The sequence below is a fragment of the Verminephrobacter aporrectodeae subsp. tuberculatae genome (assembly GCF_026127385.1).
In the GTDB taxonomy this organism is placed as follows: Bacteria; Pseudomonadota; Gammaproteobacteria; order Burkholderiales; family Burkholderiaceae_C; genus Acidovorax; species Acidovorax aporrectodeae.
Genome location: NZ_QZCX01000004.1, coordinates 1 through 52183 on the forward strand (window position 1 = coordinate 1; position 52183 = coordinate 52183).

The following is a 52183-nucleotide window of genomic DNA, read 5'->3' on the forward strand; positions in this document are numbered from 1 at the left end:
CCCCCGGTGCTCATCACCGAGGGAGTCAAAGCGCCCAAGGTCAACGCAAGCACACTGGTGCTCAGCTTTAGCGACACGGGCAACCTGGATGCGGACCTGGCCCACAAGCCGGCGAACGGCGCCTTTACGGTGCTTGTCAATGACGTCGCGAACGCCGTCACCAACGTCACCGTCGATGGTCAGGCCAAAACCGTCACGCTCACGCTGACCACGGCAGTCACCCCCGGCCAGACGGTCACCGTCGCCTACGCCGACCCCACGACCGGCAACGACGCCAACGCCATACAGGACGCCGCCGGCAACGACGCGGCCAGCTTTGCTGCCACCGCGGTGGTCAATAACACGTCGGCAGCAGACACCGCTGCCCCGCAGCTGATCACCACCGGCGACTCGCGTCCCCAGGTCACTGGCAACCAACTGGTGCTTAGCTTTAGCGACACGGGCAACCTCGACGCGGACGCGACCCACAAGCCGGCGAACGGAGCCTTTACGGTGCTTGTGAATGGCGTCGCGAACGCCGTCACCAACGTCAGCGTCGAGCCCCAAGCCAAGACCGTCACGCTCACGCTGAGCACGGCGGTCACCCCCGGCCAGACGGTCACCGTCGCCTACGCCGACCCCACGACCGGCAACGACGCCAACGCCATACAGGACGCCGCAGGCAACGACGCGACCAGCTTTGCTGCTACCGCGGTGGTGAACAACACGCCGGCAGCAACAGACACCACGCCCCCGGTGATCGCCACCGCCGTGGTCACCGGCAACCAACTGGTGCTGACCTACACCGACGAGAGCAACCTGGACGCCGCGCGCACCGCAGCCGCCTCGGCCTTTGCGGTCAGCAGCGCAGGCAACGCGGCGGCCATCAGCGTGGGCAGTGTGGCCGTATCGGCCAAGACCGTGACGCTGACGCTGAGCCGCGACGTGACCAACGCGGAGACCGTGACCCTGAGCTACACCAAGCCCACGGGCGACAACGTGATACAGGACGCAGCGGGCAACGACGCAGCGAACCTCATCGGCCAAGTTGTGACCAACCGCACCCCTGCGCCCCCGTCTCCAGGGCCTGCACCCGTCGCCCCACCACCTCCATCCTCTGGTGGCGGCGGCGGCGGTGGTGGCGGCGGCGGCGGCGGATCCTCCGCACCTGCACCAAGCCCCCTCAGGGAACCGGATACGGACAGCGACGGTGTGACCGACGCCCAGGAAAACAAGGCCATCGGTCCCACGGGTGCCGCAGTTGGCGACGGCAACCGGGACAACGTCCAGGACAGCAGACAGGCCGCAGTCGCCTCGTACAGCGCCACGACAGCCAGAGGTTCCAGCACCTCGGTCACCTTGGTGGTCGATAGCAAGGAAGGCCAGGTGAACGCCGACAGCACCGCCCGCATCACCAGTCTGGCGCAAAAGGAGGTCCCGATCCAGATGTCCCGGGCGCTGGAGGCACCGATCGCGCTGACGAGTTTCAAGGCCACGCTGGGCACCGCCGCCGCCGGCAGCAGCGAGTCCTTCAGCCTGTATGCGGACCCGAAGATCGGCGCCAACGGTTACTGGATGCAGGACGGCGCCGGCACCTGGGTCAACTTGGCGAGCAGCCCTTACGGCGGCAAGATGGTGAGCGATGGCGGGCGGTTGCGGCTGGACTTTGCGATCCAGGATGGTGGCCGCTTCGACGCCGATAGCAAGGCCGACGGCGTCGTCACCGCCTCCGGCGCCGTAGCGCAGATGCCGTTGTCCATCGTCGGGCAGGCGTCCGATGTGTCGGGTGGAGGGTTCTGGTTCTGAGAGGCACCCCTTTCAAGGTGCTGGTGAGCAAGTTCCCATGAGCACCCGAGCGGTAGATCAAAGCCACGCTGGAGACCGCCGGCAACACCGAGACCTTTAGCCTGTACGGTAGGACCCGAAGATCGGCGCCAACGGCTACTGGCTGCAAGACCACAGCGGCACCTGGGTGAACTTGGCGAGCAGCCCTTACGGCGGCAAGATGGTGGACGACGGCGGGCGGCTGCGGCTGGACTTCACGATCACCGCCGGCGGACAGTTCGACGCCGACGGCGTGATCACCGCGTCCGGCGCCGCAGCGCAGATGCCGCTGTCCATCGTGGGTCAGTCGCCGGACGTGGCGCATGGCGGGCTCTGGTTCTGAGGTCCTTGGATCAGCGTCCTGCCCCGCAGTCCCGGGTCAAGACCCAGCCCATGATTCCGCTGCGGTCCCCATGGCGCAAGCCATGGGGATCACACCCCGCTTGCCGGGCTCGCGCCAGCGGGTGCTGAATGATTCCGTAGCTGTCCGTTTATTGGGGATTTTTGCCATAAAAATGGACTTGGTTACCTGACAGACATAAATTTCACTGTTTGTCACTTTATGATACGCGGCATGCGAAACCTGCCTGCCCCTGCACGCGCCTGCCAATCCAGCGGAAGGCGGGGTCGGCTGCACATGCCGAAGGCCGACCTCCTGAAGGGGCCGCTGTGCGACGAGACCACCCCCCTGCCTGATACCGGGAGGCCCCACCGCGGCGGCCTGCCCGCACCAATCCCCATAAAGCCAGGCCAAGCACCGGCTTTTCTCCGGGGCTGCGCATGAGGCAAGGCGAGCCACCCCATCTGACCCCAGGGGACAGATACCCCCGTTCCATCCAGCACCCACTCACCAAGAAAGAAATGCGATGACACACACCACAAACCTCACTGCCGCGATCACGATCAGCGACAACAAACTGAGCATTGGCGAAAGGACCACCGCCACCATCCGCTTCTCCGAAGCCATCGATGCCAGCAGTTTCACCACCGCCGACCTGACCGTGGGCGGTGGCGCGCAACTGTCCAACCTGCGCAGCACCGACGGCGGCACCACCTGGGAGGTCACGCTGACAGCCCCGGGGAATCCGGATCCCGCCATCATCAATCCCTCCACAGTGCGCAGTTCCATGGGCAATCAGATCCGTGTCAACCTCGCCGGCCTGACCAACAGAGCCGGCAACGCGGGCGTGGGCGAGGCGGTCTCCACGGTCACCTACGACATCGACGCCCGGCGCCCCATGGCCACCATCACGCTGGCCGACAGCGCACTCACCGCGGGGGAAACCACCACCGTCACCTTCACTTTCAGCGAGCCCGTCACCGGCCTTGATTCCAGCGACGTCAACCTCTCGCATGCCAACGGCACGCTGGGTCCGCTCACGCCCAACGCCAACCGCACGGCCTGGACGGCCACCTTCACGCCCACGGCCAACGTCAACGACACGACGAATACCATCAGCGTGAACCTGCGCGGCGTCTCGGACCTGGCGGGCAACGCCGGAGCGCGCACCACCACCAGCGCCAACTACACCGTGGACACGCGCAACACCACCGGCCCCACGGCCACCATCACGCTGGCCGACAGCACGCTCACCGTGGGCGAGGCCAGCACCACCGTCACCTTCCGTTTCAGCAAGCCCGTCAACGGTTTTGACACCAGCGACATCGTGTACACCAGCGGCACGCTGACAACGCCCACGGCCAACGCCGAGCGCACGGTCTGGACGGCCACCTTCACGCCCTTGGCCGACATCACCGTCCTGACGAATACCATCCACGTGAACCTCGCCGGCGTGACCGACGACGCAGGCAACGCCGGTACCGGCAGGGCCACCAGCGCCAACTACTCCGTGGACAAAATACGCCCCACCGCAACGAGCGTCACGCTGGCCGACCGCGTGCTCACCGCGGGCGAGAGCACCACCGTCACCTTCAGCTTCAGCGAGCCCGTGAACGGCTTTGACGCCCGCGACATCGTGTGCAGCAACGGCACGCTGAGCACGCCCACGCCCATGGCCCACACCGAGCGCACGGTCTGGACGGCCACCTTCACGCCCACGGCCAACGTCAACGCCGGGGCGAATACCATCCGCGTGAACGCCACCGGTCTGACCGACGACGCGGGCAACGCCGGTACCGGCAGTGTCACCAGCGCCAACTACACCGTCGATACCCGCGACACCACCGGCCCCACGGTCACCATCACGCTGGCCGACAGCGCGCTCACCGCGGGGGAAACCACCACCATCACCTTCCGCTTCAACGAGCCCGTGAACGACTTTTATGCCAGCGACGTCGCGTACACCAATGGCATGCTGACAACGCCCAGGGCCAACACCGAGCGCACGGTCTGGACATCCACCTTCACGCCCAGAGCCAACGCCAACGCCCCGATAAATACCATCCGCGTACTCCTCACCGGGGTGATCGACGACGCAGGCAACGCCGGTACCGGCATCGCCTCCAGCGCCAACTACTCCGTGAACACCATCGGCCCCACGGCCGCCATCACGCTGGCCGACAGCGCGTTCACCGCGGGTGAAACCACCACCGTCACCTTCCGCTTCAGCGAGCCCGTCAGCGGCTTTGATGCCAGCGACATCAACCTCTCGAATGCCAACGGCAGCTTGGGCCCGCTCACGCCCAACGCCAACCGCATGATCTGGACGGCCACCTATACGCCCACGGCCAACGTCAGCGCCGGGGCGAATACCATCCGCGTCAACCTCGCCGGCGTGCGCGACGACGCGGGCAATGCCGGGACCGGCAATGCCTCCAGCGCCTACTACTCCGTGGACACCGTGCGGCCCACGGTCACCATCACGCTGGCCGACAGCGTGCTCACCGTAGGCGAAACCACCACCGTCACCTTCCGTTTCAACGGGCCCGTCAACGACTTTGACACCGACGACATCGTGTACACCAACGGCACGCTGACAATGCCCGTGGCCAACGCCGAGCGCACGGTCTGGACGGCCACCTATACGCCTGCGGAGGACATCAGCGCCCGGGTGAACACCATCCGCGTGAACCTCGCCGGCGTGACCAACGACGCGGGCAACGCCGGGACCGGCAGCGCCAGCAGCGCCAACTACTCCGTGGACAACACGCGCCCCACGGTCTTCATCACGCTGGCCGACAGCGCGCTCACTGCGGGCGAAACCACCACCGTCACCTTCCGCTTCAACGAGCCCGTCAACGGCCTGGACACCAGCGACATCGTGTGCCCCAACGGCAGGCTGAGCACGCCCGTGGCGAACGCCGAGCGCACGCTCTGGACAGCGACCCTCACGCCCAACGCCCACGCCAACGCCCGGACGAACGCCATCCGCGTGGACCTCACCGGCGTGCGCGACGACGCGGGCAACGCCGGGACCGGCAGGGCCAGCAGCACCAACTACAGCGTGCACACCACGCGCCCCACGGCCACCATTACGCTGGCCGACAGCACGCTCACCGCGGGCGAGAGCACGACCGTCCGCTTCATCTTCAACGAGCCCGTCAACGGCTTGGACGCCAGCGACATCGTGTGCCCCAACGGCAGGCTGAGCCCGCCCACGGCGAACGCCGAGCGCACGCTCTGGACGGCGACCCTCACGCCCAACGCGGGCGCCAATGCTGCGACGAATACCATCCGCGTGGACCTTGCCGGCGTGACCAACGACACGGGCAACGCCGGGACCGGCCGCGCCAGCAGCGACAACTACTCCGTCGATACCGTGCGGCCCACGGCGACCATTACGCTGGCCGACAACGCGCTCACCGTGGACGAAACCACCACCGTCAGCTTCCGCTTCAACGAGCCCGTCACCGGCTTGGACGCCAGCGACGTCGTGCTCACTGAAGCCAACGGCACGCTGGGCACGCTCACGCACAACGGCGAGCGCACGGTCTGGACAGCCACCTTCACGCCCACGGCCAACGTCAGCGTCCTGGCGAATACCATCCGCGTGAACCTCAGCGGCGTGTCCGACGACGCGGGCAACGCCGGGACCGGCAGGGCCAGCAGCACCAACTACAGCGTGCACACCACGCGCCCCACAGTCACCATTGCGCTGGCCGACAGCACGCTCACCGCGGGCGAGAGCACGACCGTCCGCTTCATCTTCAACGAGCCCGTCAACGGCTTGGACGCCAGCGACATCGTGTGCCCCAACGGCAGGCTGAGCCCGCCCACGGCGAACGCCGAGCGCACGCTCTGGACGGCGACCCTCACGCCCAACGCGGGCGCCAATGCTGCGACAAATACCATCCGCGTGGACCTTGCCGGCGTGACCAACGACACGGGCAACGCCGGCACCGGCAGCGCCAGCAGCGCCAACTACTCCGTGGACACCGTGCGCCCCACGGCGACCATCACGCTGGCCGACAGCGCGCTCACCGTGGACGAAACCACGACCGTCAGCTTCCGCTTCAACAAGCCCGTCAACGGCTTTGACACCGACGACATCGTGTACACCAACGGCACGCTGACAACGCCCACGGCCAACGCCGCGCGCACGGTCTGGACGGCCACCTATACGCCTGCGGAGGACATCAGCGCCCGGGTGAACACCATCCGCGTGAACCTCGCCGGCGTGACCGACGACGCGGGCAACACCGGGACCGGCAGCGCCATCAGCGCCAACTACTCCGTGGACAACACGCGCCCCACCGCGACGAGCATCACGCTGGCCGACAGCGCGCTCACCGCGGGCGAAACCACCACCGTCAGCTTCCGCTTCAACGAGCCCGTCAACGGCTTGGACACCAGCGACATCGTGTGCCCCAACGGCAGGCTGAGCACGCCCGTGGCGAACGCCGAGCGCACGCTCTGGACAGCGACCCTCACGCCCAACGCCCACGCCAACGCCCGGACGAACGCCATCCGCGTGGACCTCACCGGCGTGCGCGACGACGCGGGCAACGCCGGGACCGGCAGGGCCAGCAGCACCAACTACAGCGTGCACACCACGCGCCCCACAGTCACCATTGCGCTGGCCGACAGCACGCTCACCGCGGGCGAGAGCACGACCGTCCGCTTCATCTTCAACGAGCCCGTCAACGGCTTGGACGCCAGCGACATCGTGTGCCCCAACGGCAGGCTGAGCCCGCCCACGGCGAACGCCGAGCGCACGCTCTGGACGGCGACCCTCACGCCCAACGCGGGCGCCAATGCTGCGACGAATACCATCCGCGTGGACCTTGCCGGCGTGACCAACGACACGGGCAACGCCGGGACCGGCCGCGCCAGCAGCGACAACTACTCCGTCGATACCGTGCGGCCCACGGCGACCATTACGCTGGCCGACAACGCGCTCACCGTGGACGAAACCACCACCGTCAGCTTCCGCTTCAACGAGCCCGTCACCGGCTTGGACGCCAGCGACGTCGTGCTCACTGAAGCCAACGGCACGCTGGGCACGCTCACGCACAACGGCGAGCGCACGGTCTGGACAGCCACCTTCACGCCCACGGCCAACGTCAGCACCCCGACGAATACCATCCGTGTGAACCTCAGCGGCGTGTCCGACGACGCGGGCAACGCCGGGACCGGCAGCGCCAGCAGCACCAACTACTCCGTCGATACCGTGCGGCCCACTGCCACCATCACGCTGGCCGACAGCGCGCTCACCGCGGACGAAACCACCACCGTCAGCTTCCGCTTCAACGAGCCCGTCACCGACTTTGATGCCAGCGACATCGACCTCTCGAATGCCAACGGCACCTTGGGTCCGCTCACGCCCAACGCCAACCGCATGGCCTGGACGGCCACCTATACGCCCACGGCCAACGTCAGCGCCGGGGCGAATACCATCCGCGTCAACCTCGCCGGTGTGCGCGACGATGCGGGCAACGCCGGTAGCAGCAGCGTCACCAGCGCCAACTACTCCGTAGACACCGTGCGCCCCTGGAACGGCTTTGATGCCAGCGACATCGACCTCTGGGATGCCAGCCTCTGGGATGCCAACGACATCGACCTCTCGGATGCCAACGGCACGTTGGGCCCGCTCACGCCCAACGCCGACCGCACGGTCTGGACAGCCACCTTGACGCCCACAGCCAATGTCTACGCTCCGACGAATGCGATCCGCGTAAACCTCGCCGGGGTGACCGACGACGCGGGCACCGCCGGTACCGGCAGCGCCACCAGCGAAAACTACTACGTGAACACCGTGCGGCCCACCATGGCAAGCATCACGCTGGCCGACAGCACGCTCACCGCGGGCGAAACCACCACCGTCACCTTCCGCTTCAGCGAGCCCGTCAGCGACTTTTACGCCACCAGCATCGTGTGCAGCAACGGCACGCTGAGCCCGCCCATGGCCAGAGACAGCGGCAGCGGCAGCACGGTCTGGACAGCCACCTTCACGCCTACGGCCAATGTCTACGCCCCGACAAATGCCATCCGCGTGAACCTTGCCGGCGTGGCCAGCGACGTCGACAACACTGGTACCGAAACCGCCACCAGCGCCAACTACTCCGTGGACACCCGGCCTGCCAACACCACAGGCCCGACCGCCACGATCACACTGGCCGACACCAGCCTGACCGTGGGGGAAAGCACCACCATCACCTTTGCCTTTAGCGAGCCCGTCACCGGCTTCACACGCGATGACATCGTGCTCACCGATGCCAATGGCGCACTCGACGAACCCACGACCCATGACAACGGCAGAACCTGGACCGCCGCCTTCACGCCCACGGCCAACGTCGAGAACAGCAGCAACACCATTGGCGTAAACCTTGCCGGCGTAACCAACGCCGCAGGCCGCGCCGGCACCGGCCACGCAAATAGCACCAACTACCAGATCGATACCCGGGCCCCGGTGGTGGTCAGTGCCTCAGTAGACAACGAATGGCTGGATCTCTACCACACCGAAGGGACCTACCTGGACGAGACCCATATCCCGCCCGCCACGGCCTTTGCGGTGCGCGTCGATAACGTGCTCACCGCCGTCACCGCCGTCCGGGTGGACTCGTGGATCGAGAACTATGTCGTCCGCTTGATGCTGGCCACCCCTGTCGCCAACGACCAGCAAGTCACCATCGCCTACACCGACCCCACGACCGGCAACGATGCCAACGCCATACAGGACGCGGCCGGCAACGACGCGGCCAGTTTCTCGGCCATGGCGGTGGAGAACAACACACGCGCGCCACAGAGCCAGGCCCGCTCAGCTCCGTTGACCCCCTCAACCCCGGCAGACCCAACGAACAAAAACACCCAGGACGACACGGACAGCGACGACATTCCCAACAACGCCAAAGACCAGCTCCCCCACACCCCCAGCCCCGCTGATGCAGCCCCCGCGACCGGCAACAGCAACGACATCCCGGACAGCACACAGGCGGCAGTGCGTTCAACCAGCATCGTGCTCAGCAGCAGCCCCACCGGAGCAAGCCAGCCAGCAGACACAGCCAGCAACACCCCCGTGACCCTGGTAGCCGGCAGCCAGACCCCGAACAGCAGCAGCGCCCACATTACCCGCCTGGAGCAAGAGGACGCCCCCGCCCCATTGCCCCAGGGAATGGAGACACCCCTCGGACTGCTCAGCTTCGAGGCAACACTGGCCACGGGCCGCAGCAGCGAGAAGTTCAGCCTGTATCTGGACCCGACGCTGGGCGTGAACGGCTACTGGGTCAGGGACAGCGCCGGCAACTGGGTCAATCTGAGCAGCGCGCCTTACGACGGCAAGATGGCAAACGAAGGCGGGCGGCTGCGGCTGGACTTCGAGATCAGCGATGGCGGGCAGTTCGACGCCGACGGCCGGGTCAACGGCATCATCACCGCGCCCGGCGCCGCAGCGCAGATGTCCTTGTCCCTCGTGGGGCAGGCGCCGGACACGGCGGGCGGCCTCTGGTTCTGACGGGGCAGCGCGGAGCCTGGACAGCGGCGGCCCAAGCCTGTCCGCCCCGGCGAACGGCTTGAACCCGAAGGGCTCCCGGGTTGGCGCCGCATTCGCCTGCATGCTGTGGGGACATGCTCGCCTGCGCGAGTCGGCCGCGTTCCGGCATGCAGGCCAGCCCCCCCCCCCCCCCTGCCCCAAGCCCCCGGACCCCGGACGCCAAACGATCCCGATCGAGCAAGCGGCAAGCCAGCCATCCTCCGCGCCCCGCCCCCGACTGGCTGCAAGACCACAGCGGCACCTGGCCCAAGTTTGTCACTTGCCTCCTTCAACCCCAATAAAATCAACAACTTAGAGTGATTCCCCGGCGTGTATGGCACTACATTTTGTAGTTGCCTACCCGGTAATGAGCCAACGCAAGCGGCCGGTTCAGACGAGCACGCGATGGGTGCGGCCGGGATTGGGGTCCAGCTTGAGGATGGTGCTCAGCGTTTGATGCCCCGGTTGTGGGCGCGTGGCTTTGCGCACATGCACGGTGCGGCCATCGCGCCGCTGCATGGTGACGGTGACCCGGCGCTGCGTGGACAGTGTCTGGCGCAGCGTATTCCAGCTATCGCTGACCCCCTGGGCCTTCAGTTGCGAGCGCAGCATGTGCACGAAGTGATACGCCAGCACGCTGATGAACAAATGCCCTTCGACGCGGCGATCGATCCGGTGGAATACCGGGCGCAGGCCCAGGTCGGTCTTGAGTGATCGAAACACCGATTCCAGTTCGGTGAGCATGGTATAGGTGCGCCACAGCGCAGCGTTGTCCTGCTCGACCAAGGTGGTACGCAGGCAGTACACGCCAGGGTGCGCAGCCGCGCTACCGGACTTGGTGCGTTTGTCCCAAGTGATGGCGGTGATGCGCTGGTCCTCGGGATCGGTGGTGACGCTGATCGCGTAGTGTTGCGCAGCACGCGCGAAGCGTTGTTTGAGGCGGCCCAAGCGCTGCATGATGGTGGCTGCATCCTGACGTCCTTTGGGCTTGCTCAGGCTGGCGTGCAGTCTGGCCAGCGCGGCCTCCAGGCCGCTGGCCTTGGCCTCGTCGATGGCGCGATCCTTTTGTTCGCGTGCGGGCGAATGGCAGTACAGCAGCACATGGCCTTGGGCGTCCAGCACGCGCTGTAGCTTGATCGTCACGCCGCCGGCCGATTGCACCTCGGTGGCCAGCGCCGGATCGAACTGACGCCGGCGCAGTTTGGAGACGACCACGTAGTGGTAGCCCTGATCGCGTAGCCATCGCAGGTTGGCCTCGGTGGAGATGCCCGCGTCCATCACCGCCGTGGCACGTGGGGCCGCGTCCAGGCCGGTGAGCATGTCCTTGAGGGTGCTCGGCTCGCTGGCATTGCCGGCGAAGAACTGCACGCGCCGCACGAACCCGCTGGCGTCCCAGTGTCACCAGCGGGCAGTCGCTGCGGCGCTCCTTGCTGCGGCCGCGTTTGGCTTTGTTTACCGCAGCAGCCCCGCCCTCGAAGTAGGTGTTGGTCAGGTCGTACAGCGTGATCGTCTGGCCCAGGCCGAACATCGCGCGGGCACGACCGAACAGGTGCTCCTGCAAGGCCTCGCGGTGCTTGTACAGCGCGTCCGAGGCGCGGTACAAACGGTTCAAGTCCATCGCCTGGAAGTCAAATTCGAGCAACTCACCCAGCGCCGATTGGTCCTTCAACCAAGCGTGCGTTGCCAGTTCGCTGCACGGCAGGGCCATGCGCGCGACGACGTTGCCAACAGCCGCAGCGATCTGCGGACGGTTCAGGCCCAACTGTGCGAGCTTGTCCTCAAAACCGCATTGGCGCATCGCCGACAGCGCAGCGTGCTCGACGCCCACGCTGCGCGGGTTGACCAATTCGAGCGAGTCCAGATCCACCTCTTGGTAGCGATCGACGGCGTCAGTCTCAAAGGGCGACTTGCTGGTCGGCAGGGCAGCAGTAGCCGGGGCATCGGACAGCGCGGAGCAAGCCAAGTCCAGGTTGGGCGTGCGCGCAATGATCTGGGCAGCAAAGCGTTGCGCCAAGGTCTGCACCTGCTCGGGCAGGGACGCATCGGGCATGGAACATTGCCCGTGCAACAGCTCGTCGATGCGCTTGGCTAACGCGGGCCAATGCGCTTGGGGCAGGTCCAGGTGGCTGCCCAAGTTGAGCAAGGTGCTTTGCTTGATGACATGACCGACGCGGGCGCTGTGCACCAGGCGGTGGGTGACGTAGGGTTCGCCCGAGACACGATTACGAGTCTGGGTGCGGCGAATAAACATGCCCGTGATGATGCACGAAAAATCGGGAGATTTGTTTATTGTTACAAAATTATGGCACTACATTTTGCTTTCGAGAAAAAGTCTAATGATATCAATGGCTTACGTGCGTCGGAGAGGGGAAATCAGCGAAAAGTTGACAAACTTGGGCTGGGTGAACCTGGCGAGCAGCCCTTACGGCGGCAAGATGGTGGACAAAGGCGGGCGGCTGCGGCTGGACTTCCCGATCACCGACGGCGGCCAGTTCGACGCCGACGGCGTGATCACCGCGCCCGGCGCCGCAGCGCAGATGCCGCTGTCCATCGTGGATCAGGCACCGGACGTGGCGCACGACGGGTTCTGGTTCTGAGGCCCACCCCTTTCAAGGTGTTGGTGAGCAAGTTCCCATGAGCACCCGAGCGGTAGAGACATGAGATCGAGCAATGGCGGCATCAACGTAGCCTTTGGGCTTGTTGATCTTGGGACCGCGCTTGGCGGTGCTGACGGTGCGTGGATTGAGATGGCTGGCCAGTTCCAGCAAACGTTGAGCGATGCGCAGGGGTTCAGCGCATGACCATGCTGTCCAATGCGCAGTTGGTAACGCGATCAACATGCCTTCGTAGCTGCTGCGCAGATTGACCGCCAAGTGGTACATCGACACATCCAAGGCGGGCTTGCTGTCATCGCGATGCGCCTGTTCCACACTGCGTTTGAGTACCGACAGAACGTTGTAGGCCAGCACCGCCACCGCCACCGCAACGGCGCCAGGCGCTTCTCGCTGGCCGGCAGGTGATTACCATTGAGCACACGCAAACGCCAGCCTGGCAAGCTGGGCTCGATTCCCATCGCTTGCACCACCGGCTGCAAGCGTTCGCCACTGCCGTGCACCAGGGCACGCACAATGGCCGGCTCGGTGCGCTTGACCTTGTCGTACAGCGCGGCCAGCGACACCGGCAGATTGCCCGCTTGTTTGGCCGCCGCATGCAGCGATGGGCGCAAACCCAGCGTCACCATTTCCACCACCGTGGAAAACAGCAACTCTCTGGGGTACTGGCGTTGCCGGCTTGCCTCGAACACTTCATCGACCCAGCCCGGATCGATCGCCCGCTCCAGCGCCACACGGGCCATCACACTGATCGGTGCTTGCCTCTCGAATCGCTTCAGTACCTCTTGCAGCATCGCTTGCCCCATGTGGTGTTCAGGGGATATGAGCTTAGCGGAATCGGTTTCCAAGACCTTGAAAGGGGTGGTTCTGAGAGGCCAGTTCCCCGGGCCAATCTCCCCCTCAGGAAGGGTCATGGGACCTTCCTGGCATGGGGGAGATGCCCGCCAGCGCTTGCCGCTGGCGCGCTACCGAAGCGCAACCGATTTGCCGCGCCCATTGCGCCAAGGCTGAAATCTGGGTCACAATTGCGACTTGAGTCACAATTGCAAACGTGTGAGTCGGTGCAGGTGCCGTCGATCAACGATCTGCCGGGCAAGCCCGGCGGCTCTTTCCAACCCGTCTACCCGCGCTGGCCCGCACACCGCTCAGTAATCTTTCGTTACCCGGGGTGCTTTCCAAGCTGAGCATGAAAAGTTGGATGGGGCCGTAGAGCACCAGCGAATCGGGACGGGCCACTTGTGCCGTCCGTCAAGCCCCCGCCATTCACCATCAAAGGAAGACTATGCCTGACAACACGACACCCATGCCGCCCATGGTCAATTGGTTCGAGAGCACGATCCGTACCGACATTACCGAGCCGCATAGCCACGTCGAACTCGGAATCGACCATTCAGCAACAGCCGCTGTCACCCTCAAATTCTTCCAGCCCGTGAAGGGCTTTGGCGCCCGCAACGTCGTGCTGAAAGATGGCATTGGCGCGGTGTCCACCCCGACCGCCGTGAATCCCGACGCCAACGGCTACAGCGACACCTGGACATTCACCATATCGACGACGGAGGGCCCCTACGACCTCATCGGAGCCCCCCTCAAGGTGAAACTCTCCGGCGTAACCAACCAAGGGGGCATCGAGGGGAGCAACAACCCGGAGAATACCGGCCTGACCTATTCCATGGATCTCACCCGGCCCACGGTGACCGATGCCACGGTGACCGGCAACCAACTGGTGCTTGTCTGGAACGAAGTGCTGGCGGGCAGAAGTACCCCCCAGGCCAACACGGCCTTCAGGGTGCTCGTCGATGGCACGGCCCAGGACGTCAGCGCAGTCGCCGTGAATGCCATGGCCATGACCGTCACGCTGACGCTGAGCACCCCGGTATCCCCCGGGCAGGTGGTGAAAGTCAGCTACACCGACCCCTTGGCCCATGGCGCAAGCACCGGCGTCATACGGGACCATATGGGCAACGGCGCCAACAGCTTTACGGAAATGGCGGTGACCCACAGCGCGCCAGCGGCAGCAGCACACACCACGCCCCCGGTGGACAGCAGCGAGCTCGACGCCGTGGTCACGCTGGCCGACAGCGCGCTCACCGTGGGCGAGACCACCACCGTTACCTTCACCTTCAACAAGCCCGTCAACGGCTTTGACGCCAGAGACATCTCGTGCCGCAACGGCACGCTGAGCGCGCCCGTGGCCAATGCCGAGCGCACGGTCTGGACGGCGACCCTCACGCCCACGGCCAACGTCAATGCCCCGTCGAATGTGATCCACGCAGACCTCGCCGGGGTGACCGACGACGCGGGCAAGGCCGGCGAGGGGGAAGCCAACAGCGCCAACTACTCCGTGGACACCCGGCCCGCAGCAGATACCACGCCCCCGGTGGACAGCAGCGAGCTCGACGCCGAGATCACGCTGGCCGACAGCGCGCTCACCGTGGGCGAGGTCACCACCGTCACCTTCACCTTCAACAAGCCCGTCAACGGCTTTGACGCCAGAGACATCTCGTGCCGTAACAGCACACTGAGCGCGCCCGTGGCCAATGCCGAGCGCACGGTCTGGACGGCGACCCTCACGCCCACGGCCAACGTCAACGCCCCGTGGAATGCCGTCCACGCAGACCTCACCGGGGTGACCGACGACGCGGGCAACGCCGGCGAGGGGGAAGCCACCAGCGCCAACTACTCCGTGGACACCCGGCCCGCAGCAGGTGCCGCGCCCCAGGTGGACAGCAGCGAGCTCGACGTCAATATCACGATCGCCGACAGCGCGCTCACCGCGGGCGAGACCACCATCGTCACCTTCACCTTCAACAAGCCCGTCAACGGCTTTGACGCCAGAGACATCGGCTGCACCAACGGCACACTGAGCCTGCCAACGGCGAACGCCGAGCGCACGGTCTGGACGGCGACCCTCACGCCCACGGCCAACGTCAGCGCCCCGTCGAATACCATCCACGCAGACCTCACCGGGGTGACCGACGACGCGGGCAAGGCCGGCGAGGGGGAAGTCAGCAGCGCCAACTACTCCGTGGACACCCGGCCCGCAGCAGGTGCCGCGCCCCAGGTGGATAGCAGCGAGCTCGACGTCCATATCACGCTGGCCGACAGCGCGCTCACCGTGGGCGAGACCACCATCGTCACCTTCACCTTCAACAAGCCCGTCAACGGCTTTGACGCCAGAGACATCGGGTGCCGCAACGGCACACTGAGCGCGCCCGTGGCCAATGCCGAGCGCACGGTCTGGACGGCGACCCTCACGCCTACGGCCAACGTCAATGCCCCGTCGAATGTCATCCACGCAGACCTCACCGGAGTGACCGACGACGCGGGCAACGCCGGCGAGTGGGAAGTCAGCAGCGCCAACTACTCCGTGGACACCCGGCCCGCAGCAGGTGCCGCGCCCCAGGTGGACAGCAGCGAGCTCGACGTCCATATCACGCTGGCCGACAGCGCGCTCACCGCGGGCGAGACCACCATCGTTACCTTCACCTTCAACAAGCCCGTCAACGGCTTTGACGCCAGAGACATCGGCTGCACCAACGGCACACTGAGCGCGCCCACCGCGAACGCCGAGCGCACGGTCTGGACGGCGACCCTCACGCCCACGGCCAACGTCAACGCCCCGACGAATACCATCCACGCAGACCTCACCGGGGTGACCGACGACGCGGGCAAGGCCGGTGAGTGGGAAGTCAGCAGCGCCAACTACACCGTGGACACCCGGCCCGCAGCAGGTGCCGCGCCCCAGGTGGACAGCAGCGAGCTCGACGCCGAGATCACGCTGGCCGACAGCGTGCTCACTGTGGGCGAGACCACAACAGTCACTGTCACCTTCAACAAGCCCGTCAACGGCTTTGACGCCAGAGACATCGCGTGTACCAACGGTACGCTGAGCGCACCCACGGCGAACGCCGAGCGCACGGTCTGGACGGCCACCCTCACGCCCACGGCCAACGTCAACGCCCCGACGAATGTCATCCACGCAGACCTCACCGGAGTGACCGACGACGCGGGCAACGCCGGCGAGTGGGAAGTCAGCAGCGCCAACTACTCCGTGGACACCCGGCCCGCAGCAGGTGCCGCGCCCCCGGTGGACAGCAGCGAGCTCGACGCCGAGATCACGCTGGCCGACAGCGCGCTCACCGTGGGCGAGACCACAACAGTCACCTTCACCTTCAACAAGCCCGTCAACGGCTTTGACGCCAGAGACATCGCGTGCACCAACGGCACACTGAGCCTGCCAACGGCGAACGCCGAGCGCACGGTCTGGACGGCGACCCTCACGCCCACGGCCAACGTCAACGCCCCGACGAATGTCATCCACGCAGACCTCACCGGGGTGACCGACGACGCGGGCAAGGCCGGCGAGTGGGAAGTCAACAGCGCCAACTACTCCGTGGACACCCGGCCCGCAGCAGGTGCCGCGCCCCAGGTGGACAGCAGCGAGCTCGACGTCCATATCACGCTGGCCGACAGCGCGCTCACCGTGGGCGAGACCACCATCGTCACCTTCACCTTCAACAAGCCCGTCAACGGCTTTGACGCCAGAGACATCGGCTGCACCAACGGCACACTGAGCCTGCCAACGGCGAACGCCGAGCGCACGGTCTGGACGGCGACCCTCACGCCCCCGGCCAACGTCAGCGCCCCGACGAATACCATCCACGCAGACCTCACCGGAGTGACCGACGACGCGGGCAACGCCGGCGAGTGGGAAGTCAGCAGCGCCAACTACTCCGTGGACACCCGGCCCGCAGCAGGTGCCGCGCCCCAGGTGGACAGCCGCGAGCTCGACGCCGAGATCACGCTGGCCGACAGCGCGCTCACCGTGGGCGAGACCACAACAGTCACTGTCACCTTCAACAAGCCCGTCAACGGCTTTGACGCCAGAGACATCGGCTGCACCAACGGCACGCTGAGCGCGCCCGTGGCCAATGCCGAGCGCACGGTCTGGACGGCCACCCTCACGCCCACGGCCAACGTCAACGCCCCGACGAATACCATCCACGCAGACCTCACCGGGGTGACCGACGACGCGGGCAAGGCCGGTGAGTGGGAAGTCAGCAGCGCCAACTACACCGTGGACACCCGGCCCGCAGCAGACGCATCTGCACCAAGAAGCTTCAGAGCATCGGATGCGGACAACGGCGCTGCGTCCCACGCCCAGGAAAACCAGGAAACCCAGGAAAATCAGGCCCCCGACTCTGCGGCCGCTGCAACCGGCGACGGCACCCAGGAGGACCGGGTACAGGCCGCAGGCAGCAACACCCGCATCACCAGCCTGGAACACAAGGAGGCCCCGGCCCAGCTGTCCCGGGCGCTGGAGACGCCGATTGCGCTCACGGGTTTCAAGGCCACGCTGGACACCGCCGGCAGCAGCGAGACCTTCAGCCTGTACGCGGACCCGAAGAGCGGCGCCAACGGCTACTGGGTGCAGGACGGCACCGGCGCCTTGGTGAACTTGGCCAGCGCGCTTTACGGCGGCAAGGTGGTGCACGAGGACGGGCGGTCGCGGCTGGACTTTGCGATCAAGGATGGCGGGCAGTTCGACGCCGATGGCCAGGCCGACGGCGTCATCACCGCCTTCGGCGCCGCAGCGCAGATGCCGCTGTCCATCACCGGGCAGGCGTCCGATGGGTTGCGTGAAGGGTTCTGGTTCTGAAAGGCCAGTCCCCCCTCAGGAAGGGTCATGGGACCTTCCTGGCATGGGGGGTGGCGGCTGCCCGGACGGGCGTTGACCGGGGCCCGGGCCGCAGCACCAGCCACAGCGCGATGGCGATCAGTCCGCCCCCCATTGCGTGCGCTGGTGTCGCGCGCTCGCCGAGCACGAGCCAGCCCCACAGCACGCCGAACAGGGGGATCAGGAACGTGACGCTCAGCGCCTTCAGCGGTCCGACGTCGGCGATCAGCCGGAAATACAGCACGTAGGCCAGCGAGGTGCAAAGCAGGCCGAGCGCGAGCATCGAGACCCAGACGCGGGTGGGGGTGTCCTGCCATGCGAACGGGTGGACCAGCGCCTCCCGGGCCAAGAATGGCAGGAGCAGGAGCATGGCACCGATCTGGCTGCCCAGCGCGACGATGCAGCTGTCGAGGCCGCCGCGCCGGGTGATCCAGCGCTGGGTCAGAAAACCCGCGAGCCCGTAGCAGGCGGTGGCCAGCAGGCACGCCGCAAGACCCCATAGCACCGGTGCACTCGCCTCCAGAGGGCCCGCGCGCGTGAGCACGGCAACACCCGCCAAACCGATCAGGACGCCAGCGGCCTTGGCGGGCGTGATGCGCTCGCCGAACGCGGCCGCGCCGATCAGAACGCCCATCAGCGGGGTCATCGCGTTCAGGATCGCGCTATAGCCGACCGGAAGCACCTGGGCCGCGAGCGCGTACATCAGAAACGGGATGCCGGAATTGATGCATCCCAGGACGAGCGTGGCGGCAAACTTCCCCTGGAACGACAAGGGCGTGCGCAGCAGCGCGATCAGTGCGAACAGGCCGAGGGCCCCCAGGGTCTCACGACCAAACGCCGTGGGAAGCGCCCCCAGCACCGGAGCGGCGATGCGCATGAACAGAAAGCTCGCGCCCCAGAGCGCGGCGAGCAGAAGGAGGCGGGCCAAGCTGGCGAAGTCCATGGTGATCGGTCTCCTGGCATGGTTTGTTTCGGGAAGTAGCTGGCAGGGGATTCTCCCGGAGGCATACCTGGGCAGCAAACGATTTGTTTTGCACGACGATCTACCATGGCTAAATCCCACCCCTTTCAAGGTCTTGGAAACCGATTCCCTAAGCTCATGTCGAATGCATTGGCGATGCGCGATGCATCGCACCAACGGGGTTTCGGGGCGCCGTGCCGAATGGGTATTTGGCGCAGGGTGCCGTGGCAGAATCGACGATTCGAGATGGGGCGCTCGACCCTGACCACGCACCAGGCTTTCAATTGCAAGCATCAGACCGCCCCACGGGCTACATCAATGAGCTGACGTTCACAGACCGCTTCCATCGCGAGCTGTCTCCGGCATGGCTGAATTACGTCGCGATGTTGAACGGCATTCCATCGCGGGACTTCCGCCAGCCTTTCACCTATCTCGATCTCGGCTGCGGATTCGCACAATCCACCATCGTGAATGCCGCGGCTTTTCCGAATGCCGAATTCCACGCCTGCGATTTCAATCCGGCCCATATCGAGGCCGCACGGGAGCATGCCGCGCGGATGGGCGTCGGCAATGTCGTCTTTCACGCCACCCGCTTTGACGAACTGCTGGAACAGGACCTGCCCGCCTTCGACTTCATCCTGATGCATGGCATCTACAGCTGGGTCGATGCGGCGGTGCGCGATACGCTGCAACGGATCGTGGCGCGCCATCTCCGGGACGGCGGACTGGTCTACCTGAGCTACAACTGCTTGCCGGGCTGGTCGGTCGAGGCGCCGCTGCGCAAGCTCATGCTGGAGATCTCGCAGGCCACGCCCGGCGACATGGTGGCGCGGGTGCAAGGCGCCCTGCGGACCACGCGGCACATCGGGAATCCGAGCTTCCGGTATTTCCGCGACAACCCGGTGGCCGTCGATGCCGTCGAGGCCTTCTCGAAGGATCCCGTCAACTATCTCGCGCACGAGTTCTTCAACGGGACGTGGAAGGTGCATTACTCGGTGGACGTCGCGGACGACATGGCCAACGCCGGCCTGCGCTACGTCGGCAGCGCGACGCTGGCCGACAACCACCCGATGCTGGTCATGGATCGCCAAGCCGTGGAGTCCATCGCGGCCTTGCCCAATCAGCGTCTGCGGCACTTGGCGGAGGATTTCGCGGTGAATCGACGTTTCCGCCGCGACGTGTTCATGCGCGGCACGCGATCGGAGAGCGGCCGTGCACCGGGCGACGCGGTCAGGATCCTCGACGACGCGGTCATCGGCCAAGTGCCCGGCCACGATCGGCTGGGCAGCCGCGTGGCGATCCCGCGCGGCGCACTGAGCTTCCATCCGGATTTCATCGACGATCTGCGCGCGCTGCTGGCGCAAGGCCCGCTGCGCATCGGCGACCTCATCGCGCGCCTCGGACCAGCGTCGCACAACCCGATGGAGATCCGGCAGAACCTGCTTTTCCTGGTGGCTTCCGGCGCGCTGATGCCGTTCGCGCTGACGGGCGGCGAAGGGCGAGCGGCCTAGCCGGAGCGGCGCCAGCTGGGTATTTCGGCGAACGCGGCCGCGCCGATCAGAACGTCCATCAGCGGGGTCATCGCGTTCAGGACCGCGCTATCTCCCGGGGGCGATCGCCCTGAGGAAATAAAAATGCCAAAAAAACATCCCATTGGGTGGGCAGATCATGCGCAAATTGGTCACGTTTGCAATGTTTGAAGCTGTATAAAAACAAGACAAAACTCAGACCGCATGGGCCCCGTCGAAGCGCCGGGGGAGCCCCATGCAAGCGACGCATCGCCTGACTGCCCACAACGCAGCCCCCGCCTCGGCCCCTGCGCAGCACAGCAGACCGCCCGGCGCAATCCATCCGCAGCGGGCACGGCCCAATCTCTCCCGATGCAGCCCCGGTCGCGGCGCCTGGCAGGCGCGCGCGCGCTCGGACCCATCGGGCATGTCCTGGCCAGCCCGTCGATTTCGTCCATCGCTTGGAAGCGCTCGTCCACGCCACAGGTCTGCGAAGCAAGAAGCTACAACGGCTAAACGCATAAAAATCAAACAAATATTGGAGCATTCAAGAAGAACGCCGGTTACACTGCTGGCGTTTTAAAGCGTCATTAATTGTTATGCCGACAGACCCCTACCTTCTTGCACAGGCATTGCTCCCAACGCAGCGAAGCAGGCGCTGCCCGGACCACCGGACCGCCGAGGGGTTCAACGCAAGCGCCGTCAGCGCCCCGGCGCGCAACGGCGCAGTTCAGGATCAGCGGCCGGCGCGTCGCCGCCACGGGAGGGTCCGCCCCCCTGGCGCCCAAGCACGCCGGGGCCAGAAGATTTACCGAGTCGGTGAGGGCCTGAGCGCCAGCAGCAGCATCCTGCGCCGCTGGCGGCACCCGGGCAGCCCCCTCGTGGGCGGGCGCCGGCAGCCCCCGGGTGCTGCGCAAGCGCGCACGCCAAGAAGACCAAGCACCAAGGCATCGCGCCCCCGGGCAGGGCCGCGGCCCTGGTGCCGAGTCGCACCGTGGTCCGCGGCGCGACGCCCGGGCACGCGGCGCGCGCGCCGCCGCATCACCCCCGCCTGAACCAGCGCAAACCAAGGCCCCTGTCCACAAGGCACAGGGACCAGAACCCCTCGTCCATACACATACGCAAAGGCACGCCATGTCTACTACGCTTCCACCGACCCAGCTGACCAGCATCACCATTGCAGACAGCGCCCTCACAGCCGACGAAACCACCACCGTCACCCTCACCTTCGATCGCTTGGTGCGGAACGTCACCGCAGCGAACCTGGAGGTGCCCGCCGGGACGTTGCTCTCCAATATGCGGCCAGTGGAGAACCGTCCCAATAACCTGAGCCGTACTTGGAAGGTCACACTGACCCCGCCTGCCGACACTGCGCAGACCCCCCAGACCATCAGACTGAAGAACCTCGACGGCGTGAAGGACACGACGAACGATCAGCCCGTAGCCGCCGCCAACCTTGGCCCCTGCGAATACACCGTCAACACCCAGCGGCCCACACTGGCCGGCGCCACCATGGTCAACGGGGCCCTGGTACTCAGCTATACCGATGCCACCAACCTGGACGCGACCAACAAGCCGGACGCCGAGGCTTTTACGGTGCGTGGCGGCAGTGGCCCGGCCATCATCGTCAGCTACGTGCGCGTGGATGCCACGGCCAAAACCGTTACGCTGGTCCTGGCGCGTGCCGTGAGACACGGTGAGCTCGTGACCGTCAGCTACACCGATCCCACAAGCGGCAACGACAGCAACGCGATACAGAACGCTGCCGGCAATGACGCACTGAGCTTCAGCAATCAGGCGGTAACCCACAACACGCCGGTAGACACAAGACCGCCCTCCATCAGTTCTTTGTACAGCACGATCAGGACCGACCCGCTCAGTACCGCGGATATCGGCCCGTTCAACCAGGCCTGCCTCCGAATCGACAAACCATCCGCCACGGTCACCCTCAAATTCACCCAGCCGGTCAAGGGCTTCAGCGCCAGCAACGTCGTGCTGAGAAATGGCGTGGGTACGATGTCCACCCCGACCGCCGTCAACCCCGACGCCGGCGGTCACAGCGACACCTGGACATTCACCCTGTCGGCCCCGGCGGGGGCGACGGACTCCAACGGATCCCTCCCCATCGCGGTGAATCTCTCCGGCGTGACGAACCACGATGGCGTCCAGGGCAGCGCCACCGAGGCGTACGCCGGCGTGCAGTACACGGTGGATGTCACCCGGCCCACGGTGACCCATGCCACGGTGACCGGCAACCAACTGGTGCTTACCTGGAGCGAAACGCTGGATATAAGGACCTCCCTGGCGAGCACGGCCTTCGCGGTGACCGTCGATGGCACGGCCCGGGACGTCAGCGCAGTCGCGATGAATTACGCAGCCAAGACCGTCACGCTGACGCTGAGCAGCCCGGTATCCCGCCTGCATGAGGTGAAAGTCAGCTACACCGACCCCTCGACCGGTGACGATGGCATCGGCGTCGTACAGGACCGCGCCGGCAACGACGCCGCCAGCTTCACGCAAATGGCGGTGACCAACAACACAACGGCGTCAGCAGACAGCACGCCCCCGGCGCTGGCCAGTGCCACGGTCAACGGCAACCAACTGGTGCTCAGCTACACCGAAGCCAACAACCTGGACGCAGCCGCGCTCGCAGGCAACGCAGGCTTTACGGTGAGCAGCACGGGCACGGCCATCACCGTCACCGGCGCCGTGGTGAACGGGGCGGCCAAGACCGTCACGCTCACGCTGAGCCGCGCCGTGACCTATGGCGAGACGGTGAGCGTCAGCTACACCAAACCCGCGACCGGCGCCGTGGTGCAGGACGCTGACGGCAACGACGCGGTGGACTTCAGCAGCCAGGTCGTGCGCAACACCACGCCAGAAGACACCACGCCCCCGGCGCTGCGCAGCGCCACGGTCAACGGCGACCAATTGGTGCTCACCTGGAGCGAAGCGCTGGACAACGTGATTCCGGCCACCACGGCCTTCAGGGTGTCCGTCAATGGCGACGCCCGGGGCGTGCGCGAAGTCGTCGTGAATGCCGCAGCCAAGACCGTCACGCTGACACTGGACTCCCCGGTAACCCGGGGGGACCCGAGGGTGAGCGTCAGCTACACCGACCCCTCGGCGAACAACGAAACCACCGGCGTCATACAGGACCGTGCTGGCAACGACGCGAACAGCTTCACGAATCTGGCGGTGACCAACAACACGCGAGTCACCACCGTCGCCAGCATCGCATGCTCTGACCGCAACCTGGCTGCCGGCGAGTCATGCACCTACACCATCGTCTTCTCCGCACCGATAAAGCCGGAAACCTTTACCCTGCCGAATGACCTGATAACGGCTCATCGCTGGCAGTATGACGAGGTAACCGGCAAGGGCGAGCTGTCGAACCTGTACACCACGGACGGCGGCACCACGTGGAAGTTCACCCTGACGGCGCCGATGAGCGGCGGCGAATCGATCGAATACACCCTGATTCTGCGGCTCGATGGCCTGACCGATAGCGTGGGCAACCCGTGCGGCGACGGCAATACGACCTACAGGACCGGCGGTGGCTCGTATTCATTCGCCCAGCAAAGCTACACCATCGACACCACGCGGCCCACCGCCACCATCACGCTCGACAAAAGCAGCGTCAACAGGGACCAGACCGCTACCGTCACCTTCAGCTTCAGCGAATCCGTCCATGAATTTAACGAACGCGACGTCGTTCTCGGCGACGCCAACGGCACGTTGGGTCCGCTCACCGCGGTGGGCAGCGACAGAAAAATCTGGACCGCGACCTTCACGCCCAGGACCAACGTCAACGACGCCAGCAACACCATCCGCGTGAACCTGGCGGGCGTGAGCGACCTGGCAGGCAACACCGGAGCGGGTAGCGCGAGCAGCGCCAACTACACCGTGGACACCCGGGGCACGGATACCGATGCCCCGGTGCTGCGCAGCGCCACGGTCAACGGCAACCAACTCGTGCTGACCTACACCGACGAGGTAAACAACCTGAGCGCGGCCGAACTGTCAGGCAGCGCAGGCTTTACCGTGAACAGCACCACGGGAGCGGCCATCACCGTGAGCAGCGCCGCGGTCAACGGGGTGGCCAAGACCGTCACGCTCACGCTCAGCCGCGCCGTGACCGGCAGCGAGACGCTGAGCCTCAGCTACACCAGACCCGAAACCGGCCGCGCAGTGCAGGACGAGGTGGGCAACCTCGCGGCGAATTTCAGCAGCCAGACGGTGACCAACCTCACGGGCCGCCCCACGGCCACCATCACGCTGGCCGACACCGCGCTCAAGGCGGGCGAGAGCACCGCCGTCACCTTTACCTTCAGCGAGCCCGTCACCGACTTCACGGCGGCGGACCTCGTGCTCACGGATGCCCATGGCACGCTGGGCGAACTGGTCCGCATCAGCGGTACCAACGACGGCGCCACCAGCTGGCGCGCCACGTACACGCCCGCAGTCAACACCACCAGCCTGAGCAACGCCATCCACGTGGACCTCACGGGCGTGCGCGATCTCGATGGCAACGCCGGCCTGGGCCGCGCGAGCAGCGCCAACTACACCGTGGACACCGTGCGCCCCATCGCCGTGATCACACTGGCCAACCGCGTCCTCACGGCGGGCCAGAGCACGACCGTCACCCTCCGCTTCACCGAGGCCGTCAACGGCTTCACCGCGGACGACGTCATCCTCTCCGACGCCAACGGCACGCTGAGCCCGCTCACCCCCGTGGACTGGGCACCGAGCGGTACCGCCTGGACCGCGACCTTCACGCCAACGGCCAACGTCCGGGACACGAGCAACACCATCCGCGTGAACGCGGCCGGCGTGACCGACGACGCCGGCAACACCGGCGTGGGCATCGCGAGCAGCGACAACTACACCGTGGACACCCGGCCCGCAGACACCGTTGCCCCGGTGTTCCACAGCGCCACGGTCAACGGCGACCAACTGCTGCTGCGCTACACCGAAGAGAACAACCTGAACGCGGCCGCGCTCACGGGCAGCGCAGGCTTTGCGCTCAGCAGCGCCACGGGAGCGGCCATCAGCGTGAGCAGCGCCGTGGTGAACGGGGTGGACAAGACCGTCACGCTCACGCTCAGCCGCGCCGTGACCGGCAGCGAGACGCTGAGCGTCAGCTACACCCGGCCCGAATCCGGCAACGCCGTGCAGGACGTGGCAGGCAACGCCGCGGCGAATCTCGGCAACCAGACCGTGACCAACGTGACGGGCCGCCCCACGGCCACCATCACGCTGGAAGACAGCACGCTCACCCTGGGCGAAACCACCACCGTCACCTTCACCTTCAGCGAGCCCGTCACCGACTTCACAGCGGCGGACGTCGTCCTCACGGACGCCCATGGCACGTTGAACGAACTCGAGCGTGTCAGCGGCGCCAACGGGGGCGGCACCAGCTGGCGCGCCACGTTCACGCCCACGGCGAACACCAGCAGCCTGAGCAGCGCCATCCACGTGGACCTCGCGGGCGTGCGCGATCTCGAAGGCAACGCCGGCGTGGGCCGTGCGAGCAGCGCCAACTACAGCGTGGCCACCACGCGCCCCACGGCCACGATCACACTGGACAACAGCGCCATCAAGCATGGCCAAAGCACGACCGTCACCTTCCGCTTCAGCGAGCCCGTCACCGGCTTCACAAGGGACGACGTCGTGCTCAGCAACGCCAACGGCACGCTGAGCGAGGAACTCATCGCCGGCAGCGACGGCAAAACCTGGGTCACCACGTTCACGCCAAATGCCGACGTGCTGGACACGAGCAACACCATCGGCGTGAACCTCAGCGGGGTCAGCAACGCCGCCGGCAACGCCGGGACCGGCCAGGCCAGCAGCACCAACTACACCGTGGACACCGTCAACACGCAGAGCGTGCATCCCTCAGCCACCATCACATTCGACAAAACCCGGTTCATCGCCGGTGAAAGCACCAAGGTCGAATTTCTTTTCCCCTGGACGCCCGTAATGGACTTCAGGGTGTCCGATATCGACCTCACCCAGGCCAATGGCACGCTCAGCAACCTGCGTGCACCCCATGTCCACGACGGCCGCGCCGGCGGCTACTGGACGGCCACGTTCACGCCCAATGCCGACACAAGCAGCCAGACCAACGCCATCCACCTGAAACTTGTCAATCTGAGCATCATCGATGGGAGCGTCGGTCGCGGCCTGGTCAGCAGCGCCAACTACAGCATCGACACCCTGCGCCCCACGGTCACCATCACGCTGGCCGACAGCAGCCTCACCGCCGGCGAAACCACCACCGCCACCTTCAGCTTCAGCGAGCCCGTCATCGGCTTCGCAAAGGACGACATCATGCTCATCGACGCCAACGGCTCCCTGGGCGCACTCACGACCGAGGACGCCGGCAAAACCTGGACCGCCCCCTTCACGCCCAAGCCCCACGTGAACGACGCGACCAACACCATCAGCGTCAACCTCGCGGGCGTGGTGGACGCCGCAGGCAACGCCGGAGTCGGCACCGCGAGCAGCGCCAACTACAGCGTCCACACCCGGGTGGGAGACACCACGGCCCCGGTATTCAGCAGCGCCACGGTCATCAACCGCGGCGAGCAACTCGTGCTCAGCTTCACCGACGCGAACAGCCTGAGCGACGCCGCGCTGACCAGCGCCGGCTTTACCGTGAACAGCAGCGCCGCGGGAGCAACGGCCATCACGGTCCGCAGCGTCAGCGTGAACGCACCGGCCAAGACCGTGACGCTCACGCTGAGCCGCACCGTTGCCCTCGGGGAGCCACTGACCGTCAGCTACGCCCGGCAGACGGACAACGTGGTCCGGGACGCGGAAGACAACGCCGCAGCGAACTTCCGCAACCAGCCCGTGACCAACAACGACAACACGCCTGACACCACGCCCCCGGTGCTGCGCAGCGCCGCGGTCAACGGCGACCAGTTGCTGCTCACGTTCAGCGAGCCGCTGGACGGCAGCAGCGCACCACCGCCCCGGGGGATGTTTGTGGTGAGCGTCGAAGGCGACATCCTCAACAGCTACTGGGCTCAAGCAGCGGTCGTGAATGGACCCGCAGGGACCATCACGCTGACACTGGCAAAAGCCGTGACGCCCGGCCAAGTGGTGCGAGTCGGCTACGAGGCCCCCCTCGGCGGCGGCAACCAATCATCGAACGTCATACAGGACGTCGCCGGCAATGACGCTGCCACCTTCGAGCGCCAGCCCGTGACCAACACCAGCCCGCCAGCAGCGGGAGGCACCCGGCTCCCCACGCTCGCAGCGACCAACCCGATCACGATCGCCGACAACAAGCTGAGTCTCGACGAGAGCACCACCGTCACCATCCGCTTCGCCGAAGCCATCGCGACCGACAGCTTCACCATCGCCGACCTGACCGTGAGCGGAGGCGCGAAGCTGTCCAACCTGCGCAGCACCGACGGCGGCACCACCTGGACGGTCACGCTGACGGCTCCGGAGCGGGCTGATTTCAGCGGCCTCAGCGGCTTCGGCTTCTTCGCCGTCCTCGGCTACAACTCAACGGGCAACCAGATCCGCGTCAACCTCGCCGGCGTGACCAACCCCGCAGGCAACGCCGGTGTGGGCCAGGCCGTCTCCACGGTCACCTACGACATCGACGTCATGGCGCCCAGCGTCGTGATCAGTTTGGGCGACACCTTCCTCACCCCGGGCGAAACCACCACCGTCACCTTCAGCTTCAACGAGCCCGTCACCGGCTTTGACGCCGACGACATCGACCTGACACGGGCCAACGGCACGCTGGGTCCGCTGACCGCCCTCGGAGATGACAGCAGGACTTGGACCGCCACCTTCACGCCCGCAGCGAATATCAACGATGCCGAGAACAAAATCCGCGTCAGATTGAACGGCGTGGCGGACTTGGCGGGCAATAGGTGGGGTACCGACGTCACCTCCGCCAGCAGCAACTACACCATTGACACCCGGCCCGGCACCACGGGCCAGACATCCGGCCTGAGCGCAAGCGTCACGCTGACCGATGAGCGCCTCACGACGGGAGAAAAGGCGACCGTCATCATCGCCTTCAACAAACCCGTCAACGGCTTCACGCTCGATGACGTGAACGGGGGGACCAACGGCACGCTCAGCGACCTCGTACGCAGCGCCGACGGCCGAACCTGGACGGCCACCTTCACGCCCACGGCGGGCGTCATCGCCGAGAACAACACCATCCGCGTGAACCTCGCGGGCGTGACCGACGCCGCAGGCACCGCCGGCACCGGCAGCGCCACCAGCGCCAACTTCATCGTGAACACCGCGCTCCCTGCCGCCACGATCACGCTGGCCGATACCGCGCTCACCGCGGGCGAAACAACGACCGTTACCTTCACCTTTAACCAATCGGTCCTCGGCTTCACGATCGATGACGTCGATCTGACGCAGGCCAACGGCACATTGAGCGGACTCACATACACCGCCAACAACACCTGGACCGCCACCTTCACACCCGATGCCAACGTCAGCGCCGCGACGAACACCATCCGCGTCAACCTGACCGGCGTAGCCAACCATGCAGGCCGCTCCAGTACCGGCACCGCCAGCAGCGCCAACTACACCGTGGACACCCGGCTGCCGGACACCACGCCCCCGGCGTTCAGCAGCGCCGCGGTCAACGGCAGCCAACTGGTGATCACGTACACCGAAGCCAACAGCCTGGACCCGGCAGCCCTCGCGGGCAGCGCCGGCTTTACCGTGAGCAGCACCACGGGCGCGGCCATCACCGTGAGCAGCGCCGTGGTGCACGCGACGAACAAGACCGTCACGCTCACGCTGAGCCGCGCCGTGACCCCGGCGGAGACGGTGAAAGTCAGCTACACCAAACCGGCATCCGGCGCCGTGGTGCAGGACGCTGCGGGCAACGACGCAGTGAGCTTCAGCGAGCAGGCGGTGACGAACAACACACCCAGCGGCACGGCGGACACCACGGCCCCGCAGCTGATCACCACCGGCCACGAGTACCAGTTCCCCACCGTCAACAGAAGTGGCGAACAACTGTTGCTCACATTCAGCGACACGAGCAATCTGGACGAGAACCACATGCCGGCCGCCAGGGACTTCACGGTGCGCGTGGATGGTGACCTCAGGACGGTCAGCAGTGTGACCATGAATGCAACGGCCAAGATCATCTTCCTGGTGCTGGCTACCCCCGTGGCCGCTGGTCAGCGGGTGACCGTCGCCTACCAGGACAGCACACCCACCGACACCGAGGGCAACGGCATACAGGACACGGCAGGCAATCGCCTGGACAGCTTCCCGGCCACGGAGGCAGTCAATAGCGTATTGGACACGGGTGCCCCGCAGCTGATCACCACCGGCGCCATGCGCCCCACGGCCAGCGGCAACCAACTGGTGCTCAGCTTTAGCGACGCGAACGGCCTGAGCGTGGACCCGGCCCGCAAGCCGGTCACCGGGGACTTTACGGTGCGCGTCGCTGGCGTCGCGAATGCCGTCACCGCAGTCGCCGTGGACGGGGCCGCCAAGACCATCACACTCACGCTGACCACCGCCGTGACCCCTGGCCAGACAGCGACCGTCGTCTACGCCGACAGCACACCCAACGACATCAGCGCCATACAGGACGACAGAGGCAACCGCCTGACCGGCTTTGCGGCCACGGAGGTGAATACGACACCCGACACCACGCCCCCGGTGTTCAGCAGCGCCGCGGTCCGCGGCAACCAGCTGGTGATCACGTACACCGAAGCCGACAGCCTGGACGCGGCAGCCCTCGCGGGCAGCGCCGGCTTTACCGTGAGCAGCACCACGGGCACGGCCATTACCGTGAGCAGCGCCGTGGTGCACGCGACGAACAAGACCGTCACGCTCACGCTGAGCCGCGCCGTGGCCAGCACGGAAACAGTGAGCCTCAGCTACACCAAACCCGCGACCGGCGCCGTGGTGCAGGACGCTGCGGGCAACGACGCGGTGAATTTCAGCAGCCAGGTGGTGACCAACAACCCATCCGGCGGCACGGCGGACACCACGGCCCCGGAATTCTTCGCCACGGGTCCCCGGATCCCCTCGCTCGCCGGCGACGGCAAGACATTGACCGTCAGATTCAGCGACACGAGCAATCTGGACACGGACCCGGCCCACGCACCGGCCAGCGGGGACTTCACGGTGCTCATCGATGGCACCTCCATCGCCGTCACTGGAGTGACTGTGTTTGGAACGGAAAAGTCCATTGAGCTGACACTGCGCGACCCCGTAGCACCACGTGGCAGGAGCATGACCGTTGCCTACCAGGACAGCACGCCCACCGACAACAAAGGCATACAGGACATACACGGCAACCGCTTGACCAGCTTTCCGGCCACCGCGGTGACCGACAGCACAGCAGACACGCAGAGCCCGGAACTGATCACCACCGGCACCGCGCGCCCCAAGGTCAACGGCGATCAGCTGGTGCTCAGCTTCTTCGACGCACAGTCGTTGGACGCGGGCCACAAGCCAGCCAACGGGGCTTTTACGGTGCGCGTGAATGACGTCGCGAACGCCGTCACCAACGTCACCATCGATGCACAGGCCAAGACCGTGACGCTGACGCTGACCACGGCGGTCACCCACGGCCAGTCGGTCACCGTCGCCTACACCGACCCCACGGCCGGCAACGACATCGACGCGATACAGGATAGATTTGGCCAGGACGCGGCCAGCTTTGCCGCCACCGAGGTGGTCAACAACACGCCCGCACCAGACACCACGCCCCCGGAGTTCAGCAGCGCCGCGGTCAACGGCACCCAACTGGTGATCACGTACACCGAAGCGGGCACCCTGGACGCGGCAGCCCTCGCGGGCAACGCCGGCTTTACCGTGAGCAGCACCACGGGCACGGCCATCACCGTGAGCAGCGCCGTGGTGCATGCGACGAACAAGACCGTGACGCTGACACTGAGCCGCGCCGTGACCCCGGCTGAGACGGTCAAAGTCAGCTACACCAAACCAGCATCCGGCGCCGTGGTGCAGGACGCTGCGGGCAATGACGCAGTGAGCTTCAGCGAGCAGGCGGTGACGAACACCAGCCCGCCAGCAGGGGGAGGCACCCAGCTCCCCACGCTCGCAGCGACCAACCCGATCACGATCGCCGACGACAAGCTGAGCCTTGGCGAGAGCACCACCGTCACCATCCGCTTCGCCGAAGCCATCGCGACCGACAGCTTCACCATCGCCGACCTGACCGTGGGCGGTTACGCGACGCTGGCCAACGACCTGAGGAGCACCGACGGCGGCATCACCTGGACGGTCACGCTGACGGCTCCGACCATGCAGGATCTGTTTGCGCCCGAAGGCTTCGGATCCGGCAAGTACAACTCAACGGGCAACCAGATCCGCGTCAACCTCGCCGGCGTGACCAACCTCGCAGGCAACGCCGGTGTGGGCCAGGCCGTCTCCACGGTCACCTACGACATCGACACCATGGCGCCCATCGCCGCCATCACGCTGGGCGACACCGTCCTCACCCCGGGCGAAACCACCACCGTCACCTTCAGCTTCAACGAGCCCGTCACCGGCTTTGACGCCGACGACATCGACCTGACACGGGCCAACGGCACGCTGGGTCCGCTGACCGCCATCGGAGATGACAGGAGGACTTGGACCGCCACCTTCACGCCCGCAGCGAATGTCAACGATGCCGAGAACAAAATCCGCGTCAGATTGGACGGCGTGGCGGACTTGGCGGGCAATTATCCGAGTACCAACAGCACCTCCGTCAGCAGCAACTACACCATTGACACCCGGCCCGGCAGCACGGGCCAGACATCCGGCCTGAGCGCAAGCGTCACGCTGACCGATGACCGCCTCACGACGGGAGAAAAGGCGATCGTCATCATCGCCTTCAACAAACCCGTCAACGGCTTCACGCTCGATGACGTGGACGGGAGCCGGGCCAACGGCACGCTCAGCGGCCTCATACTCGGCGCCGACGGCAGAACCTGGACGGCCACCTTCACGCCCACGGCGGGCATCATCGCCGAGAGCAACACCATCAGCGTGAACCTCGCGGGCGTGACCGACGCCGCAGGCACCGCCGGCACCGGCAGCGCCACCAGCGACAACTTCCGCGTGCACACCGCGCTCCCTGCCGCCACGATCACACTGGCCGATACCGCGCTCACCACGGGCGAAACGACGACCGTCACCTTCAGCTTCAACCAAATGGTCCTCGGCTTCACGATCGATGACATCGATCTGACGCAGGCCAACGGCACATTGAGCGCACTCACATACGCCGCCAACAACACCTGGACCGCCACCTTCACACCCGAGGCCAACGTCAGCGCCGCGACCAACACCATCCGCGTCAATCTGACCGGCGTAGCCAACGTGGCAGGCCGCTCCAGTACCGGCACCGCCAGCAGCGCCAACTACACCGTGGAAACCCGGGTGCCGGACACCACGGCCCCGCAGCTGATCACCACCGGCGCCACGTCCCCCAAGGTCACCGGCGACCAACTGGTACTCAGCTTCAACGACACCAGCAACCTGGACGCGGACCCGATCCACAAGCCGGCGGGCGGGGCCTTTACGGTGCTGGTCAACGGCGTCGCGAACGCCGTCACCACCGTCACCGTCCAGGCCCGGGCCAAGACCGTCACGCTCACGCTGAGCACGGCGGTCACCCACGGCCAGTCGGTCACCGTCGCCTACACCGACCCCACGACCGGCAACGACGCCAACGCAATCCAGGACGCTGCCGGCAACGACGCAGCCAGCTTTGCGGCCACCGCGGTGGTCAATAACACGCCAGCAGCAGACACCACGCCCCCGGCGTTCAGCAGCGCCACAGTCACCGGCAGCCAACTGGTGATCACGTACACCGAAGCGGGCACCCTGGACGCGGCAGCGCTCGCGGGCAGCGCCGGCTTTACGGTGAACACCACCGCAGGCACAACGGCCATCACCGTGAACAGCGCCGTGGTGAACGCGACGGACAAGACCGTGACGCTGACACTGAGCCGCGCCGTGGCCAATACGGAGACGGTGACCGTCAGCTACACCAAGCCCGCATCCGGCGCCGTGGTGCAGGACGCTGCGGGCAACGACGCAGCAAACTTCAGCAGCCAGGCAGTAACCAACAACACGCCCGCGCCAGCAGACACCACGCCCCCGCAGCTGATCACCACCGGCGACACGACGCGCCCCAAGGTCAGCGGCGACCAACTGGTGCTCAGCTTTAGCGACACGGGCAACCTGGACGCGGACCCGACGCACAAGCCGGCGAACGGAGCCTTTACGGTGCTTGTGAACGGCGTCGCAAACGCCGTCACCAACGTCAGCGTCGAGGCCCAGGCCAAGACCGTCACGCTCACGCTGAGCACGGCGGTCAGCCACGGCCAGACGGTCACCGTCGCCTACGCCGACCCAACGACCGGCAACGACACCAACGCCATACAGGACGCCGCCGGCAACGACGCGGCCAGCTTTGCTGCTACCGCGGTGACCAACAACACGCCCGCGCCCCCAGACACCACGCCCCCGCAGCTGATCACCACCGGCGACACGACGCGCCCCAAGGTCAGCGGCGACCAACTGGTGCTCAGCTTTAGCGACACGGGCAACCTGGACGCGGACCCGACGCACAAGCCGGCGAACGGAGCCTTTACGGTGCTTGTGAACGGCGTCGCAAACGCCGTCACCAACGTCAGCGTCGAGGCCCAGGCCAAGACCGTCACGCTCACGCTGAGCACGGCGGTCAGCCACGGCCAGACGGTCACCGTCGCCTACGCCGACCCCACGACCGGCAACGACACCAACGCCATACAGGACGCCGCAGGCAACGACGCGGCCAGCTTTGCGGCCACGGCAGTGACCAACAACACGCCAGCGCCAGCAGACACCACGCCCCCGCAGCTGATCACCACCGGCGACACGACGCGCCCCAAGGTCAGCGGCGACCAACTGGTGCTCAGCTTTAGCGACACGGGCAACCTGGACGCGGACCCGACGCACAAGCCGGCGAACGGAGCCTTTACGGTGCTTGTGAACGGCGTCGCAAACGCCGTCACCCACGTCAGCGTCGAGGCCCAGGCCAAGACCGTCACGCTCACGCTGAGCACGGCAGTCAGCCACGGCCAAACGGTCACCGTCGCCTACGCCGACCCAACGACCGGCAACGACACCAACGCCATACAGGACGCCGCAGGCAACGACGCGGCCAGCTTTGCGGCCACGGCAGTGACGAACAACACGCCCGCGCCACCAGACACCACGCCCCCGGTGATCCACACCGCCAGGGTCACCAGCGACCAACTGGTGCTCACGTACACCGAAGCCAATAGCCTGAACGCGGCTGCGCTGACGGGCAGCGCCGGCTATGCGGTGAGCAACGCTGCTGGCACGGCGGCCATCACCGTGAACAGCGCCGTGGTGAATGCAACGGCCAAGACCGTGACGCTGATGCTGAGCCGCATCGTGGCCCACGGGGAGACGCTGAGCCTCAGCTACGCCAGGCCCGAAAGCGGCACCGTGGTGCAGGACGCGGCAGGCAACGCGGCGGCGAGCTTCAGCAATCAGCCCGTGACGAACGCAACGCGAGACACCACGCCTCCGCGGGTGATCCAGAGCGGCGACAAAGGGCCCAGGGTCAACGGTGACCAACTGGTGCTCAGCTTCAACGACACGAGCAATCTGGACGCAGACCCGACCCACAAACCGGCGAACGAAGACTTCACGGTGCTGATGGCCTCTGGTGGTGCGCGCAACAACGTCACCCAGGTGCTCGTGAATGCGCAGGCAAAAACCATCACGCTGACGCTGACCAGTCACGCGACACTGGCCCAGATGGACTCCATCGACTACAACGACAGCACGCCCAGCGACACCAGTGGCATACGGGACGAGGCCCAAAACAGCCTGGGGAGCTTTTCGATCACCCTCGCACCGGACACCCAGCCCCCCACGCTGGCGGCGACCGACCCGATCACGATCGGCGACAACAAACTGGCCCGTGACGAAAGCACCACCGTCACCATCCGCTTCTCCGAAGCCATCACCAACTTCAGCCTCGACGACCTGACCGCGGAGGGGTCCGGCGCGAGGCTGTCCAACCTGCAAAGCACCGACGGCGGCACGACCTGGACGGTCACGCTGGCGGCCCCGACTTTGGATGATTACATCGGGGGGGCCATCTCCAGTTCGACGAACAACAAGATCCGCGTGAACCTGGCCGGAATCACCGACCTCGCGGGCAACGCCGGGGTGGGCACGGCGGCCTCCACGGTCCGCTACGACATCGACCTTCAGGACCCCGTCGCCACCATCACGCTGGCCGACAGCACCCTGACCGCTGGCGAAACCACCACCGTCACCTTCCGCTTCAACGAGGCCGTCACGAACTTTGATGCGAGCAAGATAGAGCTCTCAAACGCGAACGGCACGCTGGGCTCACTGACGGCCGGCGCAGACGGCAAGACCTGGACCGCGACCTTCACGCCCAGCGCCAACATAAACGACGCGAGCAACACCATCGGCGTGAACATGAGCGGTGTGCGGGACCAGGCGGGCAATAGCGCGACGGGCACGATCACCAGCGCCAACTACACCGTGGACACCCGGTCGGACACCACGGCCCCGGAGTTCAGCAGCGCCGCGGTCAACGGCAACGAACTGGTGCTCACGTACACGGAAGCGGGCACCCTGGACCCGGCAGCCCTGGCGGGCAACGCAGGCTTTACGGTCAGCAGCACGGGCACGGTCATTACCGTGAACAGCGCCGTGGTCAACGCCACGGCCAAGACCGTGACGCTGACGCTGAGCCGCGCCGTGACCAGCGCGGAGACCACCGTGACCGTGAGCTACACCAAGCCCACATCCGGCGCCGTGGTGCAGGACGCTGCCGGCAACGACGCAGCGGACTTCAGCGCAAAGCCCGTGACGAACAGCACGCCAGCGCCATTGGACAGCACGGCCCCGGTGCTCATCACCGAGGGAACCAAAGCACCCAAGGTCAACGCAAGCACACTGGTGCTCAGCTTCGAGGACGCAGGCAACCTGAACGCGGACGCGAGCCGCAAGCCAGCGAGCGGAGACTTCACGGTGCTCGTCGCGGGCGAGCGCAACGCCGTCACGAATGTGCTCGTGAACGCGCAAGAAAAGACCGTCACGCTGACGCTGACCAGACCGGTGACCGCTGGCCAGACGACGACCGTCGCGTACAGCGACAGCACGCCCGGCGACACCAGCGGCATACAGGACGTGGCCAACAACCGCCTGGGCAGCTTCGCGGCGACGACCGTCAGCGTATCCGACACCAGCGCCCCGGTGCTCATCACCGTGGGAGCCAAAGCGCCACAGGTCAACGCAAGCACACTGGTGCTCAGCTTCGAGGACGCAGGCAACCTGGACGCGGACGCGAGCCACAAGCCGGCGAGCGGAGACTTCACGGTGCTCGTCGCGGGCGAGCGCAACGCCGTCACGAATGTGGTCGTGAACGCGCAAGAGAAAACCGTCACGCTGACGCTGACCAGACCGGTGACCGCTGGCCAGACGACGACCGTCGCGTACAGCGACAGCACACCCAGCGACACCAGCGGCATACAGGACGTGGCCAACAACCGCCTGGGCAGCTTCCAGACCACGGCAGTCAGCGTATCCGACACCAGCGCCCCGGTGCTCATCACCGTGGGAGCCAAAGCGCCCAAGGTCAACGCAAGCACACTGGTGCTCAGCTTCGAGGACGCGGGCAACCTGAACGCGGACGCGGCGCGCAAGCCGGCGAGCGAAGACTTCACGGTGCTCGTCGCGGGCGAGCGCAACGCCGTCACGAATGTGGTCGTGAACGCGCAAGAGAAAACCGTCACGCTGACGCTGACCAGACCGGTGACCGCTGGCCAGACGACGACCGTCGCGTACAGCGACAGCACACCCAGCGACACCAGCGGCATACAGGACGTGGCCAACAACCGCCTGGGCAGCTTCCAGACCACGGCAGTCAGCGTATCCGACACCAGCGCCCCGGTGCTCATCACCGTGGGAGCCAAAGCGCCCAAGGTCAACGCAAGCACACTGGTGCTCAGCTTCGAGGACGCGGGCAACCTGAACGCGGACGCGGCGCGCAAGCCGGCGAGCGAAGACTTCACGGTGCTCGTCGCGGGCGAGCGCAACGCCGTCACGAATGTGGTCGTGAACGCGCAAGAGAAAACCGTCACGCTGACGCTGACCAGACCGGTGACCGCTGGCCAGACGACGACCGTCGCGTACAGCGACAGCACACCCAGCGACACCAGCGGCATACAGGACGTGGCCAACAACCGCCTGGGCAGCTTCCAGACCACGGCAGTCAGCGTATCCGACACCAGCGCCCCGGTGCTCATCACCGTGGGAGCCAAAGCGCCCAAGGTCAACGCAAGCACACTGGTGCTCAGCTTCGAGGACGCAGGCAACCTGGACGCGGACGCGAGCCACAAGCCGGCGAGCGGAGACTTCACGGTGCTCGTCGCGGGCGAGCGCAACGCCGTCACGAATGTGCTCGTGAACGCGCAAGAAAAGACCGTCACGCTGACGCTGACCAGACCGGTGACCGCTGGCCAGACGACGACCGTCGCGTACAGCGACAGCACGCCCGGCGACACCAGCGGCATACAGGACGCAGCCAACAACCGCCTGGGCAGCTTCGCGGCGACGACCGTCAGCGTATCCGACACCAGCGCCCCGGTGCTCATCACCGAGGGAGTCAAAGCACCCAAGGTCAACGCAAGCACACTGGTGCTCAGCTTCGAGGACGCAGGCAACCTGAACGCGGAGGCGAGCCGCAAGCCAGCGAGCGAAGACTTCACGGTGCTCGTCGCGGGCGAGCGCAACGCCGTCACGAATGTGCTCGTGAACGCGCAAGAAAAGACCGTCACGCTGACGCTGACCAGACCGGTGACCGCTGGCCAGACGACGACCGTCGCGTACAGCGACAGCACGCCCGGCGACACCAGCGGCATACAGGACGCAGCCAACAACCGCCTGGGCAGCTTCGCGGCGACGACCGTCAGCGTATCCGACACCAGCGCCCCGGTGCTCATCACCGAGGGAGTCAAAGCACCCAAGGTCAACGCAAGCACACTGGTGCTCAGCTTCGAGGACGCAGGCAACCTGAACGCGGAGGCGAGCCGCAAGCCAGCGAGCGAAGACTTCACGGTGCTCGTCGCGGGCGAGCGCAACGCCGTCACGAATGTGCTCGTGAACGCGCAAGAAAAGACCGTCACGCTGACGCTGACCAGACCGGTGACCGCTGGCCAGACGACGACCGTCGCGTACAGCGACAGCACGCCCAGCGACACCAGCGGCATACAGGACGTGGCCAACAACCGCCTGGGCAGCTTCCAGACCACGGCAGTCAGCGTATCCGACACCAGCGCCCCGGTGCTCATCACCGAGGGAGCCAAAGCGCCACAGGTCAACGCAAGCACACTGGTGCTCAGCTTCGAGGACGCAGGCAACCTGAACGCGGAGGCGAGCCGCAAGCCAGCGAGCGAAGACTTCACGGTGCTCGTCGCGGGCGAGCGCAACGCCGTCACGAATGTGCTCGTGAACGCGCAAGAAAAGACCGTCACGCTGACGCTGACCAGACCGGTGACCGCTGGCCAGACGACGACCGTCGCGTACAGCGACAGCACGCCCAGCGACACCAGCGGCATACAGGACGTGGCCAACAACCGCCTGGGCAGCTTCGCGGCGACGACCGTCAGCGTATCCGACACCAGCGCCCCGGTGCTCATCACCGAGGGAGTCAAAGCGCCACAGGTCAACGCAAGCACACTGGTGCTCAGCTTCGAGGACGCAGGCAACCTGAACGCGGACGCGGCGCGCAAGCCGGCGAGCGGGGACTTCACGGTGCTCGTTGCGGGCGAGCGCAACGCCGTCACGAATGTGCTCGTGAATGCGCAAGAAAAGAGCGTCACGCTGACGCTGACCAGACCGGTGACCGCTGGCCAGACGACGACCGTCGCGTACAGCGACAGCACGCCCGGCGACACCAGCGGCATACAGGACGCGGCCAACAACCGCCTGGGCAGCTTCGCGGCGACGACCGTCAGCGTATCCGACACCACGCCCCCGGAGTTCAGCAGCGCCACGATCGACAAAAACCAACTGGTGATCACGTACACGGAAGCGGGCACCCTGGACCCGGCAGCCCTGGCGGGCAACGCAGGCTTTGCGGTCAGCAGCAGCACGGGCACGGCCATTACCGTGAACAGCGCCGTGGTCAACGCAACGGCCAAGACCGTGACGCTGACGCTGAGCCGCACCGTGACCAGCGCGGAGACCACCGTGACCGTGAGCTACACCAAGCCCACATCCGGCGCCGTGGTGCAGGACGCTGCCGGCAACGACGCAGCGGACTTCAGCGCAAAGCCCGTGACGAACAGCACACCAGCGCCCGTCGCACCCGCACCTGCACCTGCCGCGCCCGCCGCACCCCCTTCATCCGGTGGATCCTCTGGCGGAGGATCCCCCGCGCCTGCACCAGGCCCCCACAGGGAACCGGATACAGACAGCGACGGTGTGCCCGACGCCCAGGAAAACCAGGCCATCGGCCCCACCGGTGCCGCACGCGGCGACGGGAACCGGGACGACGTCCAGGACAGGACACAGGCCGCAGTCGCCTCATACAGCGCCACGACGAGCAGCAGTTCCAGCACCTCGGTCACCTTGGTGGCCGATAGCCAGGAAGGCAAGGTCAACGCCAGCAGTACCGTCCGCATTACCAGCCTGGTGCAAAAGGCGGTCCCGACCTCGATGTCCCGGGCGCTGGAGACACCGATCGCGCTGACGAGTTTCAAGGCCACGCTGGATGCCACCGGCAGCAGCGAGACCTTCAGCCTGTACGTGGACCCGAAGCTCGGCGCCAACGGTTACTGGGCGCAGGACAGCAGCGGCACCTGGGTGAATCTGGCGAGCAGCCCTTACGGCGGCAAGATGGTGAACGAAGGCGGGCGGCTGCGGCTGGACTTTGCGATCCAGGATGGCGGGCAGTTCGACGCCGATGACAAGGCCGACGGCACCATTACCGCCTCCGGTGCCGCAGCGCAGATGCCGCTGTCCATCACCGGGCAGGCGTCCGATGTGCTGAGTGGTGGAGGGTTCTGGTTCTGAAGTCGGCTCCCCCGGACCCATCTCCCTCAAGAGGGGTCATGGGGGGTGTTGAATTTGCAGGCCAGGACACCAGCCACAGCGCGATGGCGATCAGTCCGCCGCGCAGCGCATCCAGTCGCCTACCGCCTGGTCTGTCGTCCGCAGACCTTGGTCGATTCCGCGGCCCGCGCAGCCCAGGTCTTGCCTTTGGGTGAGCGCTGGACTGCGCACCCTTGCGCGAACGATCGCCCACGGCGAATTTTCCGGTGGCGAAGCAATGGGGGAATAAAAAAAATGCCAAAGAATCCACCATTTTCTGGGCAGATCATGCGCAAACTGGTCACGTCTGCAATGTTTGAGTCTGTATAAAAACAAGACATAGTTCCGGTCGCATGGACCCCGACGAATCGTCTGACTGCCCCAAAACGCAGCCTCCGATTCGACCCCTTGCGCACCACAGCAAACCGCCCGGCGCACTCCATCCGCAGCGCGCGTGGCCAGACCGTTCGGCCCCGACCGGGCGCCGCGCCCAGCGCTTGGGAAGAGGGTCCGCGGCGGTCTGCGGCACCCGGTCCGCCGGGCATGTCCCAGGCAGCACGTCGATTCCGTCCATCGCCTTGAACCGCCCGGCTGCTGCCTGTTGCCGACCCGGACTACTGCGCCGCCGGGCGCCAGCGTCCGTCCACACCACATGCTGGCGAAGCAAGGAGAACAACGGATAAGCGCATAAAAATTGGACAGGGTCAGAACGTTCAAGAGAAACGTGGGTTACACTGACGGCGTTTTAAAGCGTTATTGATTGTTTCCATGACGACAGAGAAATGCCTCTTTATGCGGGAGTTGAGCCTAACGCGGCGGAGCAGGTCCTGCCCTGACTCCCGGACTGCTCGGGGCTACAGCAGCGCCAGCCGCATCGTTCCGCCCTCCGGCGTCGGCGAGGCACCCAACGCAACGTCCGCCGGCCCCCGCGCCACAGGGGCATCCGCACTGCCGGCGGGCTCCGGCGGCGCACCCCAGGATCAGCGTCCGGCGCCTCGCCGCCATGGGCAAGACCGCCACCCTGGCGCCCAGGCGCGCCGTGATCAGAAGATTGACCGAGCCGGTGCGGGCCTGAGCGCCAGCAGCAGCATCCTGCGCCTCTGGCGCTGGCGGTCACAGCGGCACCTGGCCATGCACATTGCGCGCGGGCTCCGGCAGTTCTCCGGCGCGCAGCAGTGCACTCCAAGAGCAACGTCCAAAGCGTCACCACCCCGGCCAAGACTGTCCCCCCTGGCGCCCAGCCGCGCTGCGGGTCCACGGCGCGGCGCTCGCGCCCAGGCACCCGGCGCGTGCACCACCGCAGCAAACCAAGGGCCCTGTCCATAGCGCGACAGGAGCCCCAATTTCGTCCATCGCACCTTCACCTTGAAAGGAAAACCATGCCTGACAACACATCACCAGCCGAAATAGCCGATAGGGTCACCGAGGAGGACAGCGCCAAAACAAAAATATGGCCCATGCCGCCAACAGGGTCCACGGCAGCAGACACCACGCCCCCGGTGGTCAACACCGCCACGGTCGAAGGCAACCAACTGGTGCTCACGTACACGGAAGCCGGCGCCCTGGACCCGATAGCACTCGTGCGCAATGCCGGCTTTACGGTCAACACCGCCACGGCGGCCATCACCGTCACCGGCGCCGCGATGAACATATACGCCAAGACCGTGACGCTGACACTGAGCCGCGCCGTGGCCGTAGCGGAGATGGTGACCGTCAACTACACCAAGCCCGCGTTCGGTCAAGGGGTGCGGGACGTTGCCGGCAACAATGCGGCGAACTTCAGCAACATGGCGGTGACCAACAACACGCAAGTTGACACCACGCCCCCGGTGATCAACATCGCCGTGGTCAACGGCAACCAACTGGAGCTCATGTACACGGAAGCCAACAGCCTGGACGGGGCGGCGCTCGCGGGCAACGCCGGCTTTACGGTCCACAGCGCCGCAGGCAGGGCCATTACCGTCACCGGCGCCGTGGTGGACGCGACGACCAAGATCGTCACGCTGACGCTCAGCCGCACCGTGGCCCATGGTGAGACGGTAAGCGTCAGCTACGTCAAGCCCGGAGCCGGCAACGTGGTGCAGGACGCAGCCGGCAACGACGCGGTGAACTTCAGCAACTGGGCTGTGAGGAACGACACGCCAGAAGCAGCAGCAGACACCACGCCCCCGGTGTTCCACAGCGCCACGGTCCGCGGCAACCAACTGGTGATCCACTTCACCGATCAGAGCGACTTGGACGATGTTTCGCTGGTTGAGCTGCTGCCGAACGATAACCTTTATGTAAGGTCCGACGGCTTCAGGCCCGACGGCAGCCCGACTTGGTGGAAGAACGTTATTGGCAGCGCCGTTGTGAACGCGACGGCCAAGACCGTGACGCTGACACTCTTGCACCGCATGCCCCACGATCAGACGGTAAAAGTCACCTACACCAAGCCCGGGGCCGGCAATGTGCTGCAGGACGTGCATGGCAACCAGGCGGTCAGCTTCACGGAGGCAGTGACCAACAACACGCCAACAGGAGCAGACACCACGGCCCCGGTGCTGAGTAGCGCCACGGTCAACGGGAATCAGCTGGTGCTGGTCTATATCGAAGCGGAGAACCTGAGCGGGTTGCCGCTCGTAGGCAACGCAGGCTTTACGGTCAGCAGCGCTGGTGGCACCGCCATCACCGTCACCGGCGCTGTGGTGGACGCGACGCACAACACCGTTACGCTGACGCTCAGCCGCGCCGTGGCCTACCGCGAGACGGTGACCCTCAGCCACACCATGGCGGGGGTCGAGGACGTTGCCGGCAACGACACAGCAAACTTCAGCAACCGGGATGTGACGAACATCACGCCCGCGCCACCAGACACCACGGCCCCGGAGTTCCACAGCGCCGCGGTCACCGGCAACCAGCTGGTGCTCACGTACGCCGAAGCCAACAGCCTGGACGCAGCAGCCCTCACGGGCAACGCCGGCTTTACGGTGAACACCGCCGCTGGCGCAACGGCCATCACCGTGAGCAGCGCCGTGGTAAACGCGACGGCCAAGACCGTGACGCTGACACTGAGCCGCGCCGTGGCCGCAACGGAGACGGTGACCGTCAGCTACACCAAGCCCGAATCCGGCGCCGTGGTGCAGGACGCTGCGGGCAACGACGCAGTGAGCTTCAGCGACCGGGCGGTGACGAACAACACATCCAGCGCCACCATCCCCGACCCCAACACCCTCACCACCATCGCCAGCGTCGAATGCTCTGACCTCGTCCTTTCCGCTAACGAGACCTGCACCTACACCATCGTCTTCACCAGAGCGGTGGACCCGCTTACCTTCTCCCTTGCTGACCTGAAGACTGTCAGGCCCGGAACGTATGAGGTGATAACCGACAAGGGCGAGTTGTCGAACCTGCGCACCACGGACGGGAACATCACTTGGAAGTTCGACCTGAAGGCCCCGGATTCCGGCAACTCGACTGACAACCTCATCCTTCTGTATATCGAAGACGTGACCGATAAGGAAGGCAGGCGGTGCGGAGGAGGCACTCTGAGCGGCGCGAACGGAGACGGGAGATATCCATTCACCACACACACCTACACCATCGACACCACGGCCCCGGAGATCAACACCGCCACGGTCAACGGCAACCAGTTGGTGCTCACGTACACGGAAGCCAACACCCTGGACGGAGCAGCGCTCGCAGGCAACGCCGGCTATGCGGTGAACAACGCCGCAGGCACGGCGGCCATCACCGTGAGCAGCGCCGTGGTAAACGCCACGACCAAGACCGTGACGCTGACGCTGAGCCGCGCCGTGGCCAACACGGAGACCGTGACCGTCAGCTACACCAAACCCGAATCCGGCGCCGTGGTGCAGGACGCTGCGGGCAACGACGCAGTGAACTTCAGCAGCCAGGCGGTGACCAACAGCACGCCGGGCACCACACCCGGAGCAGACACCACGGCTCCGGAGATCAACACCGCCGTGGTCACTGGCGACAAGCTGGTGCTCACGTACAGGGAAGCGGGCACCCTGGACCCGACAGCACTTGTGGGCAACGCAGGCTTTACGGTGAACACCGCCGCAGGCACGACGGCCATCACCGTCACCGGAGTCGCAGTGCACATAACGGACAAGACCGTGACGCTGACACTGAGCCGCGCCGTGGCCGCAACGGAGACGGTGACCGTCAGCTACACCAAGCCCACGTTCGGCAACGGGGTGCGGGACGCTGCCGGCAACGAGGCAGCGAACTTCAGGGAAAAGGCCGTGACCCACAGCACGCCAGCAGACACCACGGCCCCGGTGATCAACACCGCCGTGGTCACCGGCGACAAGTTGGTGCTCACGTACACGGAAGCCAACACCCTGGACGGGGCAGCGCTCGCAGGCAACGCAGGCTTTACGGTGAACACCGCCGCTGGCGCAACGGCCATCACCGTGAGCAGCGCCGTGGTGAACGCCACGGCCAAGACCGTCACGCTGACGCTGAGCCGCACCGTGGCCGCAACGGAGACGGTGACCGTCAGCTACACCAAGCCCGAATCCGGCGCCGTGGTGCAGGACGCTGCGGGCAACGACGCAGCGAACTTCAGCGAAAGGGCGGTGACCCACAGCACGCCAGCCCCAGCCGCGCTTGATGTCGAGATCACGCTGGCCGACAGCGCGCTCACCACGGGCGAGACCACCACCGTCACCTTCACCTTCACCCGGCCCGTCAACGGCTTTGACATCCCCGACCTCTCGTGCACCAACGGCACGCTGAGCGCGCCCGTGGCCAACGCCGCGCGCACGGTCTGGACGGCCACCTTCACGCCCACGGCCAACGTCAACGCCCCGGCGAATACCATCAACGTAGTTCTCACCGGGGTGACCGACGACGCTGGCAACGCCGGCGAGGGTGAAGTCAGCAGCGGCAACTACACCGTGGACACCACCGGGCCCGCAGCAGACACCACGGCCCCGGTATTCAGCAGCGCCACGGTCACCGGCAACCAGTTGGTGCTCACGTACACAGAAGCCAACACCCTGGACGGGGCAGCCCTCACGGGCAACGCAGGCTTTACGGTGAACACCGCCGCTGGCGCAACGGCCATCACCGTGAGCAGCGCCGTGGTAAGCGCGACGGCCAAGACCGTGACGCTGACACTGAGCCGCGCCGTGGCCGCAACGGAGACGGTGACCGTCAGCTACACCAAGCCGGAATCCGGCGCCGTGGTACAGGACGCGGCCGGCAACGACGCAGCGAACTTCAGCAGCCAGCCTGTGACCCACAGCACGGCAACGCCACCGGGCACGCAGGGTCCCACGCTGGCGGCGACCGATCCGATCACGATCAGCGACAACAAACTGAGCTTTGGCGAAAGTGCCACTGTCACCATCCGCTTCGCCGAAGCCATCGCGACCGACAGCTTCACCACCGCCGACCTGACCGTGGGCGGAGGCGCGAAGCTGTCCAACCTGCAAAGCACCGACGGCGGAACGACCTGGACGGTCACGCTGGCGGCCCCGGATGCCCTTGATATCGCCGCGAATGTTCTCCTCGCCAACGGTTCGACGGGCAACAAGATCCGCGTGAACCTGACCGAAATCACGAACCGCGCGGGCACCGCAGGGGTGGGCACGGCGGACTCCACGATCACCTACGACATTGACGTTCAGTCCCCCAGCGTCAGCAGCGCTGCGGTCAACGGCGACCAACTGGTGCTCACGTACACGGAAGCCAACACCCTGGACGGGGCAGCGCTCGCGGGCAACGCAGGCTTTACGGTGAACACCGCCGCTGGCGCAGCGGCCATCACCGTGAGCAGCGCCGTGGTAAACGCCACGGCCAAGACCGTGACGCTGACGCTGAGCCGCACCGTGGCCGCAACGGAGACGGTGACCGTCAGCTACACCAAGCCCGCGACCGGCGCCGTGGTGCAGGACGCAGCCGGCAACGACGCAGCGAACTTCAGCGACCGGGCCGTGACCCATGGCACCACGCCCGCGCCAGCAGACACCACGCCCCCGGTGTTCAGCAGCGCCGTGGTCAACGGCAACCGGCTGGTGCTCACGTACACGGAAGCCAACACCCTGGACGGGGCAGCCCTCGCGGGCAACGCCGGCTTTACGGTGAACACCGCCGCTGGTGCAACGGCCATCACCGTGAGCAGCGCCGTGGTAAACGCAACGGACAAGACCGTGACGCTGACACTGAGCCGCGCCGTGGCCAACACGGAGACCGTGACCGTCAGCTACACCAAACCCGAATCCGGCGCCGTGGTGCAGGACGCTGCGGGCAACGACGCAGTGAACTTCAGCAGCCAGGCGGTGACCAACAGCACGCCAGCCCCATCCGCGCTCAATGTCGAGATCACGCTGGCCGACAGCGCGCTCACCACGGGCGAGACCACCACCGTCACCTTCACCTTCAACCGGCCCGTCAACGGCTTTGACAGCAGCGACATCACGTGCACCAGCGGCACGCTGAGCTCGCCCACGGCCAACGCTGCGAGCACGGTCTGGACGGCCACCTTCACGCCCGCGGCCAACGTCAACGCCCCGTCGAATGTCATCAACGTAGCTCTCACCGGGGTGACCGACGCCGCTGGCAACGCCGGCGTGGGTGAAGCCAGCAGCCCCAACTACACCGTGGACACCCGGCCCGCAGCAGACACCACGGCCCCGGTATTCAGCAGCGCCACGGTCACCGGCAACCAGTTGGTGCTCACGTACACAGAAGCCAACACCCTGGACGGGGCAGCCCTCACGGGCAACGCAGGCTTTACGGTGAACACCGCCGCTGGCGCAACGGCCATCACCGTGAGCAGCGCCGTGGTGAACGCCACGGCCAAGACCGTGACGCTGACACTGAGCCGCACCGTGGCCGCAACGGAGACGGTGACCGTCAGCTACACCAAACCCGAATCCGGCGCCGTGGTGCAGGACGCTGCGGGCAACGACGCAGTGAACTTCAGCAGCCAGGCGGTGACCCATGGCACGCCATCGGACACCACGGCCCCGGTGATCAACACCGCCGTGGTCACCGGCGACAAGCTGGTGCTGAGCTACACCGAAGAGGGCAGCCTGGATGCCGTGAACACCGCAGCCGCCTCGGCCTTTGCGGTCAGCAGCGCAGGCAATGCGACCATCAGCGTGAACAGCGTGGCGGTATCGGGCAAGACCGTGACGCTGACGCTGAGCCGCGCCGTAACCAGCACGGAGACGCTGACCGTGAGCTACACCAAGCCCACGGGCAACAACGTGGTGCAGGACGCAGCCGGCAACGACGCAGTGAGCTTCAGCAACCAGACCGTGACCCATGGCACGCCCACGCCATCGGACACCACGGCCCCGGTGCTCAACACCGCCGTGGTCATCGGCAACCAACTGGTGCTGAGCTACACCGACGATGGCAACCTGGATGCCACCAACACCGCAGCCGCCTCGGCCTTTGCGGTCAACAGCGCGGGCAATGCGGTCATCAGCGTAAGTCGTGTGGCCGTATCAGGCAAGACCGTGACGCTGACGCTGAGCCGCCCCGTAACCAGTGCGGAGACGCTGACCGTGAGCTACACCAAGCCCACGAGCGGCGACAACGTGGTGCAGGACGCTGCGGGCAACGACGCAGTGAGCTTCAGCAACCAGACCGTGACCCATCGCACGCGATCGGACACCACGGCTCCGGTAATCAACACCGCCGTGGTCACCGGCAACCAACTGGTGCTCACGTACACGGAAGCGGGCACCCTGGACGGGGCAGCGCTCGCTGGCAACGCCGGCTTCACGGTGAACACCGCCGCTGGTGCAACGGCCATCACCGTGAGCAGCGCCGTGGTAAACGCGACGGACAAGACCGTGACGCTGACACTGAGCCGCGCCGTGGCCGCAACGGAGACGGTGAGCGTCAGCTACACCAAGCCCGAATCCGGCGCCGTGGTGCAGGACGCTGCGGGCAACGACGCAGCGAACTTCAGCGAAAGGGCGGTGACCAACAACACGCCGGGCACCACACCCGGAGCAGACACCACGGCTCCGGAGATCAACACCGCCGTGGTCACTGGCGACAAGCTGGTGCTCACGTACAGGGAAGCGGGCACCCTGGACGCGACAGCACTCGTGGGCAACGCAGGCTTTACGGTGAACACCGCCGCAGGCACGACGGCCATCACCGTCACCGGAGTCGCAGTGCACATAACGGACAAGACCGTGACGCTGACACTGAGCCGCGCCGTGGCCGCAACGGAGACGGTGACCGTCAGCTACACCAAGCCCACGCTCGGCAACGGGGTGCGGGACGCTGCCGGCAACGAGGCAGTGAACTTCAGCAACCAGGCCGTGACCCATGGCACGCCATCGGACACCACGGCCCCGGTGATCAACACCGCCGTGGTCACCGGCAACCAGCTGGTGCTCACGTACACGGAAGCGGGCACCCTGGACGGGGCAGCGCTCGCGGGCAACGCAGGCTTCACGGTGAACACCGCCGCAGGCGCAACGGCCATCACCGTGAGCAGCGCCGTGGTAAGCGCAACGGCCAAGACCGTCACCCTGACACTGAGCCGCGCCGTGGCCAGCACGGAGACGGTGACCGTCAGCTACACCAAGCCCGAATCCGGCGCTGTGGTACAGGACGCGGCCGGCAACGACGCAGCGAACTTCAGCAGCCAGCCTGTGACCCACAGCACGGCAACGCCACCGGGCACGCAGGGTCCCACGCTGGCGGCGACCGATCCGATCACGATCAGCGACAACAAACTGAGCTTTGGCGAAAGTGCCACTGTCACCATCCGCTTCGCCGAAGCCATCGCGACCGACAGCTTCACCACCGCCGACCTGACCGTGGGCGGAGGCGCGAAGCTGTCCAACCTGCAAAGCACCGACGGCGGAACGACCTGGACGGTCACGCTGGCGGCCCCGGATGCCCTTGATATCGCCGCGAATGTTCTCCTCGCCAACGGTTCGACGGGCAACAAGATCCGCGTGAACCTGACCGAAATCACGAACCGCGCGGGCACCGCAGGGGTGGGCACGGCGGACTCCACGATCACCTACGACATTGACGTTCAGTCCCCCAGCGTCAGCAGCGCTGCGGTCAACGGCGACCAACTGGTGCTCACGTACACGGAAGCCAACACCCTGGACGGGGCAGCGCTCGCGGGCAACGCAGGCTTTACGGTGAACACCGCCGCTGGCGCAGCGGCCATCACCGTGAGCAGCGCCGTGGTAAACGCCACGGCCAAGACCGTGACGCTGACGCTGAGCCGCACCGTGGCCGCAACGGAGACGGTGACCGTCAGCTACACCAAGCCCGCGACCGGCGCCGTGGTGCAGGACGCAGCCGGCAACGACGCAGCGAACTTCAGCGACCGGGCCGTGACCCATGGCACCACGCCCGCGCCAGCAGACACCACGCCCCCGGTGTTCAGCAGCGCCGTGGTCAACGGCAACCGGCTGGTGCTCACGTACACGGAAGCCAACACCCTGGACGGGGCAGCCCTCGCGGGCAACGCCGGCTTTACGGTGAACACCGCCGCTGGTGCAACGGCCATCACCGTGAGCAGCGCCGTGGTAAACGCAACGGACAAGACCGTGACGCTGACACTGAGCCGCGCCGTGGCCAGCACGGAGACCGTGACCGTCAGCTACACCAAACCCGAATCCGGCGCCGTGGTGCAGGACGCTGCGGGCAACGACGCAGTGAACTTCAGCAGCCAGGCGGTGACCAACAGCACGCCAGCCCCATCCGCGCTCAATGTCGAGATCACGCTGGCCGACAGCGCGCTCACCACGGGCGAGACCACCACCGTCACCTTCACCTTCAACCGGCCCGTCAACGGCTTTGACAGCAGCGACATCACGTGCACCAGCGGCACGCTGAGCTCGCCCACGGCCAACGCTGCGAGCACGGTCTGGACGGCCACCTTCACGCCCGCGGCCAACGTCAACGCCCCGTCGAATGTCATCAACGTAGCTCTCACCGGGGTGACCGACGCCGCTGGCAACGCCGGCGTGGGTGAAGCCAGCAGCCCCAACTACACCGTGGACACCCGGCCCGCAGCAGACACCACGGCCCCGGTATTCAGCAGCGCCACGGTCACCGGCAACCAGTTGGTGCTCACGTACACAGAAGCCAACACCCTGGACGGGGCAGCCCTCACGGGCAACGCAGGCTTTACGGTGAACACCGCCGCTGGCGCAACGGCCATCACCGTGAGCAGCGCCGTGGTGAACGCCACGGCCAAGACCGTGACGCTGACACTGAGCCGCACCGTGGCCGCAACGGAGACGGTGACCGTCAGCTACACCAAACCCGAATCCGGCGCCGTGGTGCAGGACGCTGCGGGCAACGACGCAGTGAACTTCAGCAGCCAGGCGGTGACCCATGGCACGCCATCGGACACCACGGCCCCGGTGATCAACACCGCCGTGGTCACCGGCGACAAGCTGGTGCTGAGCTACACCGAAGAGGGCAGCCTGGATGCCGTGAACACCGCAGCCGCCTCGGCCTTTGCGGTCAGCAGCGCAGGCAATGCGACCATCAGCGTGAACAGCGTGGCGGTATCGGGCAAGACCGTGACGCTGACGCTGAGCCGCGCCGTAACCAGCACGGAGACGCTGACCGTGAGCTACACCAAGCCCACGGGCAACAACGTGGTGCAGGACGCAGCCGGCAACGACGCAGTGAGCTTCAGCAACCAGACCGTGACCCATGGCACGCCCACGCCATCGGACACCACGGCCCCGGTGCTCAACACCGCCGTGGTCATCGGCAACCAACTGGTGCTGAGCTACACCGACGATGGCAACCTGGATGCCACCAACACCGCAGCCGCCTCGGCCTTTGCGGTCAACAGCGCGGGCAATGCGGTCATCAGCGTAAGTCGTGTGGCCGTATCAGGCAAGACCGTGACGCTGACGCTGAGCCGCCCCGTAACCAGTGCGGAGACGCTGACCGTGAGCTACACCAAGCCCACGAGCGGCGACAACGTGGTGCAGGACGCTGCGGGCAACGACGCAGTGAGCTTCAGCAACCAGACCGTGACCCATCGCACGCGATCGGACACCACGGCTCCGGTAATCAACACCGCCGTGGTCACCGGCAACCAACTGGTGCTCACGTACACGGAAGCGGGCACCCTGGACGGGGCAGCGCTCGCTGGCAACGCCGGCTTCACGGTGAACACCGCCGCTGGTGCAACGGCCATCACCGTGAGCAGCGCCGTGGTAAACGCGACGGACAAGACCGTGACGCTGACACTGAGCCGCGCCGTGGCCGCAACGGAGACGGTGAGCGTCAGCTACACCAAGCCCGAATCCGGCGCCGTGGTGCAGGACGCTGCGGGCAACGACGCAGCGAACTTCAGCGAAAGGGCGGTGACCAACAACACGCCGGGCACCACACCCGGAGCAGACACCACGGCTCCGGAGATCAACACCGCCGTGGTCACTGGCGACAAGCTGGTGCTCACGTACAGGGAAGCGGGCACCCTGGACGCGACAGCACTCGTGGGCAACGCAGGCTTTACGGTGAACACCGCCGCAGGCACGACGGCCATCACCGTCACCGGAGTCGCAGTGCACATAACGGACAAGACCGTGACGCTGACACTGAGCCGCGCCGTGGCCGCAACGGAGACGGTGACCGTCAGCTACACCAAGCCCACG

Annotated in this window: 11 protein-coding genes and 1 pseudogene; 9 read left to right on the forward strand and 3 right to left on the reverse strand. The window is 66.1% G+C overall.

Annotated elements, in window-relative coordinates:
- The 3 genes from D5041_RS21615 to D5041_RS21625 form a co-directional block, all read left to right on the forward strand.
- Positions 1–1785, forward strand: a 1785-nt coding sequence (locus D5041_RS21615; RefSeq protein ID WP_265285784.1) for a SwmB domain-containing protein, incomplete at its 5' end; no start/stop codon positions are given.
- Positions 1786–1957: 172 nt separating this feature from the next.
- Positions 1958–2146, forward strand: coding sequence for a hypothetical protein (locus D5041_RS21620; RefSeq protein WP_265285785.1), 189 nt, complete (start codon positions 1958–1960; stop codon positions 2144–2146).
- 523 nt (positions 2147–2669) lie between these two features.
- Positions 2670–9653, forward strand: coding sequence for an Ig-like domain-containing protein (locus D5041_RS21625; RefSeq protein WP_265285786.1), 6984 nt, complete (start codon positions 2670–2672; stop codon positions 9651–9653).
- A gap of 408 nt (positions 9654–10061) precedes the next feature.
- Here the strand turns inward: D5041_RS21625 and D5041_RS21630 are convergent, their stop codons facing one another.
- A complete protein-coding gene (locus D5041_RS21630) occupies positions 10062–11039 on the reverse strand; it encodes an IS1634 family transposase (protein ID WP_265285787.1) in 978 nt (325 codons plus the stop codon).
- Between D5041_RS21630 and D5041_RS21635 the strand changes: the two genes are divergently transcribed.
- Both D5041_RS21635 and D5041_RS21640 read left to right on the forward strand, forming a co-directional pair.
- Complete coding sequence (locus D5041_RS21635; RefSeq protein ID WP_265285788.1) at positions 10990–11763, forward strand: hypothetical protein; 774 nt, start codon at positions 10990–10992, stop codon at positions 11761–11763. The genes D5041_RS21630 and D5041_RS21635 overlap by 50 nt on opposite strands.
- A gap of 292 nt (positions 11764–12055) precedes the next feature.
- Positions 12056–12268, forward strand: coding sequence for a hypothetical protein (locus D5041_RS21640; RefSeq protein ID WP_265285789.1), 213 nt, complete (start codon positions 12056–12058; stop codon positions 12266–12268).
- A gap of 12 nt (positions 12269–12280) precedes the next feature.
- On the opposite strand, the pseudogene D5041_RS21645 reads toward D5041_RS21640, so the two are convergent.
- Positions 12281–13026: pseudogene (locus D5041_RS21645) on the reverse strand (hypothetical protein).
- A gap of 539 nt (positions 13027–13565) precedes the next feature.
- Here D5041_RS21645 and D5041_RS21650 point away from each other — a divergent pair.
- Entirely contained in the window at positions 13566–17942 is a 4377-nt protein-coding gene (locus D5041_RS21650; protein ID WP_265285790.1) for an Ig-like domain-containing protein, read from the forward strand.
- A 25-nt stretch (positions 17943–17967) separates the two neighbouring features.
- Here D5041_RS21650 and D5041_RS21655 read toward each other — a convergent pair whose 3' ends face one another.
- Positions 17968–18903, reverse strand: coding sequence for a DMT family transporter (locus D5041_RS21655; protein WP_265283272.1), 936 nt, complete (start codon positions 18901–18903; stop codon positions 17968–17970).
- 242 nt (positions 18904–19145) lie between these two features.
- Between D5041_RS21655 and D5041_RS21660 the strand changes: the two genes are divergently transcribed.
- The 3 genes from D5041_RS21660 to D5041_RS21670 form a co-directional block, all read left to right on the forward strand.
- Positions 19146–20432: a class I SAM-dependent methyltransferase gene (locus D5041_RS21660; RefSeq protein WP_265285791.1), complete on the forward strand. Its 1287-nt coding sequence runs from the start codon at positions 19146–19148 to the stop codon at positions 20430–20432.
- 1131 nt (positions 20433–21563) lie between these two features.
- Positions 21564–40535, forward strand: a complete 18972-nt coding sequence (locus tag D5041_RS21665; RefSeq protein WP_265285792.1) for a SwmB domain-containing protein — start codon at positions 21564–21566, stop codon at positions 40533–40535.
- 1397 nt (positions 40536–41932) lie between these two features.
- Positions 41933–52183, forward strand: a 10251-nt coding sequence (locus D5041_RS21670; protein ID WP_265285793.1) for a SwmB domain-containing protein, incomplete at its 3' end; no start/stop codon positions are given.

Bases quoted from the DNA above. Each gene is read 5' to 3' on its own strand.
- D5041_RS21625 (WP_265285786.1), top strand. From the start codon at position 2,670: ATGACACACACCACAAACCTCACTGCCGCGATCACGATCAGCGACAAC.
- D5041_RS21635 (WP_265285788.1), top strand. From the start codon at position 10,990: ATGTCCTTGAGGGTGCTCGGCTCGCTGGCATTGCCGGCGAAGAACTGC.
- D5041_RS21650 (WP_265285790.1), top strand. From the start codon at position 13,566: ATGCCTGACAACACGACACCCATGCCGCCCATGGTCAATTGGTTCGAG.
- D5041_RS21655 (WP_265283272.1), bottom strand. From the start codon at position 18,903: ATGGACTTCGCCAGCTTGGCCCGCCTCCTTCTGCTCGCCGCGCTCTGG.
- D5041_RS21665 (WP_265285792.1), top strand. From the start codon at position 21,564: ATGTCTACTACGCTTCCACCGACCCAGCTGACCAGCATCACCATTGCA.